Source organism: Paenarthrobacter sp. UW852 (assembly GCF_024608385.1).
Taxonomy (GTDB): domain Bacteria; phylum Actinomycetota; class Actinomycetes; order Actinomycetales; family Micrococcaceae; genus Arthrobacter.
Window position 1 is genome coordinate 515495 of record NZ_JAMSGY010000001.1, and the last position, 57307, is coordinate 572801.

At 60.9% G+C, this 57307-nt stretch carries 55 protein-coding genes and 2 pseudogenes (2 of these 57 cut by a window edge); 21 read left to right on the plus strand and 36 right to left on the minus strand.

Translation table 11 applies throughout. The annotated features are described in order from the left end of the window. Positions 1 to 145, minus strand: the 5' portion of a protein-coding gene (gene ppsA, locus NEK97_RS02385; RefSeq protein ID WP_257368262.1) for a phosphoenolpyruvate synthase. Its footprint begins 2255 nt before the window's first position; the window shows 145 of its 2400 coding nt (coding positions 1-145); the start codon lies at positions 143 to 145; its stop codon lies beyond the left edge, outside the window. A 343-nt stretch (positions 146 to 488) separates the two neighbouring features. Here ppsA and NEK97_RS02390 point away from each other — a divergent pair, with 343 nt between their 5' ends. Next, a complete protein-coding gene (locus tag NEK97_RS02390; protein WP_257368263.1) occupies positions 489 to 608 on the plus strand; it encodes a carbohydrate-binding domain-containing protein in 120 nt (39 codons plus the stop codon). 57 nt (positions 609 to 665) lie between these two features. Here NEK97_RS02390 and NEK97_RS02395 read toward each other — a convergent pair whose 3' ends face one another. Continuing rightward, positions 666 to 1661 carry a Gfo/Idh/MocA family oxidoreductase gene (locus tag NEK97_RS02395; RefSeq protein WP_257368264.1) on the minus strand — a complete coding sequence of 332 codons (996 nt, stop codon included), beginning with the start codon at positions 1659 to 1661 and terminating at the stop codon, positions 666 to 668. Between the two features lies 1 nt (position 1662). Next, positions 1663 to 2862, minus strand: coding sequence for a Gfo/Idh/MocA family protein (locus tag NEK97_RS02400; protein WP_257368266.1), 1200 nt, complete (start codon positions 2860 to 2862; stop codon positions 1663 to 1665). A 111-nt stretch (positions 2863 to 2973) separates the two neighbouring features. On the opposite strand from NEK97_RS02400, the gene NEK97_RS02405 reads away from it, so the two are divergent. Then, positions 2974 to 3975: a LacI family DNA-binding transcriptional regulator gene (locus NEK97_RS02405; protein ID WP_257368267.1), complete on the plus strand. Its 1002-nt coding sequence runs from the start codon at positions 2974 to 2976 to the stop codon at positions 3973 to 3975. A 186-nt stretch (positions 3976 to 4161) separates the two neighbouring features. On the opposite strand, the gene NEK97_RS02410 is transcribed toward NEK97_RS02405, so the two are convergent. After that, positions 4162 to 4554 carry an STAS/SEC14 domain-containing protein gene (locus tag NEK97_RS02410; protein WP_257368268.1) on the minus strand — a complete coding sequence of 131 codons (393 nt, stop codon included), beginning with the start codon at positions 4552 to 4554 and terminating at the stop codon, positions 4162 to 4164. A gap of 177 nt (positions 4555 to 4731) precedes the next feature. On the opposite strand from NEK97_RS02410, the gene NEK97_RS02415 reads away from it, so the two are divergent. Next, the gene (locus NEK97_RS02415; RefSeq protein WP_257368269.1) at positions 4732 to 5262 is read left to right on the plus strand and encodes a putative glycolipid-binding domain-containing protein; all 531 of its coding nucleotides are present in this window, start codon (positions 4732 to 4734) and stop codon (positions 5260 to 5262) included. A gap of 13 nt (positions 5263 to 5275) precedes the next feature. On the opposite strand, the pseudogene NEK97_RS19930 reads toward NEK97_RS02415, so the two are convergent. Together NEK97_RS19930 and NEK97_RS02420 are read right to left on the minus strand one after the other, a co-directional pair. Next, a pseudogene (locus NEK97_RS19930) lies at positions 5276 to 5323 on the minus strand (hypothetical protein); the annotation flags it as partial. A gap of 291 nt (positions 5324 to 5614) precedes the next feature. After that, entirely contained in the window at positions 5615 to 6037 is a 423-nt protein-coding gene (locus NEK97_RS02420) for an SdpI family protein (RefSeq protein ID WP_257368270.1), read from the minus strand. A gap of 129 nt (positions 6038 to 6166) precedes the next feature. Between NEK97_RS02420 and NEK97_RS02425 the strand changes: the two genes are divergently transcribed. The 3 genes from NEK97_RS02425 (at position 6167) to NEK97_RS19935 (ending at position 7753) form a co-directional block, all read left to right on the plus strand. Next, entirely contained in the window at positions 6167 to 6376 is a 210-nt protein-coding gene (locus NEK97_RS02425; protein WP_257368271.1) for a sugar phosphate isomerase/epimerase, read from the plus strand. 80 nt (positions 6377 to 6456) lie between these two features. Beyond that, entirely contained in the window at positions 6457 to 7278 is an 822-nt protein-coding gene (locus NEK97_RS02430; RefSeq protein ID WP_257368272.1) for an SDR family NAD(P)-dependent oxidoreductase, read from the plus strand. A 232-nt stretch (positions 7279 to 7510) separates the two neighbouring features. Continuing rightward, positions 7511 to 7753, plus strand: coding sequence for a competence protein CoiA family protein (locus tag NEK97_RS19935; protein ID WP_374111503.1), 243 nt, complete (start codon positions 7511 to 7513; stop codon positions 7751 to 7753). A gap of 484 nt (positions 7754 to 8237) precedes the next feature. On the opposite strand, the gene NEK97_RS02435 is transcribed toward NEK97_RS19935, so the two are convergent. After that, positions 8238 to 8720: a helix-turn-helix domain-containing protein gene (locus tag NEK97_RS02435; RefSeq protein ID WP_257368273.1), complete on the minus strand. Its 483-nt coding sequence runs from the start codon at positions 8718 to 8720 to the stop codon at positions 8238 to 8240. Positions 8721 to 8846: 126 nt separating this feature from the next. Between NEK97_RS02435 and NEK97_RS02440 the strand changes: the two genes are divergently transcribed. Beyond that, positions 8847 to 9563 (plus strand): SDR family oxidoreductase, encoded by a 717-nt coding sequence (locus NEK97_RS02440; protein WP_257368274.1) that lies wholly within the window; start codon positions 8847 to 8849, stop codon positions 9561 to 9563. A 43-nt stretch (positions 9564 to 9606) separates the two neighbouring features. Next, on the plus strand, positions 9607 to 10125 hold the full coding sequence (locus tag NEK97_RS02445) for a PaaI family thioesterase (RefSeq protein ID WP_257368275.1): 519 nt from the start codon (positions 9607 to 9609) through the stop codon (positions 10123 to 10125). A gap of 643 nt (positions 10126 to 10768) precedes the next feature. On the opposite strand, the gene NEK97_RS02450 is transcribed toward NEK97_RS02445, so the two are convergent. Next, positions 10769 to 11041 (minus strand): hypothetical protein, encoded by a 273-nt coding sequence (locus tag NEK97_RS02450; RefSeq protein WP_257368276.1) that lies wholly within the window; start codon positions 11039 to 11041, stop codon positions 10769 to 10771. 132 nt (positions 11042 to 11173) lie between these two features. Then, positions 11174 to 11482 (minus strand): hypothetical protein, encoded by a 309-nt coding sequence (locus tag NEK97_RS02455; RefSeq protein ID WP_257368277.1) that lies wholly within the window; start codon positions 11480 to 11482, stop codon positions 11174 to 11176. Between the two features lie 167 nt (positions 11483 to 11649). Between NEK97_RS02455 and NEK97_RS19890 the strand changes: the two genes are divergently transcribed. Continuing rightward, a complete protein-coding gene (locus NEK97_RS19890) occupies positions 11650 to 12063 on the plus strand; it encodes an SHOCT domain-containing protein (RefSeq protein WP_257368278.1) in 414 nt (137 codons plus the stop codon). A 95-nt stretch (positions 12064 to 12158) separates the two neighbouring features. Here NEK97_RS19890 and NEK97_RS02465 read toward each other — a convergent pair whose 3' ends face one another. Further along, on the minus strand, positions 12159 to 12341 hold the full coding sequence (locus tag NEK97_RS02465; RefSeq protein WP_257368279.1) for a hypothetical protein: 183 nt from the start codon (positions 12339 to 12341) through the stop codon (positions 12159 to 12161). Between the two features lie 117 nt (positions 12342 to 12458). Between NEK97_RS02465 and NEK97_RS02470 the strand changes: the two genes are divergently transcribed. Then, positions 12459 to 12977 carry a hypothetical protein gene (locus NEK97_RS02470; protein WP_257368280.1) on the plus strand — a complete coding sequence of 173 codons (519 nt, stop codon included), beginning with the start codon at positions 12459 to 12461 and terminating at the stop codon, positions 12975 to 12977. A 33-nt stretch (positions 12978 to 13010) separates the two neighbouring features. Here the strand turns inward: NEK97_RS02470 and NEK97_RS02475 are convergent, their stop codons facing one another. Beyond that, positions 13011 to 13388 carry a hypothetical protein gene (locus NEK97_RS02475; protein ID WP_257368281.1) on the minus strand — a complete coding sequence of 126 codons (378 nt, stop codon included), beginning with the start codon at positions 13386 to 13388 and terminating at the stop codon, positions 13011 to 13013. 66 nt (positions 13389 to 13454) lie between these two features. Next, positions 13455 to 13700, minus strand: coding sequence for a hypothetical protein (locus NEK97_RS02480; protein ID WP_257368282.1), 246 nt, complete (start codon positions 13698 to 13700; stop codon positions 13455 to 13457). A gap of 86 nt (positions 13701 to 13786) precedes the next feature. Here NEK97_RS02480 and NEK97_RS02485 point away from each other — a divergent pair, with 86 nt between their 5' ends. Beyond that, positions 13787 to 14650 carry a hypothetical protein gene (locus tag NEK97_RS02485; RefSeq protein ID WP_257368283.1) on the plus strand — a complete coding sequence of 288 codons (864 nt, stop codon included), beginning with the start codon at positions 13787 to 13789 and terminating at the stop codon, positions 14648 to 14650. Between the two features lie 16 nt (positions 14651 to 14666). On the opposite strand, the gene NEK97_RS02490 is transcribed toward NEK97_RS02485, so the two are convergent. Beyond that, positions 14667 to 15068: a hypothetical protein gene (locus tag NEK97_RS02490; RefSeq protein WP_257368284.1), complete on the minus strand. Its 402-nt coding sequence runs from the start codon at positions 15066 to 15068 to the stop codon at positions 14667 to 14669. A gap of 842 nt (positions 15069 to 15910) precedes the next feature. Between NEK97_RS02490 and NEK97_RS02495 the strand changes: the two genes are divergently transcribed. The 6 genes and pseudogenes from NEK97_RS02495 to NEK97_RS02520 all read left to right on the plus strand — a co-directional run bounded on the left by NEK97_RS02495 (position 15911) and on the right by NEK97_RS02520 (position 22216). Further along, on the plus strand, positions 15911 to 16675 hold the full coding sequence (locus tag NEK97_RS02495; protein WP_257368285.1) for a hypothetical protein: 765 nt from the start codon (positions 15911 to 15913) through the stop codon (positions 16673 to 16675). A 107-nt stretch (positions 16676 to 16782) separates the two neighbouring features. Further along, on the plus strand, positions 16783 to 17088 hold the full coding sequence (locus tag NEK97_RS02500; RefSeq protein ID WP_257368286.1) for a hypothetical protein: 306 nt from the start codon (positions 16783 to 16785) through the stop codon (positions 17086 to 17088). A gap of 544 nt (positions 17089 to 17632) precedes the next feature. After that, positions 17633 to 18664, plus strand: a complete 1032-nt coding sequence (locus tag NEK97_RS02505) for a DUF4192 domain-containing protein (protein WP_257368287.1) — start codon at positions 17633 to 17635, stop codon at positions 18662 to 18664. A 74-nt stretch (positions 18665 to 18738) separates the two neighbouring features. Next, entirely contained in the window at positions 18739 to 18939 is a 201-nt protein-coding gene (locus NEK97_RS19805) for an SMR family transporter (RefSeq protein WP_308292435.1), read from the plus strand. Positions 18940 to 19087: 148 nt separating this feature from the next. Continuing rightward, complete coding sequence (locus NEK97_RS02515; protein ID WP_257368288.1) at positions 19088 to 19417, plus strand: multidrug efflux SMR transporter; 330 nt, start codon at positions 19088 to 19090, stop codon at positions 19415 to 19417. A 653-nt stretch (positions 19418 to 20070) separates the two neighbouring features. Continuing rightward, positions 20071 to 22216: pseudogene (locus NEK97_RS02520) on the plus strand (glycogen debranching N-terminal domain-containing protein). A gap of 11 nt (positions 22217 to 22227) precedes the next feature. Here NEK97_RS02520 and NEK97_RS02525 read toward each other — a convergent pair. The 13 genes from NEK97_RS02525 to NEK97_RS02585 form a co-directional block, all read right to left on the minus strand. Further along, positions 22228 to 23691 (minus strand): APC family permease, encoded by a 1464-nt coding sequence (locus NEK97_RS02525; protein ID WP_257368289.1) that lies wholly within the window; start codon positions 23689 to 23691, stop codon positions 22228 to 22230. Positions 23692 to 23776: 85 nt separating this feature from the next. Beyond that, positions 23777 to 24442: a TetR/AcrR family transcriptional regulator gene (locus tag NEK97_RS02530; protein ID WP_257368290.1), complete on the minus strand. Its 666-nt coding sequence runs from the start codon at positions 24440 to 24442 to the stop codon at positions 23777 to 23779. Between the two features lie 582 nt (positions 24443 to 25024). Further along, complete coding sequence (locus NEK97_RS02535) at positions 25025 to 25228, minus strand: hypothetical protein (RefSeq protein ID WP_257368291.1); 204 nt, start codon at positions 25226 to 25228, stop codon at positions 25025 to 25027. A gap of 83 nt (positions 25229 to 25311) precedes the next feature. After that, positions 25312 to 25512 carry a hypothetical protein gene (locus tag NEK97_RS02540; protein ID WP_257368292.1) on the minus strand — a complete coding sequence of 67 codons (201 nt, stop codon included), beginning with the start codon at positions 25510 to 25512 and terminating at the stop codon, positions 25312 to 25314. Beyond that, positions 25513 to 28449, minus strand: a complete 2937-nt coding sequence (locus NEK97_RS02545; RefSeq protein ID WP_257368293.1) for an FAD-binding and (Fe-S)-binding domain-containing protein — start codon at positions 28447 to 28449, stop codon at positions 25513 to 25515. A 134-nt stretch (positions 28450 to 28583) separates the two neighbouring features. Continuing rightward, positions 28584 to 29552 carry a sugar ABC transporter substrate-binding protein gene (locus tag NEK97_RS02550; protein ID WP_257368294.1) on the minus strand — a complete coding sequence of 323 codons (969 nt, stop codon included), beginning with the start codon at positions 29550 to 29552 and terminating at the stop codon, positions 28584 to 28586. Between the two features lie 68 nt (positions 29553 to 29620). Then, positions 29621 to 30619: an ABC transporter permease gene (locus tag NEK97_RS02555; RefSeq protein ID WP_257368295.1), complete on the minus strand. Its 999-nt coding sequence runs from the start codon at positions 30617 to 30619 to the stop codon at positions 29621 to 29623. After that, positions 30616 to 31500, minus strand: a complete 885-nt coding sequence (locus NEK97_RS02560; protein ID WP_257368296.1) for an ATP-binding cassette domain-containing protein — start codon at positions 31498 to 31500, stop codon at positions 30616 to 30618. Before NEK97_RS02560 ends, NEK97_RS02555 begins: the two co-directional genes overlap by 4 nt. A gap of 314 nt (positions 31501 to 31814) precedes the next feature. Next, entirely contained in the window at positions 31815 to 32825 is a 1011-nt protein-coding gene (locus NEK97_RS02565) for a Gfo/Idh/MocA family oxidoreductase (protein WP_257368297.1), read from the minus strand. A gap of 27 nt (positions 32826 to 32852) precedes the next feature. Further along, positions 32853 to 34310 (minus strand): APC family permease, encoded by a 1458-nt coding sequence (locus tag NEK97_RS02570; RefSeq protein ID WP_257368298.1) that lies wholly within the window; start codon positions 34308 to 34310, stop codon positions 32853 to 32855. Between the two features lie 32 nt (positions 34311 to 34342). Then, a complete protein-coding gene (locus NEK97_RS02575) occupies positions 34343 to 35356 on the minus strand; it encodes a D-2-hydroxyacid dehydrogenase (RefSeq protein WP_257368299.1) in 1014 nt (337 codons plus the stop codon). A 67-nt stretch (positions 35357 to 35423) separates the two neighbouring features. After that, positions 35424 to 37184 (minus strand): IlvD/Edd family dehydratase, encoded by a 1761-nt coding sequence (locus NEK97_RS02580; protein ID WP_257368300.1) that lies wholly within the window; start codon positions 37182 to 37184, stop codon positions 35424 to 35426. A 52-nt stretch (positions 37185 to 37236) separates the two neighbouring features. Continuing rightward, entirely contained in the window at positions 37237 to 38004 is a 768-nt protein-coding gene (locus tag NEK97_RS02585; RefSeq protein WP_257368301.1) for an SDR family NAD(P)-dependent oxidoreductase, read from the minus strand. Between the two features lie 187 nt (positions 38005 to 38191). On the opposite strand from NEK97_RS02585, the gene NEK97_RS02590 reads away from it, so the two are divergent. Then, positions 38192 to 39376 carry a Gfo/Idh/MocA family protein gene (locus NEK97_RS02590; RefSeq protein WP_257368302.1) on the plus strand — a complete coding sequence of 395 codons (1185 nt, stop codon included), beginning with the start codon at positions 38192 to 38194 and terminating at the stop codon, positions 39374 to 39376. Positions 39377 to 39454: 78 nt separating this feature from the next. On the opposite strand, the gene NEK97_RS02595 is transcribed toward NEK97_RS02590, so the two are convergent. The 9 genes from NEK97_RS02595 to NEK97_RS02635 all read right to left on the minus strand — a co-directional run bounded on the left by NEK97_RS02595 (position 39455) and on the right by NEK97_RS02635 (position 53401). Then, positions 39455 to 40810, minus strand: coding sequence for an aldehyde dehydrogenase family protein (locus NEK97_RS02595; protein ID WP_257368303.1), 1356 nt, complete (start codon positions 40808 to 40810; stop codon positions 39455 to 39457). Positions 40811 to 40903: 93 nt separating this feature from the next. After that, positions 40904 to 42865: a 3D-(3,5/4)-trihydroxycyclohexane-1,2-dione acylhydrolase (decyclizing) gene (gene iolD, locus NEK97_RS02600; protein ID WP_257368304.1), complete on the minus strand. Its 1962-nt coding sequence runs from the start codon at positions 42863 to 42865 to the stop codon at positions 40904 to 40906. A 188-nt stretch (positions 42866 to 43053) separates the two neighbouring features. Further along, a complete protein-coding gene (locus tag NEK97_RS02605; protein WP_257368305.1) occupies positions 43054 to 44187 on the minus strand; it encodes a Gfo/Idh/MocA family protein in 1134 nt (377 codons plus the stop codon). A gap of 81 nt (positions 44188 to 44268) precedes the next feature. Next, positions 44269 to 46029, minus strand: a complete 1761-nt coding sequence (locus tag NEK97_RS02610) for a hydantoinase B/oxoprolinase family protein (protein WP_257368306.1) — start codon at positions 46027 to 46029, stop codon at positions 44269 to 44271. A 2-nt stretch (positions 46030 to 46031) separates the two neighbouring features. After that, positions 46032 to 48122: a hydantoinase/oxoprolinase family protein gene (locus NEK97_RS02615; RefSeq protein WP_257368307.1), complete on the minus strand. Its 2091-nt coding sequence runs from the start codon at positions 48120 to 48122 to the stop codon at positions 46032 to 46034. 33 nt (positions 48123 to 48155) lie between these two features. Next, positions 48156 to 49055: a fumarylacetoacetate hydrolase family protein gene (locus NEK97_RS02620; protein WP_257368308.1), complete on the minus strand. Its 900-nt coding sequence runs from the start codon at positions 49053 to 49055 to the stop codon at positions 48156 to 48158. A 2-nt stretch (positions 49056 to 49057) separates the two neighbouring features. Continuing rightward, positions 49058 to 50353 (minus strand): aspartate aminotransferase family protein, encoded by a 1296-nt coding sequence (locus NEK97_RS02625; protein ID WP_257368309.1) that lies wholly within the window; start codon positions 50351 to 50353, stop codon positions 49058 to 49060. Between the two features lie 37 nt (positions 50354 to 50390). Continuing rightward, positions 50391 to 51338, minus strand: coding sequence for a C-terminal binding protein (locus tag NEK97_RS02630; RefSeq protein WP_257368310.1), 948 nt, complete (start codon positions 51336 to 51338; stop codon positions 50391 to 50393). 266 nt (positions 51339 to 51604) lie between these two features. Beyond that, complete coding sequence (locus NEK97_RS02635) at positions 51605 to 53401, minus strand: sigma-54-dependent Fis family transcriptional regulator (protein ID WP_257368311.1); 1797 nt, start codon at positions 53399 to 53401, stop codon at positions 51605 to 51607. A 383-nt stretch (positions 53402 to 53784) separates the two neighbouring features. Between NEK97_RS02635 and NEK97_RS02640 the strand changes: the two genes are divergently transcribed. Continuing rightward, positions 53785 to 54447, plus strand: coding sequence for a TetR/AcrR family transcriptional regulator (locus tag NEK97_RS02640; RefSeq protein ID WP_257368312.1), 663 nt, complete (start codon positions 53785 to 53787; stop codon positions 54445 to 54447). Positions 54448 to 54657: 210 nt separating this feature from the next. Continuing rightward, on the plus strand, positions 54658 to 54864 hold the full coding sequence (locus NEK97_RS02645; protein WP_257368313.1) for a hypothetical protein: 207 nt from the start codon (positions 54658 to 54660) through the stop codon (positions 54862 to 54864). A 45-nt stretch (positions 54865 to 54909) separates the two neighbouring features. Here the strand turns inward: NEK97_RS02645 and NEK97_RS02650 are convergent, their stop codons facing one another. Beyond that, positions 54910 to 56277, minus strand: coding sequence for an MFS transporter (locus tag NEK97_RS02650; protein ID WP_257368314.1), 1368 nt, complete (start codon positions 56275 to 56277; stop codon positions 54910 to 54912). 317 nt (positions 56278 to 56594) lie between these two features. On the opposite strand from NEK97_RS02650, the gene NEK97_RS02655 reads away from it, so the two are divergent. Then, positions 56595 to 57307: the 5' portion of an IclR family transcriptional regulator gene (locus tag NEK97_RS02655; RefSeq protein ID WP_257368315.1), read on the plus strand. The gene runs 55 nt beyond the window's last position; the window shows 713 of its 768 coding nt (coding positions 1-713); it begins with the start codon at positions 56595 to 56597; the stop codon falls past the right edge of the window.

Genomic DNA, 57307 nt, shown 5'->3' on the forward strand with positions numbered 1-57307 from the left:
CGTCCGCCGTCGTCGCGAAACCGTCCGGAACCTTCACCCCAGCCGAGGCGAGATTCCGAACCATTTCCCCGAGTGATGCATTTTTGCCGCCAACCTGGTCAAGGTCGGTCAAGCCAAGTTCAGAAAACCAAAGAACGTTAGTCATAAATTGTGTCCTCCATTGGGCACGCTCTGACAAGCGCTGAAAAAACTAGGTCTTGCAAGGATCAGGGTCCTTGCGGCTGGAAGCAAATGAAAGTGACCCATGCAACAGCCTCAACAGGTAACGGAAAGTCACTGGACTGGCTTTTCAGACCAACCTCATGGCATAAATCAAATCCCGGCTGCCACGCGGCACCGGGATCGCTACGGGCCCACTTCGACAGCAACGACCTGACCTGGGACGCCGCCTCGGAGGTGGCAGCCAGCCTTTCCGACGGCGGCAGCAGAGTCTCGTCGCCAGCCTCCCGTCGCCAGCCTCCACGGGCATAGCGGTCGATGGCAACACCGTGACCATCAGCGCCACCGGCACATACCGGTTGAGCGGCTCCCTGACCGACGGCAGGATCGTGGTGGCCGCCGGTGACTCGGACACCCTCCGGATCATCCTCGTGCTGAGCACCCGGTAGCTGCGGGCAGCAGGCGCGGGAGTTGACGCTGACTCCCTGCCTGGTGCGACCTTGGCCTCAGTACTTGATCGGCTCCATGCGGCCCGAGCGCAGGGAAAGCACGGCTGCTTCGGCGATAGCTTGGGCTTTCAGGCCGTCCTCAAGGGAAGGAATGGAAGCCACGTCGCCTTTCAAGGAGGACACGAAAGCGGCGAGGGCCGCGGCATATGTTGGCTGCACACGCTCAAACCAACCGGGGTGAAGCCCGTCGTCCACCACGGAGGTGCCCGAATACCGGGACACCGCTCCGTTTCGGTGCCGGCGGGCTTCCACCATCCCTTTGGAGCCCATGATCTCGATCCGTTCGTCATAGCCGTAGCCAGTGCGACGCGCGGAATCGATCTGGACCAATGCCCCGCCGGGGAGCCGCAACGTGACCGCGGAGGTGTCGACGTCGTCGTACTCCGCGATGCCGGGCTCCGCCAGGGCCGAACCCATGGCGAAAACCTCCACCGGGTCCAGGCCGGAAAGCCAGCGAGCGAGGTCGAAGAAGTGGACGGTCTGGTCGCGCATCTGGCCGCCGGATACGGCGATGTAGGACAACGGCGGCATGGACGGGCCTCGGGAGGTGAGCTGGATGAGCTCCACTGCGCCGATCTCCCCCGAGTCCACTACGCGTTTGAGCTCGGCATAGTCGCGGTCGAAGCGGCGGTTGAAGTCCACCATGACGGGCACGCCGCTCTCCTGTGCGAAGGTGGCGGTCTCGCGTGCCCGGTCCAGGTCCAGGTCAATGGGCTTCTCGCAGAGCGCGGCGATTCCGACGGCGGCGGCCCGGCGGAGGTGCCCGGCGTGCGTATCGGTGGAGGACGCGATGAAGACGGCGTCGATCGCCTGAGGGTCGAAGACCTCCTCAAGGGTGGTGGCAGCCGAAGCGCCATGCGCGGCGGCGAGGGTCTGTGCCCGTTGTTGGTCGACGTCGTACACCAGTCGGAAGTCGATCCCGGGGTGGGCTGCGAGGTTGGCTGCGTGGACGGAGCCGATGAAACCGGCTCCGAGGAGGGCGAAACGGGGCATGTCAGAGTGCTGCTTTCTCCAGGTCAAAATTCTTCAGGGCAGAGGCGAGGATTTTCCAGGCGGAGTCATCGTGATGCGATGCCGCGACGGCTTCGACGAACTGAACGCCGATCAAGCCGTCAACGCCCGTCGGGAAGGACAGTTCACGCCGGGGGATCGGCGTTCCATTGCGGCGGGCGCGCAGCACCTGAGCCAGGTCCGAGTAGAAATTGGCGAAGGCCTCAAGGAAGCCCTCCGGGTGGCCGAGGCCCACGCGCGTGAGCCGGGACGCGTCGTCGTGCAAGGTGCTGAGCCCGTGCGTGAGGATGGTGGTGGCCCCTGCGAGGTCCTGGACCTTGAGGTGGTGCGGGTCCTCGTGCTGCCATTCCAGGCTGCCCTTTTCGCCGTAGACCCGGATGCGGAGCCCGTGGTTATGGCCAGTAGCCGCCATGCTGGCCCACAGCCGCGCGGGAACTGAGCCGGTCAGTTCAAGTTCCACGGTGGCGTTGTCGAAAACGCGCCGCCCAGGCACGAACGTCTGCAAGCGGCCGGACAAGCGTTTCGCTTCGAGCCCGGTGATGTAGCGGAGCAGATGGAGGGCGTGGGTGCCGAGGTCTCCCACGACACTCGGGAACCCAGCAATGTCAGGGTTGGTGCGCCATTTGGCTTGTTTGTGGCCTTCGTTCTCGAGGGGTGTTGCTGCCCAGCCCGATGCATGCTCGACGTCGACAAAACGAATGGCGCCCAGCTCGCCGTTGCGGACCATCCGCGCGGCTTGCCGCACCATGGCGTAGGCCGAATAGCAGTGGGGGACAGCAAGGATGGCATCGTTCTCCTCCGCGACCCGGACCAGCTCGGCCGCAGTGGCAGAGTCCCGGGTCAGGGGCTTCTCGCACACCACGGAGATGCCCCTTTGCAGGAACGTCCGTGCGATCTCGAAGTGGCTGTCGTTGGGCGTCGCCACAACCACCACGTCCACACCGTCCTCACGGGCGGCCTCAGCCTCGGCCATCTCCTGGATGTCGCGGTAGTTGCGTCCCGATTCGACGCCGAGTTCGACGGCGGTGGCGTGGGAACTGCTCTCATCGCGCCCGAAAATTCCTGCCCGGAGATCGTAGTGGCCATCCAGCCGCATGGCGTAACGGTGGGTCTTGCCGATGTCGGCGCCCGGACCGCCACCAACCATTCCGGCGACCAACTGCCTCGAATTGGGTGCACTCATTGAAGATCCTCTTTGACTCTTTGGAATTACTTGGACCGGTCCATAATGGAGGTGACGAGCAGGCCCAGTCAAGCCCCTAAGCTTGATGGAAGCTGCGAGAGGAGATACTGCATGCCGGCCACCAAGCCCACCATCCGCGACGTCGCAAGCGCCGCGGGGGTCTCCAAGTCCCTGGTCTCACTGGTCCTCCAGGGGTCGGTCAACGTCAGTGAGGGCCGCCGTCGTGCTGTCTTGGAAGCCATGGAGCAACTGGGTTACCGGCCCAACAGACTGGCCCAACGCCTGTCCGGCCCTCGAAGCGGAACCATCGGTGTGATGCTCAATGACATCCGCAACCCGTGGTTCGTGGAACTGCTGGAAGGGCTTACGGCCTCGCTGCACGCAGCGGGGGTTTCACCGGTCCTCGCCGACTCCTACACCGACACCCGCGTTGGCCGCAGTTCCGTGGAGACCCTGCTGGAGCAAAGGATTGACGGCCTGGTGGTGGTCGGCACTACGACGGAATCCACCGCGATCGAAAAGGCGGCGCAGACTATCCCCGTAGTCCTGGCGGGAACCCGCGAGCCAGTGTTGCCGGGGGTCGATATTGTGGTCAATGACGACGACGCCGGTGCACGCCAGGCCACCGAACACCTCCTCACGCTCGGGCACCGGAGGATCGCACATCTGCAGGGGCCGGCCGAAGTAGGCCGAATCCGGCGGGAATCGTTCGAGCGGACCATGCGCGACGCCGGGCTCGAGCCGGTGGTTCTCGCCGGCGGACTGAGTGAGGAAAATGCGTATGCCGCGGCCAGCCGCTTATTGTCCACGGAGGACAGGCCAACCGCGATCTTTGCCTACAACGACATCGCCTGCATTGGCGCCCTGTCCGCCGCCGACGACCTTGGCCTCTCTGTACCCGAAGATCTGTCCTTGGTGGGCTACGACAACACCTATCTCGCCAAAATCCGACACCTCTCCCTGACCTCCGTGGACAACGGCAACCTGGCAGTTGGCGTAGAGGCCGGCAAGTTCATCCTGCAGCGCCTCGCCACACCGGAGCTGCCCGGCCGGGTTCACCAAGTCCCCTCGCAGCTGCAGGTACGGGGGTCCACAGGGGACGCACCCGGCTAGCGCCCGCCCCGACCCGTAGGGACAAAGCCGCTTGCTGGGTTCCTGGCGCGTCCAACAACACCCGAAGGATCTCCCCGAGCGGACCCTGCAGGTCGTCAGCGGTTGCCGATTCGAGGGTCCGGCGCCGGATCGCATCAGCATTCTCGTTCCCCGAGGATCGGAGGAGAAGCAAGAGTTAGCAAGCCCTCAAGCCAGGGCTTCTGGCGATTGCGCTTGGACGAGCCAAGACATGGCGTCATCTTTGGACGTGAAGAACCTTGTAGGAGAAGGCAGCGTCCGTCGTGACATGGCGAAATTCGCTATCACGCGGCTCACAGGGCTGGTGCCCAATAAAGCAATCCGGGAGGCGGCACACTTGGTGCTGAACACCGCCTTGGCCCCGCGGGTAACTTCCTTGGTGTTCGTGATATCGATGAGCAACGGGAATTCTGCACCGTCCGCGAGTTCGTTGATCGTGGCCATGGCATCGTGGACGTCATCGGCCAGGAGGACCGTATGTGGCCCCCACACCAGATGAAGGACGTCACCATCGGTGAGCGCGACCGTTCCCTTACCGCTGCCGACAGTTATTGGCCTCATCCTTACTCCCCCAATTGTTGTATCCAACAATAACCCCGGGAAGTTCCACTGAGGGAGGGTATGTCGGCCCTATTTAGGTTAACCGGCGCTATCAAACAGTGGCTGGGCAGAAGCTTCCCCATCAGGCAGCTTCCACAGAAACTGTTGCTATCACGGATGCGGTGGGAGGAACTGGCGGTGGACTACACCTGGTATGGCATGCAGACGCGCAGCGTCGAACGGCTCACATTTACGTTGGGCAAAAGTCTCCGGGCTCGATCCATCATCACCTCCTGTGAGGGGCGCTCCGAGTATGAGGTCACCCTTGATGACCAATGGGTCTTTCGTAAGCTCACGCTTCACGGTCACGACAGTCGGAGGCTGGAGGTCCAGCGAGGCAATGACGGAACCTGGGGCGTCAATGGCGAGCGACGCCCGGACCTGGAGGGCGCCATCGACATCGACCTGGGATTCAGCCCCTTCACCAACACCCTGCCGATCCGGCGTCTCAACCTCGCCATTGGATCCCGGGCCGAGATCACCACGGCCTATATCGAAGCTCCCTCGCTCCGGGTGCTGCCAGACCCGCAGGCGTACACGAGAAGCGCCGTCAATCTGTATCTCTATGAATCCCTGGACAGCGACTTCACCTGCAACATCACGGTCGATCCTGACGGTTTCATCATCGACTACCCCGGCCTGTACTCACGCCGCCTACCCCGCAGATAGACCCTCGGATCATCTACAAAATCCACAGGTCACCTGCACTGTCGCGGGCCAAGACATCTGGCTTACGGTCCCCGTTGAAGTCGCCCGGGGGTGCTGACCAGGTTCATGGCGTTCCAGCCGGTGCCGACTTGCTTTAAGGGAAGCCACTGTAGTTTCCTCGGAAATCTGCCTTCTTCGTTGAAACAGTGGTAGCTACAGATGCTTGAGCGGACGAGATACCAACCGGGCCAAGCAGAAGAGATAGCAACATAGCCAGGCTGTTGCTTAAAGTTCGACTTGAAGAACTATAAAAAACAATATCCCCCAATATTAAAGAAGAGAAATTTAGTTATGGACTGATCATCGCTTTGAATTATTCATCGCCAGCTTTGTAGTACATGTGCATGAGCAGGGCCACCATGATGGCCGTGAACCCCATGCCCGAGAAGAAGATCCACGGAACACTTGAATCATCCTTGGGTAGTACTGCAAATATGACCCACAATGTTGCCACAAAACCGATGAGCATCACCGGAATAGCTTTCAGAGCACCTAGAGCTGACGCGCGTGCTGCGTTCCATGCACGCTCAGACGACAGAGTAGCCTTCGAGCGGATGCCAAACGTATAGTTTGGCTTCGAATCGCCGGACTTAACCTGCGATGCCAGCATTTGAATTAGGCCTGCTACAACCAAGAACGCAATCATGAACATTGTCGTGCTGAAAACCGCCCCCAAAACGATCCTTTCACAGTTACGCAATCGGATGACCGAGAAAACTCCAGATTGAAATGCCACGCTAACATTGGCCGTAGCCCGTCGCAAATCACACCCGCTAATTCGCTTTGGCGCCGACCGCTACCCGCCTTTAGTCAGGATTTATCACATGCGAAATAAGGAGAAGCCTCGTCGGCGGCCATCGGACTGGTGCACATTTCCGACACCGGTGTGGACACTTGGGGTCACGACCCCATCGGCACGGGGGTCATCGACTGGGATGGGCTGGGCGACGCCGTCAAGGACACGTGCGGCGTCGGGAATGTCGTGCTGGAGATCATCCGTGAAGACAATCCGGTCCACGAATTTGCGAAAGCAATGCAGGACCTCAAGAACCACGGATGGGAACTGGAGAGTTAGTCCCTCACGCCGGCAACCGGGACCCACAAAGAATTTATTTGAGCATGGAAGAAACCAGCATTGTTGAGGTCTAATTTTCAATGCGAAACAACCTTGAAAGAGGAGTTTGTGTCATGAGGGCTTTGGTCAGTGGCGGAAGCAGCGGAATCGGCGCAGCAGCATCCATGAGACTCGCGGAGGCAGCCATTGCGCGCGGTGAGCAGCCAATGATTGCTGTCTGCGGACACGAACCAAACAGCAGCCAAGAGCAGGTCGTTCGTTCAATCCAGGCTATGGGAGGCGCTGCCATCGCACTGGCAGGTGATCTCGGCGACCCCAATGTGCCCAGCCAGCTGGTCAAAGCTGCAGTTGCAGAATTCGGTGGCCTGGACGCGCTGGTAGCCAACGCCGGGATCGCCAACCCCGGACCCATATGCGACGTCTCCCTTGAAGACTGGGACGCCATGTTCTCCGTCAACCTGCGCGGCCCATGGCTTCTAGCCAAAGCAAGTTACCAGCACCTGAAGGACAGCCACGGCGCCGCCTGCTTCACCTCGTCCATGTCCGGTCAACAACCGCACGCGGGATCCGGCGCTTACAGCCCAAGCAAGGCCGCGCTGACAATGTTGGCCCAGACACTGGCATTGGAATGGGCACCCGACGGCATCCGCGTCAACGTGGTCTCCCCCGGCATGACCCATACCCGGATGACCGAAAAAATGTATGAAGATCCCAAAATCAAGAAGGCACGGGAGGAAATTATCCCGCTCGCAAGAATAGGAGATCCGATGGATATCGCCAACGTGATCGAATTTCTCGTAAGCCCACTATCCGGCTATGTCACCGGTCAAGATATCTGCGTCGATGGCGGCTTCTCCAAGTCCATTCTTAGCCATATCCCCGGACGACCCAGCTCGAAATAACAGACCTGAAGGCCAGTCAGGGCCGCAGGGGCTACCTGCGGCCCCGACATTCAGACGGCCGAATCGTCTCCATATCAAAGATTGCACGCAATGAGGTACCGAAACTTATCCCGCCCAGGCTGGTGACTGACACGGGCTCGCTGCATACCGGCGGTCGCAAGGTGGCCGACGGCGGAGCTTCTTGATGGCCGTTCGAACTTCAGTTAGCAATACACGAGGAGGCACCTTGTATATGGCAAAAAGCATATTGGATGGCAAGGAATGGACCGCAACAGAATTTGCCGGGCTACTTCCGGAAGAGCAGAGAGCAACCCGTCAGGAATTGGCATGCCTTTCTTGTGACGGACAGGCTGTGTTCCGTGCGGGACAGCAGCGTCAGCCATCGTTCGCAGCCCGGCATCGACAGGACTGCCGATTGGTTTCGAGGCCGTGGAGCGCCTTTAGATTCCTTGCAGAAGCCGGACGAGGTACTTAGCGGGCCGTACGCATGGTTCCGAGGGTTGATCACCACACTTCGTCGGCCGTCACGAGCACTGACGACTTATCACCGACACCATGATGAGTTTGAGCCTGGGCTCGAGCAAACCCTGTTCGGTTAGATCAATTCAGCTTCGTTGTTTGGAGGCGCAAACAGCTCGGGGGCTGCCAAGCGGGTTGTCCCGGACTCCGGTCCCTACTGCCAGCGCGTCCGCCCTTTACAGGGGGCTGCACTCGCAGTTTTTCACTGTCCATGCAGCTAGTTGCTGACCTTGCATAGGCGCTCATTCCATGTGTGCACTGACGCTGATCGGCATCTGAGCCCGGCGTACGGTGACGTTCCCGCCGCAAAGCTTGAGGAAGCGGCTGCACGACTGGGGCGGGCGCTGCAAAGGCACCAGGGCTAGACAGTTGGTTCAGGATCAGTAGGGCAAGAGGACGACGGCGGGAGGTACCGCCGTCGTCCTCTTGCCTGTCTGTTCCTAATCCTCTGACGCCGGCTCCGAACCAGCCGCTGACACAAGCGGCCCGAGCATCAGGCTTCCTTGGGCGAATTCCTCACCGCACACCGCACACGACACCACTGGTTGCAGGTCGGCACCGCAACTGTGCTGGTAGGAAGCACGGGGAGTCTCGTCGCGCATCCACGCACTGCTCCATGCTGCGAGTGAAATGAGGATGGGGGCTACTTCGGCCCCGGAAGTTGTGAGGTGGTATTCGTAGCGCGGGGGGTGCTCGGAGTACTGGACGCGCTCAATCACGCCGCGGCTTTCGAGAGTGCGCAGCCGGCCCGTAAGTATGTCACGGGACGCCCCGGTATTCCGCGCGATCTGATCGAACCGGTGTACGCCCAGGGACATTTCGCGGAGCGCCAGGAGCGCCCACCGCTCCCCCAGAACGTCGAGCCCCGCCGCGATAAAACACGCCCGGGGCCCATCAAGTTCCTTGTCGATCGATCGGTTCACCTGTCACCTGCTTTCGCTATTTTCCTCAAGTATACAAGTAGGTTGGAAAATCCAACTTACTCCGTTACTCTGATGCTCTGAGGTCGCGACGACCGCGTCGCCTCCAATCTGAATTCAGGAGAATCCATGTCATTGCTAGCTGGCGCCGTCGTCCTCGTTACCGGCGCGAATGGAGGTTTGGGCCGCGAGCTCGTGGAACAGGCCCTCGCCCGGGGTGCCGCGAAGGTTTATGCAACGGCACGCCGACCGCAGGAGTGGAGCGACTCCCGAGTCGTCCCCCTCGCCCTCGATGTCACCAACCCTGACTCGATCCGGACCGCAGTTACTCAGGCCCAGGACGTCACCGTTCTGATCAACAACGCCGGCATCAGCGTCGAATCGGACACGTTCCTGACTCTCTCCGACGAGAAGTTCCGCGAAATCATGGAGACAAACTTCTTCGGGCCGGTTGCCTTGACCAGGGCATTCGCACCGGTCCTCGCTGCCAGCGGGACTTCAGCGGTACTCAACATTCACTCGGTGCTCAGCTGGATCGCCCTCACCGGCGCCTACAGTGCGTCAAAGGCCGGGCTGTGGTCGGCGACTAACTCCTTCCGCCAGGAATTGGCGCCCCAAGGCACGCAGGTCACGGGTGTTCACGTCGGCTACATGGACACAGCCATGGCCGAGGGCGTCAATGCCCCGAAGACCTCGGCCGAGGAAGCCGCACGGAAGTCCTTCGATGGGCTTGAACAGGGTGACTACGAGGTCATCGTGGACGAAATCAGCGCAGGGGTGAAGCTCGGCCTATCTGGGCCGATCTCGGATCTGTACCCCGCATTGGCAGCCAGCACCCCGGTATGACCGCAGCAAAACGGGAAGTCATGAGAGCCCAAAGGAGAAACCTGTGACAACCGACGCCTCCGCACAACGCTCTGAAACATTCACGTGGATTGATCCGGCAATCGCGCTCGAAAAGCTGCCACGGCTGTCGGGTATTGACTACTTTTCCGGTCTCCGCGATGGCAGCATTGCGCCGCCGCCGATCGCTTCGCTCATGAAATTCGATCTCGTCGACGCGAAGTTCGGACACGTCGAGTTCCAGTGCTGGCCGGGCGAAGCGCATTACAACCCGCTCGGCATGGTGCACGGCGGCCTGGCATGCACGCTCCTGGACACGGTGCTCGGCTGCGCGGCACACACCACCTTGGATGCAGGGATCGGGTACACCTCTATCGATCTGGCGGTCAAGTACCTGCGGCCCATCACGCTTCAAAAAGGCGCGCTGCGCGCGGAGGGGTCAGTTGTCAAAGCAGGCCCGCGGGCAATCTTCACCGAAGGACGCCTCAGCACCGCCGACGGAAAACTCCTCGCCACTGCAACAAGCACGCTGCTGGTCTTCCCGCACCAACCGGGCGGGAAGTAGCTACAGCTGCTCCTCAGAGGGCCAGCCTTTCCCGCCGGCCAAGACGCCGGGGCCCGAAGACACTCGGCTATGTGGTGCTTCCGCCGAGTGTCTTCGGTTTGAGACGGGACCTTCAGGTCTGCTGCATAGCCGGGCTCTATCGGGCCTTGTCCCCACCCGCTTTACCCTGACAATGCAGCCCCGGTCTGCTCACGCCAAAAGATAGCCGGATCCAGGCGGCATCTGCGCAGTTCCTCGAAGTCATGTCGCACTCAGCCCTCACATCCATGAAGAGGTGTAAGGCCAACCACGTCCTACCGAACGCACCAAGAGAGGACCCTACCTCCAGTTCAGAGCAAGCGGAGGGCCAACCAGCCACGGCCCTGGACCTGACCACCAGAATGTACACACGCTAGAGCAAAAACCCCTCTGACGAGGGGGTATGCCGTGCCCGAGGTGGGACTCGAACGGGATTCTAGGCCTCGCAAAGGCTGGGCTCCCTCGGAAACATGCGCAATTCGGTCCAGTCCGGAGGTTGTATCATCCAATCCGCTGCGGAAAGTATGGACAGTGTCCACACTATATTTTTGCTCAATCAACACCGAAGACGGCGACCTGACGCGTCGCTGCACACTCATCGTCCACGGGTACACTCCCTCCCCCGCTACGGAACAATTTCCGCGGAAACCGCCCTCAGCCAGCCGTCTGTGGTCTCGCCCTTGATGGTAGCCTCACCCATTTCCACCACCATGTGGACGTTCTGACCGTCGCGCCAACTGGTTGTTGCCTTTTCGTCAATGAACACCATGAGATCGTTGGTGCCACCCTTAGCGTTCAGCAGAACGTTGAACTCACCAAAGGCTCCGGTCGTCCAATACCTCGACGAGACAAGCTCACCCGTCAGCTCGAATCGGTCCCCGACCTTCGTGCCGCCCATTTTGGCTGAGTTGAGCTTGTCAAACAGCTCATCGACGGTAATCTGTGTCGCTACCGCCGGAACAGGCGTAACTGCAGCCGGCGGAAGCGTCGATGGGGTGGCTGACTCAGAGGGTGCTTCCTGGGCTGAAACCTAAGCTTCCTGTGAGGCAGTCTGCGTCGCAGCCTCAACGGGCGAAGCCGGTTTGTCCCCACCCTCAAGCGCACCCATGACAAGAGCGCCAATGATAAGGACACCAACGACACCGGCGCCGATCGACAGCAGTTTCCAAGGCACCGGAGCCTGCGGTTTCCGGAAGGTCAACTCCGTACGTAACTTGCCCTGCGTCTGGGAGACAAACTCCCAGCCCTCCTGCTCCAGCTTGGTCCTGGTCCTGGCCTCCATGCCTCGAACCGTCTTCACGGTCCTCGTCATGTACTTCACATTTGTTGCAGTCGTCATGTTGTTCCCCCATTGACCTCGGCCGCCCGCGCATCGAACTCCTCATGAGAGCTTAGAGGGCCGCTATACGGTCTCAAATTTGCCAGTACTCGATCTAAATTGGCCTTACCGGAACTTTCGAGGTTCCGTTGTGGCAGAATCCCTGAAAACCTATGAAGGGGGCCAGCGTGGCGCACGTGTACAAGCTCGGTTTCGGAGCCGGCAAGATCACTGACAACGGTGACGGCACCGCCACATACAAGAATCTCGACCAGGAATTCCAGGTCAGGATTGCTGACGTCACTGGGTTCTCACTCGATCGGGAGCAAACCACTTTGGTATGGACTTTTCGGATCCTAGGTCATGGAACTCAGCTGGCGTCTATCCACATGGCTGCCCCTGTCACCCAGAAGATCGAGGCATGGTTCCGGGGACACCCGGACTTCGGTCGGAACGCGCCACCCGCCTCAGTTGCCCAAGGACTCCCACCGCTGGACGGCCGGCTCATTGCGGATGAACTGATTAAACTGGCCGGACTCCGTGACGCCGGCATCCTGAGCGAGGAAGAGTTCGCAGCCCAGAAGGCCCGCCTCCTGGGCTGACGGATATCTTCAGAAGCCGTCAGTCGCTGGACATCACCGTTTCGAGGACAGCTTGAAACTCGGGACCAACATGGATGGACAGGCTACCGTCCTCCTCAGAGATCTGAAATCAGCTGCTCGTAGCCTCTGCCGTTCCACCAGTAGACGTGCGGACTCAAAGGGCCCGGGGCATCGCTATAAACCATGGCAGTGAACCGCACCATGCCATCGAGCGCGGAAACAACGTTGTCGTCTTCGACGAAGTGCCAAACCAACTGGTGCCTATTTGGCATGCTCATCAGCCAACCCAGGCCCTCATGTGCAAGGTAATCAATCACATGTCAAAACCAACCAACGAAACACGTCGACAGGAACTAAAGGTATAGAAGTTCAACGGCAGCACCTACTATCTGAGCTTGGCTCTAGCAATCTTCGCCACCCTGGTCATCACGACCGTAGCCAACTGGTTCCTGTACACGAACATCCATGCAGACGCTCGACAGCAAGTCGTCAGTGACATGCAAGTGGTGTTCAAAAAAGGCTCGCTAAACGCCGTCGTTAGCGTTGAACCAACCAAGACGGTAAATGAGCCGGTTCGAGTGGCTGAAACGCCGCAGCCGGCTGCTGAAACTGTAATAGCAGCACCTAACCAACCAGCGTCAAGCGAGACTGAAGCGGAGGATACGGCCTTCATCTATTTCAAGGAGAGCAGCAACCGTTTAGACGCTCAGAACAGCGGAGGTTGTAAGGGACTTGGCCAGGACCGCGACGGCCAACTCGTGATCGACTGTCCCAACTGGCAGACCGACTTCGCGTGCCAGGACGCCTACTGGGAACGATACACGGCACCTAGGTACAGAACCTGGGTAGCCACTAAGGCTCATTGGCTGGCAAGAGTGCCGATCAACGGCATGGATGTTGGAAACTGGCGGTAATCACTCAAAGGGCAGCCATGGGAGAGCTGCCCTTTAACTTTGGTTGTGGATGTTTACCGCAGACTGAAGCACCAGGAGAGCGAAGCCTATTAGGAGAACGGTAACGAGGAGGAAACCCATCGCTCCCAAGAACAGGAACACACTCTTGTTGGTACGACCAGAATCAGTCTTCTTTGCTTCCCAAATGCCCCAGGCGATCCCAGCGATGGGTATTATCAGCAGGACCAACAGCCAATAGAATGCACTGTTCTCTAATATGTTCTGGTTGTCTTTGAGGTAGCCGGAGAATGTCTCGCCCAAGCCTTGGCCGCAAAGCACGATGACTGATGCAACCAGACCAGCCGCCACGTTAGCTGTAAAAGTCCAGAATCTCTGTGACTGAAATACGTTTGTTGAAGTGTCGGTAGACAATGCTTATTCCCCCTATTTAAAGCGTGCGAGCCTGAGTCTACCGTTTAGTTTCTCTTTCACTGCGGACTACAGTGGCCGGCCTCTCCATGTCTCCTTATCAACTCGCTTGATCTGACCAGCTGGGAAGCACTGGACGTGGAAGTAGCGTCCTTCATCCACCCACTCGACCAGTCCGTAAGTCCGCGTGTACTTGATCGCTCGACCGTAGATCTCCGTCACGCGCACTAGTGGCGGCGCCTCAGCCTCTAGCTGCATGATCTTGCCGTCGTCAGGCTTGGGGTGCTTCTCGTCGGCGTCTATCTGCGTCATCATGCTTGCGAACGTCTATGAGTCTTGCTTAGGCTTCGTAGTTTAGATTAGAACATATCTTCGAATACCCCTCTTGCTAGGATCGTGCCATGCCTATGTTGCCCGGTGACAGTTCAAGGAAGACGCCCAAGAGCCTTGCTGACGGTTCCAAAGGGAAAAACGATCGCTTCGTCGTACGTGGCAAGGATGGCGGCCTTAGGGCGGCGGGAGGGTCTGGCAAATCTGTCTCCGTGTCACGGTCAGCCAAGACCGGCAGATTCGTCACAGATAAAGGTGCAAAGAGAAGCCCGAGTTCAACCGTCAATGAGTCCATCCAGATTGAAGCGGTTGCTTCTGGCGCTGCCACCAGAATCTCTCGAGCCCTGAGAAACCAGCTAGCTCACGGCTTCACCAAAGCTCCTGCGGCAGAGCCGATTACTGTCCGAGTTTACCTAGACACAGATGATGCTGTGGTTGCTTTCCAAGCTGTCCAGGCATTGGAAGTTGTCCTGGCTGGTGCTGGCTACGGTCGGACGAAGATAGAGAGCGTGGACAGAGGATCTTTACGGCTGAGACTCAAAGCTTGGTTGGACGGCGACGACGGCCAGAAGGCGCACCAGGCAGCCAAGAACAAGCTGGGTGAAGCGGCGGTTTTTGCGGATCGGTGGGCCAAAGACTTCACCGTCAACATACAGCGTGCCGAGATAAGTGCGATCAACGCCAACACCGCATACCAGTTGATGGAGTCGGTCAAGGATGTCGAGAACGTAGCCCTGCAGATGGATGAATGGTTGATCGTGAAGTACAAGGATGCCCAAGGCGAACCTGTCTGCTCTGTTCGGAAGCTGTCCGTCACTGAACTCTGGGTACTGGATCGCAGTCCTGGAATCTTGAACAATCCAAGCAAAGCACTCGACAACCTGGCACTCTTGGCCTACGAGCAAGAGAAGAGCCACCTAGCGATAGAAAGCTAACAAGCCTTTATTGGGATTAGAACATCCCGATGAAGTAATTGATAACCAGTACTGCGACTGACGCAACCGCAGAAGCAACAACACCTATGCGTGACACATGAGCGTCCTCGTTAACGACCGTGGACTTGATGCGGTCCATCGCCCTCTTACCTGCTGGGATCAGAAGGATCACAGTGAAGGCGACCGAGATCACGGCAACGAAGCTGATCAGGGTCAGTATGGCGGCACCCAGCTCAACAGCATGGGTTACGAAGGCAGCAACAACTACACCGACCGCTATGATACCGGTGGACAGCGTACTGGCGGCTACACCCTGCCAGAAGGTTTCAGACCGAAACCATGTCCCAACCATTGAGGCATGCTTGTATTTCTCGCGTGCCGTGTCGGGCGTTTCATGTTCTTTGTTATCTGTTGTCACGGAATGTATAATAGCGCATGAAATTAGAGGCCTTTCATTTGTATGAAGCTTTGTCATAAATAGGTGCAGATATGGCAGGGCAGTCACCAACCTATAAGACCACAACTCGTAAGCCAGCAGCCAGAAAAGTTGGACGGCCTCTTTTTGAAGGCAAAGACGAGGCAACGGTGGTCCAGTTATTGAACGAGGCGTTTGCCCACAGCGTGTTCAGCGTCCGCTGGGATCCCTTTGCCGGGCCTCACCATCGAGAGGCAACGAAACATGTGATTTCTCACGAGACTGTTTATCCCAGGCCAAGTGAGGCGGCTGGCTCATCCCCTGTGCGCTTAGAAACGGAAAACAAAAAGGCGCTTTTTTCGAAGTCGACGCAGAATTGCATTTGCTAGGCCTAAGGTCGTCCACCCGATGTCGTCGGCGGCGTACTGCTTCGAGCGTTCACGAAAACCGAAGCCAAATAGGGCCCGCTATTTACAGACACACCCGAATGTGACGTCAACCACCTCTCTCCGGAAGCCCGTCAAGTGGTTATGCGATGCCTTAGGCAGGACTCAGGGCGATTCTTGGCCTTTGTCACTACTTTGAGTTGACGAAAAAGCCAAGCTCGCCTGCCGGCGAGAGAAGTGGGAAGTCGTCCACACTTCCCATTGCGCATCTCGGTGGGTGGTGGCATTGGCTGCCCACGGCGCGAGAGACGTCCAGCGAAAGAAACGACGTCTCAACGTGCCCGTTTGATCGCCCCTACTAAAGCCGGCGCATTTGCCAGAGCCCACCTTGCAAGGGCCCTCTCCGGCGCTGGAACCTCCGCTGCATTCCGTGCCCCTTCCTGCAGCCATAATGGGTGCATGTCAGATTCGGCTACGTGGGACCAGACCCGCCATGAACTATTGCTCGAGTTGGCAACGCTCCCCTTAAAGGGCGACGTGCTGCACTGGCAGCGGCGCCTGGCAGACGCGATCATCGAAGCCGAAGGTCCGACAGTGGGGACCGACAAGGCAGAGGCGAAATGGCACCGCCATCTCCTGCGCGTGATAGCAGACGGGCTGGTACACGAATTGCTGCCCGAACACACTATCCGCTCTCTTTCGCGCCATCCAGGCCCGCCAGCGTCGCTGTCATCGCAAGGAGTCGATTTCGATTTCGTGTTCGAGCAGGCCCACAAGCTCTACGGCCTTGGCTTCATCCCAATCATTGCCGACATAACCACTCTTATTGGTGTCGGAGACATCGTAGGTTGGAGCGGCGGCGGTGTGGTGGTGCTGGAGTGCAAAAATCGTCCGGCTCCGCTGCGGGAGTCCACGACCGGACGATTAGCACGGCAACGCCAGCGCGGTGAACAGGTCGAGACTTATCTAACCACCAGCATTGTCGACGAAGGTGACTCCGTTCGGCAGGCACATACGATGTCACTGCCGTCCCCAGACTGGGCAGCAGTCACTGACCTGCTCGAACGTTGCGATGGCTCGAGCTCGGGTACGGCAGCATATTCGCTCGGGCCGAGCGACATCCTCGTAGCCGCAACGTCGCGGGCGACGCCGGAACAAGTTGGGGTGCTGATGCGCGAGTTTGGGAGCCTACGAGCCCAGCGATTGCCTTCTATTCTGAATTGATCGACACGGCAAGCTACCGTCTTATGGCGCCGTCGAGTTACCCGGTCGGAGGTAACCGACGGTGGCGGTTACTTGAAGGCGAACTGCGACTAATCAGGCTAATCGACATGGGTCGACTTGCCGCGGAGTTCGTCCACGAAGGCGTTGCGATCACATTAGTGCCAGAGCATTCTGCGGGGCGAGTCGATCTTCGAGTTGACTTTGACGGGCAAGAGTACACAAAAATCACCCATCAACTCGCCGAGTTCTGCTTGTGGATGCCCGTGTCCTTGGACGCGATGCGGCAGACGCTCATTGACTACGCGCGGACGCTGGCAAGCGAACGATCCGCGGGAGTGTCCGAGACCGGCGACCTCCCGAGCCTCGCCTCAGGTGACAACTTCGCATACGCCACGGTGTACCGAGCAGAATGACGCTTTCCCCAAAACTCAGCTGTTCGTTTCTACGAATCCTGGCCCAGGTGCGTTCTCAGAGGTTCGCAGCCAGGTTCCTTGTCGGGTTAACGGGTGGGCATTGAACTCCTGCACGGACCTTAGGATCCGCTTTCAGTAGGCGCCGAGCCATGAACATGCCGATAACGGCGCATATGTCGGACCGAAAGCGGGCCCCGGGCACGTCCCTCACAGCGATCCCGCAAACCGATGGAAGATGCCAAGAATAGGTCCGCTCACGTCATGATGCCCCACCCCGTTAGCCCATGAATAGGCAGAAGCAACAACGCTGTTTGTCATTCTGATATCCCGATCATCGATGGGGGCCTCCGGGCAACTGTGGTGATGGCAGGCTAGTGCCGACCTGGAATCGTCGATCGGCGTTCCTAACTCGTTTGGCCACTTCCGGACTTTCCGGCACCGCCCGGCCCCTTAGTTGTACTCCAGCCCCATACCAGCGCACAGGTCCCTTATCAGAACGGCCCACGAGCCCAAAGACACGTACCACGCACAAAGGAAAAGGACAATGAATGCGCTCACCATCAAAGACCCGGCAGACCTACTCAGCTTCATCGGGCACACCCTCGGCTTCTGGCCCCAAGAAAGCCTTGTCTGCATCACGCTGGACCAAGGCAAGGTCGGCGCCACCCTCCGCATCGACCTCCCCCGCCAACCCGGAACAGAACTCCCCTACGCCCGAACCGTCAGCAGTTATCTCACCAGCGATACCCAAGCTTCGAGCATCGTCTTCGCCCTCTACACCTCCCAGCCCTGCCAACCTGGCCAGCCAAAACCGCACGCAGCCACCATCGCCGCGCTGACCGGAGTCCTCGCCGAAAACGGCATCACCATCCGCGAGGGCATCTTCGTCAGCGACGACACCTACTCCCCCTACGACAGCGAACCAGGCCAGGACATCAGCCTGCCCATCAGCACCACCGAATACAGCCGAGTCAACGCCGAATTCATCTACCGCGGCAGCACCATCGAACCCACCAACCGGATCGTCCTCCCCGCGCCAACCCGCGACGCAGACCACGCCATAGCCGTCGAAAACCGCATGAACACCATCCGCGCCCAGGCACCCCATCAAGCAGCGCTACAAGCCAGCCAACTCTGGACAGGCATGCTCGACTCAAACGACTTCCCCACCGACGAGGACTGCGCCACGCTGATCGCGTACTTCCAATTCCCCCACATCCGCGACCGGCTCATGTCCGACATCCCCGGCATCAACGAACCACCCCAACACATCCTCTTCGCCCAAACCGCGACCGCACCCCAGTGGTCACGCGTCGAATGGGCCCAACAACTCCTCCTCCACGCCTACACCAGAACCAGCCCACAACACGCAGCACCAATCCTCACCACCATCGGCTACATCAACTGGTGGGAAGGCCGAGGATCCAAAGCACATCAGTATCTCCAGCTCGCCCTCGACACTGATCCCGGCTACCGCTTCGCACGCCTCACCGACCACATGCTCGGCGCCGGCATCATCGCAGGCTGGAACACCAACAAAAACACCGCCTACCGAAACGGCTTGAACATGCCATGACTTAGGCCAAGCGCCGCCGATCGATCCGCCATTTTGGCGCAACTGATGGAGATGACCCGGGGCGGAGAAGCAGAGTGAAGAAATGGCTATCACTCGGCGGTGCCATCCTCACAGAGGTGAGCGCCACCCTCGCCCTCAAAGCCGCCATAGAAGCGCCAGGCTGGTACGGGCTGGTCGTCGTCGGCTACATCGCAGCATTCGGACTGCTGACAATATGCCTGCGCCTCGGCATGTCCATCAGCGTTGCCTACGGCGCCTGGGGGCAGGTGGAGTAACCACCACGGCTATTTTGTCCGCTCTTATCTTTGACGAGACCCATACTTTGCTGATGGGGCTCGGCATGCTGTGTATCCTCGCGGGCGTCGTAACAGTCGAGCTTGGATCGCAGAAGGCCAAGCGCCTCCAAGAAGCGAAAGATGCGCTATGAGCTGGGTTTTCCTGAGCCTGGCCATCGTAACGGAAGTTAGTGCCACCATGTCCTTGCGGGCTGTGGAAGGACTGAAGAAGAAACTCTGGCTAATTCCCATAGTTGCCGGCTATATTTCTGCTTTCGTCTTCCTTAGCCTGGCGTTAAGCGAGGGGATTGCTCTTGGTGTGGGGTACGGAATCTGGGTAGCCTGTGGTGTGGCACTCACGGCAGTCTCGGCCCGCGTCTTCTTCAACGAACCACTCACGCCACTCACGGCAGTCGGGATAATGCTCATCGGAGCCGGAGTTTTGGTGGTCGAAATCGGCGCGGGTCTCGCACACTAAACGCCGAAGCAACCAAGGAAGACTGGGCCGCGCCCACGACATCAGCTACTAGCGGGATTTCAGGCAAAAGCATTCGGGTCGTTGGCAGGCTTCGTCATACGGCCCTATAAACATTCGCGCAACATCAGCCGTTTCACGCACTCCTGACCACGACGCACCTGATTCGTTGGTCGCCGAGTTTCGAGACTTCGACTCAACAGCCCCACGGGAAGCCAAGTTTCGAGACTTCACAGTCCAGACCCTTCCAGTACGATTCAACTCGAATTTTGCAGCCCTTCCGGCGTTGACTCAAACCTATGAGGCAAAGATTTCCACTGTTGACATTCCGCATTTCCGGAACGTTAAAACCCTCGTACGGTCGCTTCGGTAGCTGGTTCATCCGGTCGATGTACTGTGTAGCGCAAGCCCGAAGAGTCACCCAAGCACTCCTTGGCACCTACGAACTTCCATGCACGACTGCGCTATCCCGCACTGCCCCGGACTGACTTACCAAACCCGTACTATGAGCCAGCTGAGGGCTGGTACCCGCGCGACGACAGGCGTAGCGTCAGAAATACTGACGACGAGAATACTGACGACGAGGCATCAGATAGCGCGGTGACGGTGGGCATCCGTGAACAACCACTCCGATGTCGATCCTCAAAGGAGCCGCAATGGCTGGGTGGAATGCTGACACGGCGGCCGGAGCATTGGGCGCGGCCGTCACGCTGGTGGAAGGATCCAACTTCTGCATCTCGCTACCCAATGGCGACATAGTTCCCGGCCTCCCGCATGGGCTTTTCTACGAAGACACACGCATCCTGTCCTGTTGGAAGCTCTCGGTGAACGGACAGCCCGTTGAGGCACTTGCCTCGGACGTCAAACAGCCTTACCGGGTTCTCATTGTGGGTCGAGTACCACGCCGGGACGGGAGGGCAGACAGCCCGCTGGTCGTGGAACGACTCCGGGAAGTGGGCACTGGCATCACCGAGCAGATCACCGTCCGGAATTATTCTGGACTGCCCGAGGAATGTGTCATCGCGCTGGAAATTGAGTCAGATTTTGCGGACCTCTTCGAAGTGAAGGAGGCGCGCGTGCAGCGCACTTGGCAGGAAACCAGGCAAGTGGAGGCCCACTCGCTGATCATCCGGGCAACGTGGCAGGAAATTGCCAAGGGCGTCAATATCGACGGCGGCCCCGCCGCAGTGGTGACACCAGAGGCCGTGACGTACAGGATGACCGTCCCTCCGCACGGAGAATGGAACGCGCAGCTTAGGGTGGCGCCGTGGGGCGTGGAAGGCGCTCTGCCCCGTGTGCACTTCGACAAAGAGACCCTCTCGCCAAGCGACCGTCGCAGGCAGGAGTGGGTGGCGAAAATCCCCCTGGTGCATATGGGCAATCGGTCCATCGAACGAACACTGCGGCGCAGCTACGAAGATTTGGGGGCATTACGGATCGAGGACCCTAAGCATCCCGAGCGCGTGGTAGTTGCCGCAGGGGCGCCGTGGTTCATGGCCCTCTTCGGGCGGGACTCTCTCTGGGCCTCGACAATGGCACTCCCGGTCGATCCCTCTTTGGCACTGGGTACTTTGCAAACGCTAGCGGACCTGCAAGGCAGTGTCGTAGATCCCCTGAGCGAGGAGGAACCCGGAAAGATCCTTCACGAGGTACGTCTGGACGTGTCCAGTGGCCTTGCCCTTGGCGGAAAGCCGGCGTATTACGGAAGCGTCGATGCTACGCCGCTATTTCTGATGGTATTGGGCGAAGTCAGCCGATGGGGTTTCGCAAAAGAGACCATAGCTGACCTGCAGCCCCATGCGGACCGCGCCATGGACTGGATCTGGAATTACGGCGACAGAGATGGAGACGGCTTTGTCGAATACGCCCGCCGTAACGATAGAGGCCTCATCAACCAAGGATGGAAAGACTCATGGGACGGCATTAACTTCGCCGACGGAACCCTGGCCGAAGGCCCAATAGCGCTGAGCGAGGTGCAGGGCTATGTTTACAGCGCATGTTTAGCATCGGCTTGGATGGCGCATGAGGTCGGCGACGAGGCCAAAGCGGCCCAACTCCGCGCGCGCTCTACGCCTGAAGCAGCAGTTCAATGACCGGTTTTGGTTGCCGGACAAGGGCTACTTTGCAATCGCCCTGGACGGCCACAAGCGCCCGGTCGATGCCTGCGCCTCCAACATGGGACACTGTCTGGCCACCGGCATTATCGACGACGACAAGGCACCCGGCGTAGTAGAGCACCTGATGTCCGATCAAATGTTCAGCGGCTGGGGGGTGCGTACCCTGGCTGACGACATGGACGCTTATAACCCCGTCAGCTACCATAACGGATCTGTCTGGCCGCACGACAACGCCATTATTCAGGTGGGCCTTATGCGCTATGGCTTCGTGGAGGAAGCACAGCGTATCTCGACGGCACTGCTGGAGGCTGCAGAGTTCTCGGATGGTCGGCTGCCTGAATTGTTCTGTGGCTTCAGTCGCGAGGCGTTCTCAGCTCCCGTACCCTACCCCACTGCCTGCTCGCCCCAGGCTTGGGCCGCCACCACACCCATAATGCTGGTGTCCACTCTCATGCGCTACGATCCCGATGTATCCCAGGGTGGCATTTGGATGGACCCTGTCCTTCCAGAAAGTTACGGCGATTTGCACATCGCCAACGCGCCGATCGGTGAGGGCCGGATTAATATCAACATTTCCGGCTCATCGGTTTCCGTAGACGGGCTGCCGGAGGGAATGGCCTTCCACCGGGGATACCTTCCATGGGTAGGCGATCTCATGGAAGGTGACCCGGACAGAGGTCTATAGAGGAGTTCGAATCAGTCGATCTTCTGCCGGCCAAGCCGCACGTAGATGTCGGGACGCTTTGCCCGCAGGAAAAAGGCGTAAACGATTCCGCCGAAGAAAAGCGCGAAGGTGAAGGCCATGAAGACGACGGTCAGGACCGCCGATCCACCGATGAGCTCAGGGTAGTTGGCGATTGCCAGGTAGGTGATGGCACCAAGGAACAGAACGCTGATGAAAGGTGCTATGACCGTCTTCCACAACGATTCCGGAGCGAAGCCGCGGCGGCGGATGAAGTACACCAGCACAGCGAAGCTCGTGATGAACATCAGAAGCAGTACGGCGAAAGTTCCGCTACCGCTGGCAACCGGATAGAGCACCTCCGGAGCCACCCCTATGACTGTAAACAGCACGATTGCTCCCGCCCACACAACACCTACGGCCAGTGCAGAGGCGTACGGCGACTTGTGCTTGGGATGCACCCTGCCCAAGAAGGAAGGCAACGCGTGGTCCGAGGCCAACGCGAAGCTGTACCTGGCGGCAATGTTCTGGATGGACAGCATGCAAGCCAAGACGGACGTGATGAGCAGGATGACGGCGACGTCAGCGAAGATACGTCCCATAAGGCCGACGAGTGCGTCATTGAAGAGATTCACCGTGTTGTTCGCTGCCTCGGACTGGATCTTGTCGGCGCCGAAGAAGGCGATGAAGGCCCAGGCTGCAACCGCATAGAAGATGCCGATGCCTGCCACGGCCAAATATGTGGCACGAGAGATGGTCTTGTCGGGGTTCTTGACCTCGTCCCGGTAAATAACGGTGGCTTCGAACCCGAAGAAGTTGCCAACGGCGAAAAGCAGCGCCAGGCCAAGGGTTGCGTCGGTGATGGACGGCAGGGCGAACCCTGCACTTTGCACTGCCCCTAGTCCGTTGGCCGAGAACGAAACGACATCGAACACCACGATGATCGCCACTTCAAGCAACATCACGATTGTCAGCAGCTTGGCCGACAAATCTATGCGGTTGTAGGCCAGCACAGTAGTCAGGGCTGTAATGGCCAACGCATACCAGTACCAAGGGATGTCCGGACCGCCGAGAGTGTTAAGAACGAACCCCTGAAGCGTCACCCCGAAGAATGATGGCGCGAAGAAGCCGATAAAGATGTAGCCAAACAGTGCCAGGAAGGCGCCCCCGAGGCCAGCAGGCTTGCCCAGTCCAGCTGTGACAAAGGAGTAGAAGCCACCCGGGCCTTGGACGCTCCGGCTCATCTTGACGAATCCCACCGAGAAGATCAGCAGCATGAGCGTCACAAGCAAGTAGATGGCAGGTGCGGTTTGCCCGCTGAACACTAGCAGGACCGGGAGTGTTCCGGCCACTGTGGCCAGAGGTGAAGAGAAAGCGAGCACGTTCATGACGAGCTCGCCCACTCCCATGTTGCCGCTGAGCCGGTGCTCATGGGTCTGACGCGATATTCTTGGTGCCTCGAGCGTGGTGTTGTTCATGTAATCCTCATCACTGAATATTGAGTTCTGAATCACAGTATCGACGGGCCAGGGAACGGAGCTGTGTCATGTTGGGACAGCCTGGCTATGCCCCCGCCGGGCTTTGGGTCCCCGCCTCAAGCAAGGAACGGCTGAGGGCCACCCCGTGGTCCGCCAGCTTTTCCAGATGCGCCACCGTGCCGTCCCAAGCGGACCAGTGAGCGGCCCCGTCGAGCAGCGTAAAAATGGCTTGGATTGTTTGCCGCGTGACGGCGAGTCCCATTTCTTCGGCCGCAGCTGTATACATCTCCTCGTGCAGGCTCTGCCAAAAGGCCAGCTCTTCACGCAGTTCTTGACCCAGGAACCCTGCCACCTTGTCCGAAGCAACCAGAAGATTCCAAAGATCAGCTTCGGGCGTGCTCACTTGCTGGGCGACATGGAAACGGACAAGGGCCGCCCAGTAGTCTCCCGCACACGGAGATTCTTGCACTTCATCAAGGAGGTCACGGGCGAAGCCGTGGGTAAACCAGAGGAGGGCCTCTGCCACAATCTGGTCCCTGCCTTGCGGAAAACTGGAATAAAGGCTTGGCGCCTTCAGGCCCAGCTCGCGGCCCAGCGTACGCATGCTCACCGAGTTGTAACCATTGGCGGCGGCCAGCCGGAGGAAGGCTACGAGGATCCGCTTCCTTGCGGGCGTCTGCGCTGCCCAGTCACGCTTGGATAGGAATTCCCGGACAGCAGCGTTCGCCTGCTCACGCGGAGATGGACTCATTTCATCCTTAAAGGGTCGTAACGGAATGAGTCTAACTAACGGTCGTTAGGTTGAGAAGACCTAAACCATACAGAGTCCCCACTACCAATGAGACAGTCAGCAAAACACTCCCGTACCCGTCCCACCACGAGGTCATCCGTGTACCCGTCGCAGCTGGTGAGAGTGACGCCTAGGACAGAAAGGGTAAGGGAGCCCTGGGGCACGGCTTTAACCCGCCTGCCGGCGTAGGCCATTTGGTGCCAATGCCTCCCCCACGGAATCTCTATCAGGGCGGAGGCCGCGGGCGCAGCGAACGACCTGACGGTGTGCTTGGTCCTGCACAGGCGCCTGATCAAAGTTCGCGGCGGCATATCGAGGAGCAAGCAAGCCGTAGCCAGGTCCGGCCCCGCGAAACCGCCGAATTCGACAGGCAACACGTAGGACGTTGGCGAGCCCTCCCAGGCGCCGGACGCCGCTAGCGGGGAGGCTGCCATGCCCGCGGATCCACGAATGCCCAACTCTGCCTCCTGGCGTAAGGAAAGCGGGCCGTAGCGCTTGGACACAGTGCCAGGAACAAGCGCTACGGACCCGCAGCTTGAGGGGCTAGGTGCCCGGCGTGGGCCACGGCGAGGCGTCGCTGTCGCGGCCTCCTGCCATGTCCTGGAGGAGACGGTGAACGAGTTTCCCGGAGCGCTTCAGCTGAAGGTCGGTCCGTTCACCGAGATCGGTTTCATTGAAGTGTGCCGATGCCCGCAACCATTCGACATGCCGTCCCTGCGCGAGCTTCCTGTTCATCATCGAGATCAACTCTCAAAAGTAATGGGGCTATTGGGTCACTTCAAGCATCTGTCACGGGACCCCGAAGCAACCGTGTCAGTTTGAGACACGGCTCAACCGTCTACGCTGATGCCCACAGCGAAGATAAAGACCCCACTGGCAGCCACCAGGAAAGCAGCAGCTCCCAAGGGAACAGCGTGGACGCCACGGAAGCTGGACGTCACCCAGGGTTCGCGGGACGGTCCGGCTAAATGCGCGCCTGCCAAACGCAACCCCGCCGCCACCAGAATGAGGAAAATGCCGAGATACGCCATCTAGTCCTCCGTCCATCGGGCACTCAAGGGATCCAAGGCAATCGCCAGATGCTTGCTGGAGCGTTCCGGATCAATTTGCGAGACCTGCATGGCACAACTGAAACCGTCGGTGAGGACAAGCCCGTCACTGCTCTCCAGCGCCGGCGCAATGGAGTGATCGGCCACCTTCATGGACATGTCGAAGTGCTCGGCCTCAAAGCCAAAGTTCCCGGCCACTCCACAGCACGAGGACGACTCCACGACGTTGGGTACGCCCCACGCCTCCAGGACCCGTCTCTGGGCGCCCGAGCCGAATACCGCATGCTCGTGACAATGGGTTTGCAGGACAGCCGTTTTTGGGGGAACGGCGGACGGCTTCCACCCACGTTTGATAGCCTCATCGACAGCCACGGAGAACGAGCGGACCCGGGCAGCCACGCGCGCGGCCGCCGCACCGCCCACCATCTTGGGACCCTCGTCCCGGATCGTCGCCGCGCAGCTAGGTTCCAGCACCACGATGGCACGGTCCGTGCCGTCGTCGAGCCTGCTGATCAACCGGGCCAGCCGGCGTCGTGCTCCCCCGCGTTGACCGGTGGAGATCCACGTCAGTCCGCAGCAGGCGTCGGGTGCGCAGCCCACAGAACTGCCCGATGCGCGCAACACCCTTGCAGCGGCCGGGACCACTTCGGGCCGGAAGGCGCGGGTGAAGCTGTCGATGAAGAGCAGTACGTCTGCGTTGTCCGTAAATCCGGCCTCGCCCACCCGCCGCCGGATACGGCCCGACACCGCGAAGGCCGGGAGCCGCCGTCGTGCGCTAATGCCCAACTTTTCACCCAACCACCGGAACGGCCGGAAGCCGGTCCCCGCGTTGGCAATAGGCGCAATGCGCGTCAAAAGTGGTAGCCACTGCGGCAGCCAACCGATGGAATAGTGTGTAAAGGGTCGGATTTTCCCGCGATAGTGCTCATCCACCAGCTCCGACTTGGCCTCTGCGATATCCACCCCAGTGGGGCAGTCAGACGAGCAGGCCTTACAGGACAGACATAAATCCAGAGCTTCCCGGACCTCCGGGTTTGACCACCCGTCGTGGCTGGTGCCTTTGGTGCGGGTAAGTTCCTGGAGGACCCTGGCCCGGCCTCGCGTGGAGTCCTTCTCGTCCTTGGTGGCACGGTAGCTGGGACACATGAAGCCGCCGGTGGTTGCACGGCAGCGCCCAACCCCGATGCACGCGTGGGTATTGCCGACGAAGGGGCTCACCACCGGCAGCAGGCTGCGGCCAGCTGAAGCAGGTACGACGTCGGCACCCGGCACCGCTGCGGGCTCACCGTCCGCCGCACCCGGCTCGGGCGCGCCGTCAAGAGCCAGCGAAACAGCGAAGGGCTCGGGGTTCACGATGATTCCAGGGTTGAGGACTCCGGCAGGATCCCAGAGGTGTTTGAACGCCTTGAAGATGGCCAGCATCGTGGGCGAGTACATCACGTCCAGCAGTTCGCTGCGTGCCCGGCCGTCACCATGCTCGCCGGACAGGGAGCCGCCGTGGGCCACCACCAGTGCCGCTGCTTCGCGGGTGAAGTTCTCGAAGGCCTCCCGGCCGGTGTCGCTGCGGAGGTCATAGTCCAGGCGCATGTGCACGCAGCCGGCCCCGAAGTGTCCATACATGAAGGCGGTGTAGCCGTATTTCTCCACGAGCGGCAGCAACTCCGCGAGATAGTCGGCTAGGCGGTCCGGCGCGACCGCCGAGTCTTCCCAGCCGGGCCAGGTCTGGATTCCATCGATCCGCCGGGATGAGAGTCCCGCACCGTCTTCGCGCACCCGCCAGAGTTTGGCGCGCTCCAGGGGCTCCGTGACAAGGGCATGGTCCAGGACCCGACCGTCGGCTTTGAGTTTCTCCAGCAGCTGTTCGCAATCCGAGGCGGCTTGGTCGATGCTGTCCGCCGGGAACTCGACCATCAGGAACGCCTTGCCCTGCGGGAGGGAGTCCACGCTGGCGGCACCCCGGCGGTGGCGCATGATGTCCACAATCGAGGCGTCCAGGCCTTCGATGGCGCTTGGCTTGGCCGCAAGGATGGTCATCACATCACGGGCCGAATCGATGGTGGTCGCGTAGCCAAGGCACAAGAGTGCCGTGGTCCGGGGCTTTGGCACCAATCCCACTTTGGCCCGGACCACCAGGGCACACGTTCCTTCGCTGCCTGCCAAGGCGGCCGCCACATCCAGGCCGTTCTCAGGTAGGAGGTGTCCCAGGTGGTAGCCGGAGACCTGCCGGGGGATGTTCCCCAGCTCAACCCGCAGCGGGGCCAGGTTGGCTTGGGCCAACTCCTTCAGGCCCGTAAGAAGGTCCGCGGCCCGGGCAACGGAGTGCTGGTCACCTGCGTCCACGGCCCGCAGGAAGTCCCTGCCCGCATGCAGGTGTGCTCCGTCCGCCGTCACGAGTTCCACTTCCTGCACATGCTGTGTCATGCGTCCGTAGGCCACCGAGTGGTTTCCGCAGGCATCGTTGCCGATGGAGCCGCCAATGGTGGCCCGGGTCACGGACGAAGGGTCCGGCGCGAAGGTCAACTCCCCGCCGCTCGCGTTCTCGACGTAGGAGCGCAGCTCACCAAGGACCACGCCGGCGTCCGCCCAGACCGCCGCCGCACCGCCGTCGAGCTCTCCCACGGAGGTCAGACGACGCGAAAGGTCGATCACCAAGGAGTGGCCGATTGCGTTGCCTGCCATGGACGTTCCGCCGCCACGCGCGGTGACCGGGACGCCAAGTGTGGAACAGGCGCGCAACACTTTCCTGACATCGCCGACACTCAGCGGAAAGACGACGGCGGCAGGCCGGACACGGTAGTTGGACGCATCGTAGGAGTACTCGGAGAGCCGACGCGGAGAGTCATCCACCTCGATGCCCTGCCCGCGCAACGCGGTCAGCAACTGCTCAACTTTCGTGTCTTCCTGGTCACCGTGGGGCATGTTCGCCTTCTCCAATTCGTTATGGTCCGCTGGAAGTTTAGGCAGGTGCTCGTCCTGCCGGAGTGTGCCAAAACAGAACGGGCACAGCGGAGAGATCCACTGTGCCCGTTACTGCGTCCGTGTCCGAAAGGGAGTTACTTCAGGAACTCCGACAGGTTGTCCTTAGTGATGAGCGTGAACGGCAGAGTGTAGCGGTTGTCCACGTTGGCACCGTTGAGGAAGTCCGTCACTACCTCAACGGCTTTTACGCCCTGACCCGCGGAGTCCTGGCGCACCGTTGCAGACATTGTGCCCGCCTTGATGTCCTGCAACGCGGGATCGGTACCGTCGACTCCAACCACGGCCTTGAACTCCGCAGTGCGTCCCGCATCGGCAATGGCGGAAGCCGCACCGATAGCCATTTCGTCGTTGTTGGCCACAACCGCGTCAATCTGGCCGGACGGGAAGCGCTGTAGTGTGTCCTCCATGTTGCGCTTGGCGTCATCCCGGCTGCCCTTGGCCTGGAATTCGGCCACGATCTTGAAGTTCTTGTTGATGGTCTTGTCGAAGCCGGACTTGCGTCGGTCGGTCCACGATGCGCCGTAGATGCCCGCGGCGAACACGAGGTTGCCACCGTTGGGCATCAGCTTGTTGAGGTATTCGGCCTGCATCTGGCCGGCCACGGTGTCATCCACGCCAATGTAGCTCTTGTAGCCGACGTCCGAGCCGTCGGCGAACTCGGTGGACAGGATGAACAGAGGAATGTTGGCCTCAATGACCCGCTTGGCCGCGTTCTGGCTGGCATCGCCGTCCAGCGGCTGCATGATGACGGCGTCCACCTGACGGGTAAGGAGGTCCTCAACCTGGTTCAGTTCGCTGCCAACATCCTTCTTGGAGTCGGTGATGTTGAGCTTAACGCCCTTTTCCTCCGCCGTCTTCTTCATGGCGTCGGTCATGTGTGCCAGGTCCGGGTCTTGCAGATCGAGGACCACAACGCCGATGTTGTAGCTCTTGGCCGCCTCTCCGGTGCTGGTTGCGTTGCTGCTGCCGGCACAGCCGGTGAGGGTGAGTGCCCCTGCAGCCATCATTGCGACCGCCGCGGTGATCTTACGTCGCATGCCCATGGTTGTTCCTTTCAGTGGTTTGTGTCTGTGCGTCGGGAGATTGTTGTGATGCGTTGTTTGTTGCCGGGTCAGTCGGACTTCCAGCGGTTCAGCAGGACGGCGAGGACCAGGATCACGCCCTGAACGCCTTGTTGGAAGTAGGAGGAAACACCCATCAGGTTCATGCCGTTCATCACCACGCCCAGCAGGAGCACGCCAATGACGGTTCCGCGGATGGTGCCAACGCCACCAAAGAGGCTTGTTCCGCCAATGACGACGGCGGCAATAACCTGGAGTTCGTAACCGGTACCGGCCACCGGCGCGGCGCCGTCCAGACGCGCGGTGAGGACGAGGCCACCCAGTGCCGCAGTGACGCCGCCAATGAGATAGACGGTGAACAGTACACGGCTGGTGGAGATGCCTACCTTCTTGGCCGATTCCTCATTGCCGCCCACAGCGTAGACATGTGAGCCGAATTTGGTTCGGCTCAGCACGAACTCGCAAATGATGGCGGCCACCAGGAAGATGAGCACGGGTACCGGGACGGGCCCAATGAAACCGGATCCCAGCCACTCGGCCGGTCCGCTCAGGCCGGAGACAACCTGCCCGTCCGTCATCACCAATGCTGCTGTGCGGGCTATGGCCATGGTGGCCAGCGTGGCCAGGAAGGGAAGAATTGCTCCCCAGACAACCATTGCAGCGCTCAGGAAACCGACCAACAGCCCGACGCCAAGCCCGGCGATCAGAGGGAGCCAAAAGGCGCCGCCGCTGGCAGGAGCCAGCAGGGCGAAGGTCATGCCGGCCAGACCGACTACGGAGCCCACGGACAGGTCGATGCCTGCCGTGATCATGATGAAGGTCATTCCCAGTGCGATCAGTCCGATAATGGAGGACTGCCTGACGACATTCACGATGTTGTTCAGGGTGAGAAAGTTCGGCGCCGCGGCTGCGAGGAAGACCAGGATCACCACGAACAGGATGATGATTCCGTAATCGCCAATGAACCGCTTGACCTTCGTTGCTGTCAGGCCTTCCTTAAGCTCGGCGGGGCCCAGCTTGGTCTTTAAATTGTCCATGGTGACGCTCATGAGTCGCTCCCGTTCGTAGTACCGCGCGCGGCCAGGGCATCAACGGTTTCCATCGATGAAGTGCTTCCGATCTTGCGACGTTCCTCAGGGATGCCGCTGCCGGTGTCCACATAGTCGTCCAGAGTCCCGTGGGAAATCAGGTGGGCAACTTGGGCTTCGGAAACCTCACCCACCCGGAACCGCCCAACCACTTGCCCTTGGCGCATGACGGCGAAGCGGTCTGCCACTGCGAAGGCTTCGTCGAGGCGATGGGTAATGATGATCACCGCGATGCCCAGGTCCTTGAGGCGCTGGGTTACTTCGATGAGCTTGTCCACCTTGGCCACCGACAGGTTCGCGGTGGGCTCGTCCATGATGATCAGGCGTGCATCGAACGCGAGGGCGCGTCCGATCGCGACGGCCTGCCTCTGGCCACCTGAGAGTCGCTTGACCTTCAGGCGCGGGTTGATGGGAATGTCCAGGCGTTCCAGTACCCGCTTGGTCTCGGATTCCATCTTCTTCCTGTCGATGATCCTCAACAGCGGACCAAGGATGTTCTTTTGAGGCTCCCGCCCCAGGAAGATGTTGGTCCGGACGTCGAGGTTGTCTGCCAAGGCAAAGTCTTGGTAGACCATCTCGACGCCTTGGTCGCGCGAAGCGGAAGGGGTTGGGAACTCGGTCCGCTTCCCGTCCAACTCAATCGAGCCGCGGTCAGGTTGGTAAACGCCTGTCAGCACTTTCATAAGCGTTGACTTGCCGGCGGCGTTGTCTCCCAGAAGTGCGAAGGTTTCGCCGGGCATGACATCGATACTGACTCCGCGCAAGGCGGACACCGCCCCGAATGTCTTGTGTATGTCCTTGAGGGCGACAAGTGGAGCTGTCGCCGGTGGTGCGTCGGTCATCTCATCCTCGCTTGATAGGGCCATGCAAATGAACCGGTGAAACACCTCTGACAGTCGGCCCATCAAACTACGTTGTTTGACTTTGCAGAGTTGGGGTATTTCCAAGGGAGCCCCTCACCTGCGTGACCTTTGCCACACTGTTTCACTTACTTGAACTTTGACGGATCGGAGAATGCCGCAGATGTGCCAGTTTGAAACACCGCATTGACTTGAACTGTTGCCGCGGGAAACAATTCACTTCCCTTAAAGGGCAAAGCCCGGTCTGGGCACGGATTGTTGCGAAAGAATCCGTGCCCAAACCGGGCAGTTCAGGGTCAGGCGGAGAGGTGTACGGCTATCGCGGCGCCGGTCCGGGCGGACTTCTCCGCAGCATTAGCGAGGATCAAAGCCGCACGGCCGTCCTCGAAGCCAGGACTCCGCGAGGGAAGCCCGCGGACAGCGCGCAGGAACTCTGCTACTTCAAGCCGGTACGCCTCCGCGTAGCGCTCCAGGAAGAAGCTCTGGTACGGCCCCATCCCCTCCACCGTCCTGGCTCCCCAGTGCCGGACCAGGCTGTCGTTCTTGTTGGACACCTGAAGCAAGCCCGCGGATCCGAAGGCCTCCATGCGCTGATCATAGCCATAGGCGGAATGCCGGGCGTTGAGGATGGTCACGAGTTCATCCTTGGACCCCCGCAGGGTGACCACGGTCGAGTCGAAATCATCCGCTTTGCGGATGTCATCGCTAAATACATTGGCACCCTGGGCTGACACCTCGACAATGTCCGGGATGAAGTAGCGGGCCATGTCCAAGTCGTGGATGGTCATGTCCCGGAAAATACCTCCGGATTGGGGCAGGTAGGCCGCGGGTGGTTCACCCGGGTCCCGGCTGGTGATGATCAGCTGCTCCAAGGTTCCAATCTCGTTGGCAGCCACACGACGTTTCAGCTCCACGAAATGCCTGTCGAAGCGCTTGTTAAATCCCAAGGCTATGGGAACGTCGGTTGCCGCTGCCTTCGCCCGGAGTGCATCTACGCGGGAGATCTCCAAGTCGATGGGTTTCTCGCACAGCACCGGGATGCCTGCGTCGATCGCCTGCTCCATCAGTTCCACATGGGTGGTCGTTGGAGACGCCACAATGACTGCATCGACTTCTCCAGAGGCAAACACTTCCCCGGGATCGTCGCTCACGCGGCCTCCGAACTCGGCGGCTGTTCGCTTGGCACCCTCAATGAAGGGATCGCACACCCAGGCCAACGTTGCTTCTTCCAGTGTCGCCAAGCTCATGGCATGTACTTGGCCGATCCTGCCGGTCCCGAACAGGCCAACCCTTATCTGTTGCGTCACTGCAGGTCTCCAATGTTGAAGTGTCTATTAGTCAACTTTTTGCCGGCCCAAGCGTGCATAAACATCCGGCTTTTTTTGGCGCAGGACGTATGCGTAGAGAATTCCGCCAATGAACAAGGCGAAAGTGAAGGTCATGAAAATAGCTGTCATAAGGGCGGAACCGCCGATCAGTTCCGGGTAATTGGCAATAGCCAGGTAGGTGATCAAGCCGAGAAAGATCACGCTGACTATTGGCGCCACAATGGTCTTCCATACGGAATCCGGAGCGAAACTGCGGCGGCGTACAAAGTAGACCAATACAGCAAAGCTAGTGATGAACATCAGCAGCAGGACCGCGAAAGTGCCGCTCCCGCTGGCGATCGGGTAGAGAGCTTCAGGAGCAACTCCCACCACAGTGAAAACCACGGTAGCCACGGCCCAGAGAAGGCCCACACCCACTGCTGAAACGTAGGGAGACTTGTGGCGGGGGTGCACCCTGCCCAGCACCTTTGGAAGCGCCCCATCAGAGGCAAGCGAGAAGCTGTATCGCGCAGCGATGTTCTGTATGGAAAGCATGGAAGCAAGGATGGACGTAATGAGCAGGACAATCCCGACGTCCGCGAAGATCTTGCCAACCAACACAGTTGCGCCGTCGTTGAACAGGTTTACCGTGTTGGCCTTGGCTTCTTCCTGGACGTTGTCAGCTCCCAGGAATGCCGTATAGGCCCAGGCGGCCACTGCGTAGAACAAGCCGATGCCAACGACTGCCAGGTAAGTTGCCCGGGGAATCGTCCGGTCCGGATTCTTAACCTCGTCGCGGTAGATGACCGTTGCTTCGAAACCAAAGAAGTTGCCAACTGCAAACAGCAGCGCAAGGCCCAATCCGGCGTCGGTTATCCAAGGCATGGAGAATCCGACGCCTTGGGATACATCTCCTGAGGCAAACGCCGCAACATCGAAAATGATGACGACGGTGGACTCGAGCAGCATTACAACCGTTAGCACTTTCGCGGAAAGGTCGATCCGGTTGTAGGCCAGGAGTGTTGTGATGGCAATGATGCCCAGTCCGTACCAGTACCAAGGAATATCAGGGCCACCGAGGGTATTGACCACGAAGCTCTGCAGCGTCAGGGCGAACAGTGACGGCGCAAAGAAACCGATGAAGATATATCCCACGAGCGCCAGTAGGGCGCCCCCCAAGCCCGCAGGCTTGCCGAGACCGGCCGTGACAAAGGAGTAAAAGCCGCCAGGAGCTTCGACACTCCTGCTCATCTTGACGAATCCCACAGAGAAGATCAGGAGCATCAGCGTCACTAGGAGGTAGATTCCCGGAGCTGTGTGGCCGCTGAAGAGGAGCATCACAGGCAGGGTGCCGGCGACTGTAGTCAACGGGGAGGAAAAGGCGAGCACGTTCATCACGAGTTCGCCCACCCCCATATTTCCGCTGAGCTTGTTTTCCTGGGTCTGGGTGGGCGTTATCGGCTTGCCTTTTGTTGAGCTAGACATGTAATCCTCGTCACGAAATTTAGAGTGCTGAATCACACTACCGACGCGGATTGTGGCAGTACTGTACCAGCTTGAGACAGCGTTTTTGGAGCATTTCCGCCGAGCTTTTTGAGGTCCACAACGTCGCTCAGCGGCTGCCCTGTCTTCCACTGCTGCAGGTTCTTTGCAAAGCAGTCCACCACACGTCCGCGCCACCCGATCAGGTCCCCGGAGGCATGAGGGGAAACCAGGATATTCTTGCGGCTCCACAGGGGATTTTCGGCCGCCAAGGGCTCGTTCTCAAAGACATCCAAAGCCGCAGCACCCAAGTGCCCGGAATCAATGGCATCAAGGAGGTCCTGCTCCACCACCACGGCCCCGCGTCCTACGTTGACCAAGCGGGCACCGGCACGCATCTTGTCGAACCGGGTAGCGTTGAACAGCCCGCGTGTCTCCTCCGTCAGGGGAACAGTCAGCACCACGTCCTGGGCCTCTCCAAGGAGCGCATCCAGCTCGTCAAAGGATGCAATGGCGCCCAACTGCTTGTCCTCCCGAGCCGTTCGGCCCACCACTGAGACGTCCATGCCCGCCGCCCGCAGCAGCAGCACAGTTTCGCGCCCCACCGGTCCCGGGCCGACCACCAGGACCTTGCGGCCCAGCAACGGCTCGGTCTCACGGTGCTGCCATGTCCGCGCCTGCTGCAGCTCGATTGTGCGGCGGAGGTCCTTGGTGAACATCAGCAGCACGCCAAGGACCCACTCAGCGATGGGACGCTCGCATACCCCACGGGAGTTGCTGACCACGATGTCGCTGTTGATGATCTCCCCGGTCATGAGGCTGTCGACGCCGATGCTGGAAGTGTGGATCCAGCGCAAGTCCCCGGGGCCCACTTCACGCAGGAGCTTCGTCCGGAAATCGTTGAGGAACAGGATCTCCGTCCCCGGCAGGGCAACCCGGAATTCCTCCGCCGTCCGGACCACCACCACCTCCGCTTCGTCCTTCAGACGTTCCACTGGGGGCACCGGGCGGCCCTCCTGGACGATGACAATCACTTTAGGTCGTGACACATTTTCTCCTTCCACGGGGCGCTTCCGCAGAAGCGCACCTAAACTCGTGCCTAGTATCGGCGGCGGCCTACCAGCCGCCCTGCCAACCGCTCATCAGTCCATATGGCAGCCGTTGCGGCTCTTCATCAGGCAAACCCTTGAGGAAGTCGAAGTCGCAGCCCTCATGTGCCTGGTTGACGTGGTCAATGAACAAGCGTCCGTAGCCGCGTCGGTATTTCGGGGCGGGTAGCTTGAGGTCGGCCAGGCGGTTTTCGATTTCTTCAGCCGGGATGTCCAAATCGAGTCGCTGATTCTCGACGTCCAGCACGATCGGATCGCCGTCGCGGACAATGGCCAGCGGGCCGCCCACCGCAGCCTCCGGCGAAACATGCAAGACTGTGGTGCCGAAGGCCGTACCACTCATCCGCGCATCGGAGATCCGGACAATGTCTCGTATACCACGGCGCAGCAGCCTCTCCGGAATGGGAAGCATGCCCCACTCGGGCATACCGGGAGCTCCTACGGGCCCGCTGTTGCGCAAGACCAGTACGGAGTCTTCCGTGATATCCAGATCCGGATCATCAATTCTGCGGCCGAGGTCGTAAATATCCTCGAACACCACCGCCGACCCCTTGTGCTGCAGCAGGTCCTTGGAGGCTGCGCTCCTTTTGATCACGGCACCATTGGGTGCCAAGGAGCCACGGACGACGGCGATGCCACCTGAAGCGTCGAAGGGTGTTTCGAGCGTGCTGACTACGACCCCGTCCGGCTCTGGTGCCATCTTGTAGCCATCTTCAAGGGACTCACCCGTGACGGTAATGGCATCCTTGTTCAGCAGTGGCGTCAGCTCCTTGAGTACCGTGGAGATGCCACCTACCTGGAACAGCTGCTGCACCAAGTACTCACCCGATGGGCGGACATTGACGATGCGAGGCGTGCGCTGCGAGATTTCGTGGAAGCGATCCAACGGCAGCTCGTAACCAACGCGCCTCGCCAGCGCCAGGAGATGCACGACGGCATTGGTGGAACCACCTACCGCCATCAAGAGCGTGATGGCGTTATCAAAGGCTTCTTTGGTCAAGATTTCGCTGGGCTTTGGCCCCTGCGTCAGGGCCATTTCCACTGCCCTGCGTCCTGTGGCTTCCGCTGCTTGGGCGCGGCGCGCGTCCACTGCAGGGATTGAGGCAGTGCCCGGCAAGCACATGCCCAGGGCTTCGACGAGGGATGTCATAGTGGAGGCAGTGCCCATCTCACTGCAGTGTCCTGCGGAAGGTTTCGCTGCGGATTCAAGCTCGTCGAAGTCCGCCTCGGTGATCTTGCCGGCACGCAACTCATCTGCGTACTTCCACGTGTCAGTGCCAACCCCGAGCTGTTTCCCCCGGAAGTGGGCGGGCTCTTGGGGGCCACCCGTCAGCATGATGGTGGGAACATCCGCACTGGCAGCACCCATGAGCTGCGCCGGGACGGTTTTGTCACAACCGCCCAGAAGCACGATGGCATCCAGCGGGTAGGCGCGGATGGACTCTTCAACGTCCATGGCCATCAGGTTCCGGAACTGCATGGCAGAGGGCTTCATCAAGCTCTCACCCAAGGAGATCGTCGGGAACTCCAGCGGCAGCCCGCCGGCTATGAGGACCCCGCGCTTCACGGCGTCGGCCAGCAGTTTGAAGTGGATATTGCAGTTAACCAGTTCCGACCAGGAGTTTGCTATGCCAATGACTGGTTTGTCTTTGAGGGCGAAGCGTGAGAAGCCTTCAGCCTGGATGGCGGTGCGGTGTACGAATCCCGTGAGGTCGTGTGGCGCGAACCATCGTGCGCTGCGGAGGTCGTTGTAATTCGACTCGGACATATCTTTCAAGGCTCCTTGGCTTGTTTTCTATATGAGGTCGTGGGTCTTACAGCTACGCGGCGGACGTGCCGCCGTCGAATGCCATGCTGGTGCCGGTGGCAAAGGTGCCGTCAACGGCCAGGAAATAGATGGCTGCTGCCACCTCTTCCGGATCAGCGAGTCGGCTCAGCGGCACAGTGCTTTGCTTCTGCTGAAGGGCCAGGACAGGATCCGGCTCGGCGTCCAGGCCCGAGCGCAGCATAGGTGTATCAATCGGGCCGGGGCAGACGGCATTGACGCGGACATGGGGCGCCAGCTCCACTGCAAGCGCCTTTGTGAGCCCCACGACACCGGCTTTGGCTGCGCAGTAATGGGCCAGCCCGGCGACTCCCATGGTTGCGAGGTCCGAGGCAACATTGACGATCGATCCTCCCCCGGCTCTGCGCAGGTGGAGTCCCGCTTCCCGGGCGACGTAGAACGTACCGGAGAGGTTGGTGTCCAGCACTTCGCGCCAGCGGTGCTCGTCCAGGTCCTGGAGGGCCGCATAGCCGGCAACGCCCGCGGCGTTAACGGCCACGTCCAGCCCACCGAGGGAGTGGATCGCGCCCCGGACGCCATTCCTGACTGATTCGGCGTCGGCAACGTTGGTGACTACCTGGTACCCACCGCCGTCGATGTCGTCCGCAACGCGCTGCAGTTCCACCGCACGGCGTCCGAGCAGGGCTACGCGCGCCCCCCTCGATGCGAAGAGTTTTGCAGTAGCTTCACCGACACCGGACGTCGCGCCTGTGACGAGCACCCGCAGCGGTTCGGTGCGAACTGGTTGACTGCGGTCCATCATATTGACGGGCTCCTCTTTGTTGGTGTTGCTGGACTAGTACGTCCTACTCAAACAGCCGGAGGCCTTCGGGGGATGTCTCAGATTGAGACACAGCGCACACACCCTGCGTTCATAAGCTGATCCGCAGATGCCGCCTCGCTGAGCGGCACAGCACCGCCGGAGAGCGGCAAAAACTAAGGAGTCCACGTTGGAAGACCAGAACCGTATTGGAGTTGGCCTCATCTCGGTGGGGTGGATGGGGCGCTTGCATTCCCGCGCCTACCTCGCCACCAAACAGTTCTTCCCTGAACTGCCGCGCCACCCCGAGCTGGTGATCGCGGCAGACCCAGACGACGCCGGCCGCCAACACGCCGAGGACGCGCTCGGCTACAAGGAAACGGCTACCGACTACCGCAAAGTGCTCGAGAACCCGGACGTCGACGTCGTTTCGATCTGCTCCCCGAACTTCCTGCACCACGAAATCGCCCTGGCAACCATCGAAGCCGGCAAGCACTTCTGGATCGAGAAGCCCATGGGCCGCAGCGCCCAGGAATCCCGCGAGATTGCCCAAGGCGCCGAGGCTGCGGGACTCATCACATCCGTGGGGTTCAACTACCGGCACGCACCAGCCGTAGCTGAAGCCAGGCGGCTCATCCGCTCCGGCGCGCTGGGCAAGGTGACCAACGTGCAGATCCGCCTGCTCACCGGCTACGCCTCCGACCCGACGCAGGTCTTCACGTGGCGCTACGAGCAGGCACGAGCGGGCTCAGGCGTCCTGGGCGATGTGCTGAGTCACGGTTTTGACCTTGCACAGTTCCTCGTTGGGCGCATCACTTCGCTCAATGCCGTCACGGAAACCTTCATTAAGGACCGCCCGCTGCCGGCCGGTACTTCCTCCAACTCCTTCGACATGGGCCAGGCCTCGGACGTCACCCGTGAGGTAGAAAACGAGGACTACACCGCAATGCTGGCCCGCTTCGAAGGCGGCGCGATCGGCATGTTTGAATCCACGCGCGTAGCCATTGGACCGCACGCCGAATACATCATAGAGGTGTACGGCACGGAAGGCTCGCTGCGCTGGAACTTCGAACGCATGAACCAGCTTGAGCTCGCCACCGACCGCAGCGGTTATCGAACCATCATGACACCGCCGTCCTACGGCGAATTCGGCCGCTTCCAGCCGGGTCCCGGTCCGGGCATCGGCTTCAATGACCTCAAGACCATCGAGGCCGCGCTGTTCCTGCGTTCGGTGGCCGAAGGCAAGCAGCTCGGTCCCTCGGTGGCTGACGGGTGGTCGGCATCCGAACTGGTGGATGCCTCGCTGAAGAGCGCCGGTTCCGGTGACTGGGTGGAAATTCCGGAAGTCTCCGGAAACACGACCTACGGAGCCTAAGCCCCTAGGGCACGGAAGGAGGCCGGATCGCGATGATCCGGCCTCCTTTGTGCTGCGCTGAAACTTGTGCGCTGAAAACTACTTCGCGAAGCGGAACAGCTTCTTGTTGGCGAACTCCAGCATGCCCACCTTGCCCAGTTCCCGTCCGTAACCGGACTTCTTGACGCCGCCGAATGGCACGTCTGCACCGCTGAGGTCGTAGGCACCGACGAAGACCATGCCGACGTCGAGCTGGTTGCCGACGCGCTCGGCGCGCTCAACGTCGTCGCAAATCACCACGGAACCCAGGCCGTACGGCGAAGAGTTGGCCAGCTTGATCGCCTCAGCGTCACTGCTGACCTTGTAGAGCTGGGCAACAGGGCCAAAAAGCTCCTCACTGTAAACGTCCATGGACGGGGTGATGTTGGTGATCACCGTCGGCGTGAAGACGTTGCCCTCGGGCTCATTGTTGCCTACTAGGATTTCGGCGCCCTGGTCCAAGGCGCCCTGCACCTGCGAGGCCAGGAATTTGGTGGCCGAAGCCGAAGACATCGGCCCGAAATCGCCGTTCTCGTAGGACTGTCCGGCGATGGCGGCTTTGAACTTCTCCGAGAACTCATCGAAGTACTTGTCCATCACGACGATCCTCTTCGAACCGTTGCACGACTGGCCTGTGTTGCCCATGCGGCCCATGACGGCCTTCTTCACTGCAAGGTCCACGTCATCCGTATCGAGCACCAGGAACACGTCGGCGCCCCCGAGCTCCAGTACGCACTTCTTCAGCGCGCGCCCCGCCTGCTCAGCCACGATCGCTCCCACCTGCTCGGAACCGGTCAGTGAGACACCCTGTACGCGGTCGTCGGCAATAATGTCCGAGATCTGCTGGTGGGTGGCGAACAGGTTGACGTAGGCGCCCTCCGGGAAGCCTGCGTCGCGGAAAAGTTCCTCCAGCGCCAACGCCGATTCCGGGCACTGGCTGGCGTGGCGGACGATCACTGTGTTGCCCAAAATGATATTCGGAATGGCAAACCGTGCCACCTGGTAGTAGGGGTAGTTCCACGGCATGATGCCCAGAATCACGCCGAGGCCCTGGTACCGGAAGAAGCTCCGGAGCCCGTCTGCTACTTCGAGTTGCTCATCAGCCAGCCATTCCTCGGCGTGCTCCGCGAAAGCGGCCGCAATGGAACCGGAGAACTCAGCTTCGCCCACTGCCTGCTGCAGCGGCTTGCCCATTTCCCGGTTGATGATGGCGGCCAGCTTGTCCTTACGCTCGACAAACAGGTCCGCAAGACGCTTGGCCAAGGCCGCCCGTTCGGCCACCGTGGTGGTGCGGGACCACTCCTGGTAGGTCTTCTGTGCTGCGCTGAGCCCGGCTTCCACCTCGGCATCAGTGGCTGCGGGGTATTCGGCGTGGATGGTTCCGGTAGCCGGATCAGTAACGGCAAATGCGCTCATGATGAATGCTCCTTAGTTGCGAAAATCAGAAAGAACGGGCAAGCCCGTAAGACGACGGGCGGGACCGCTGCGTAGCGGTCCCGCCCGGTGCGCTTAGCGCGTTTCAGGTGCGGTGGTGGCAGCGTAGAAGCGCTGGCGCTCACGGCCCTTGAGGTGCCTGGCAGCACCCTCCAGGGTGGCGGGCCGCTCCGAAGTCATCGGAGCTCCAACGTCCCAGAAGGCGCCATTGCCGGAAAGGTAGCGCCACGGCTCAACACGGGCCACGATCACGGCGGGACCTTCGGTTTCCTTCGCTTCGGTGAGGGCAGCCGAGAACTCTTCGACGGTCGTCGTGGACCAGGCAGCACAGCCCATGCTGGCCGCGTTGGCGGCGATGTCGAAGTCGAGGATCGCCCCGTCCAGTCGACCAGACTCTTTGCTGCGTTCCCGGTATTGAGTGCCGAATTCGCGGCCCGGACCACCCTTGGCAACCTGGAGGGGCCAGATGCACTGGTGTCCGCGGTTGTCGATAACGATAGTGATGATCTTCTTGCGTTCCTGGACAGCCGTGACCAGTTCGGTGGGCTGCATGAAGTAGGTACCGTCACCGATCAGGACATATACCTCGCCCGGCGCATCGGGACGGGCCAAACGGTAGCCGAGGCCGGCCGGGATCTCATGGCCCATGCAGGAGTTGGCGTATTCAAAGTGAATTTCGGTGCCGTTGGAGGGATCCCACGCCTTGTGGATGCCCTCAACCACGCCGCCGGAGCCCAAGATGAGTGCGTCATCACTGGTGGTGCGCTTGTTGAGTACATCGATCACCTGGGCCTGGCTCATCAGTTCGCCGGCGAAATCCTGGAGGTCGTGCTTGCGCACCTCCTGAGTGGCCTTGCGGGCATCTGCGATGTCGCTGCGGAACTCGTCCGACGTCGAGTATCCGACGGCGGCGAGGCGCGCCCGCAGGGCGGCCAGGTTCAGCTTGGCATCCCCGATCACAGGGAATGAGCCCATCTTGTGGGCATCGAAGGAGCCCACATTGAGGTTGACGAACTTAACGTCCGGGTTCTGGAACAGCGAATGCGAGGCCGTGATGAAGTCTTGGAGTCGCGAGCCGACAGTGATGACCACATCTGCACCGTCCGCGATCTCGTTGGCTCCCACCGTGCCGGTCACACCCAGAGCACCGAGGTTGAGGTCGGTGATGGGTCCGCTGCCCTTGCCCGCGTAGGTCTCTGACACCGGGATGCCGAACTCCGCGCTGAAACGTGCCAGTTCCTCCTGTGCCTTGGAGTAGCGGACACCGCCACCGGAGATCAGCAGCGGACGCTTGGCGTTGCGGATGATTTCGGCGGCGTCGCGCAGCTCGTCCTCAACTGCCGGGCGACGGCGGATGTGCCAGACACGCGGGGTGAAGAAGGACTCCGGGAAGTCGAACTCGGCACCTTGGATGTCCTGCGGAAGGCAAACCACCACGGCACCGGTTTCCACAGGGTCGGTAAGGACGCGCATGGCCTCCGGGAGCGTGGACAGCAACTGTGCGGGGTGGGTGATCCGGTCGAAGTATCGGCTGACAGGACGGAAGCAGTCGTTGGCGGAAACATCTCGCTCAACGGGGTGCTCGATCTGCTGCAGCACGGGGTCGCCGAACCGGTTGTTGATGATGTCCGCGGGGAACAGCAACACAGGGAGTCGGTTGGTGGTGGCCGTGGCGGCACCGGAGACCATATTGGTGGATCCTGGGCCCGCTGAAGCGGTGCAGGCCAGAGTGGCGGCACGGTTGGAAGCCTTCGCGAAACCGATGGCCGCGTGGACCATGGATTGCTCGTTCTTGCCCTGGTAATGCGGGAAGTCCACACCGTATTCATCGATGCCTTGAGCCAGGCCAACGGAGTTGCCGTGCCCGAAGATGCCGTACATGCCGGCGATCAGACGCCGTTTTTCACCATCGAGTTCGCTGTACTGGACCTGCAAATACTCAACGATCGCTTGTGCGACAGTGCGGCGGCGGACGGCCTTTTTATCGGCTGCAATATTGACCTCGGTGCCGATATCAGCAGCGGCTGTGCTAGTCATGGGTTCTCCTAAATTCGTAGGTGCGTCGGCATTTGCAAACCGATTCGCCCGAACATCAGGTTTTCACCATGGGGAAGCAAAGTTGTGTCCCAGTTTGGGACGCAGCAACCCATGTGCCCGGACACCAAACAAACAGCAGCCGACGGCGGCACTTACGTACCGCCGTCGGCTGCTGTTTCGTATTTGTCTTAGTCGAAGCGGTACGGTTCCTGCGGCCCTACCGAAGGCAACGGCCGGGGCCGCTCGCACGTGCTTTCGATTTCGATGTGCTTGCCCTGCTCAGAGGACGCCTCGAAGGCGAGGAGGACTTCCAGGACGTGGTAGGCGAAGTCGCCGCCGGTCCGGGGTTCCACGCCGTTGCGGATGGCGTAACCGAATTCGGCCAGGCCGATGCCGCGGTAGGCGTCGTCCCGGTGGGTGATGGGCGTTTCGCGCCAATCTCCGCCACCGGGAGGTGTCATGTCCAGCGCAAGGTCGCCAGGCTCGCCGCGGCGCAGCACGGGAGCGCCGGAGAAGTGGTCCGGGTTCGGAGCGGCCAGCGAACCGCCCGTGCCGTAGATTTCCAGGTGCGGCAGGTTGTGGTTCCAGATGTCCCAGCTGACGATCACCGTAGCTGTAGCGCCAGACTCGAAGTCGAGGGTGCCCGTGACGTGCGTGGGGGTCTGGATCTGGATGACTTCGCCCTCTTTGCCCGGGCGGGGACGGGTCTCGGAGGAACGCGGCGTGGTCGCGGATACCCGCTTCACCGGGCCGAAGAAGTTCACCAGATTGGTGATCAGGTACGGGCCGATGTCCAGCATCGGGCCAGCCCCGGGGCTGTAGAAGGGGTCCACGTTCGGGTGCCAGTGCTCATAGCCCCGGCACGCGAACGATGCGAAGGCCGCCACCGGCTCGCCGATCCAGCCGTCGTCGATGAGCTTGCGGCTGGTCTGCATGCCGGAACCCAGGAACGTGGTGGGCGCGGAGCCGACTCTGACGCCGGCTGCCCTTGCTGCGTCCAGGATCTGCTTGGCTTCCTCAAGAGAGGTCGCGAAGGGCTTCTCCGAAAGGACATGTTTGCCGGCCGCGATCGCCTGTAGGGTGACCGGTGCATGGAGCTTGGGCGGCGTGAGGTTGAGGACCAACTCCACGTCTTCATCTGCGAGCAACTCGTCCGGAGTGAGGGCCTTGGGAACGTCGTACTCGGCAGCACGCTTCCGCACTGCCTCGGGGTTCACGTCCGCGAGCGCAACGATGTTGACGTCGGGGTGGACGCCGATCTTGTCCAGGTATTGGTTAAGGACATTTCCGACGCCGATGATGCCGACTCGAATGGGTTCCATGTGAATCTCCGTAAATGTTTGTTGGAACATCCCGAGGCGAGGAATATACCTCGCCTCGGGATGGGTTGCGATAGCAGTCGGCTAGCCGGCCAGGCGTTCCTGGCGGGCCTTCGCCGTGGCTGCCTCGTCAACTGCGCCGTCGGTGATAAAGACGCCGTAATCGGCAGCTGCGGCCTCGGCAGTGACGCGGGATTCCCGGTAGTCGTCGAGGACTGCCAGGACGTCACGCTCCAGCGGATCGCCGTAGCCGCCACCACCGGGGGTGATGGATACGACCTTCTCGCCCGACTGCAGGTCGTAGCGGCCTACTACCGGGATCTCGCGCCGTTCGCCGGTCTTGAGGTCCTCTACCCAGGCGGACGGTTCTGCCCCGTCGTGGCCGCCACGGACACCCTTGGGCGGGTTGATCTTGCCTTCGATGCCGTAGGTGAGGGTGACGCTCTCCCCACGGGGTTCCATGGTGACCCTGGTTGCGAGTCCGCCGCGCTGGCGGCCGGCTCCGCCGGTGTCGGCTACCAGGGTGCGTTCGTGGACCAGGATCGGGTAACGCTGCTCGTCCACTTCCACGCTGTCGTGGTAAAGCAGGGCGCCGCACACTGGACGCTGGTAGGTGGGCCATCCGTCGACGAACGGGGTAGCCGGCCCGCCGACACCACCTACCAGGATCTGGTTTACATAGGCGTTGCCGTTGCGTTCGTCCGTGCCGGAGATGACCGACTTGGCGGGTGCCTGGCCGGCGGCACCCTCGGCGGTGCCGTATCCGTCGTCGATCTGGGAGAACGCGGCCTGGACGATGTTCACTACGCGGTCGGCGAGGTTGGTAGTTCCCGAGGAGCAGGAGTACGGGTGCTTCGGAACACCGACGGCGCAGCCGTCACGCAGCAGCACTTCCACCCGGCGGAAGGTTCCGGCGTTGCTCGGCAGGTTCTCCGGGATGCCGGAAAGGATGCCGGCCAATGCGGCGCCGGTGGCGGTTGCCTTGGTGAGGTTCAAGCCATTGGGAAGGTTATCCGGGTTGTCTCGCAGGTCGATCACAATCTTGCCCTGCTTGGGCTTCACCTCGAGGGTCGCCTGGAGCTGCACGCCGTCCGGTCCGGTGCCGGGGAAGGGATCGTGAGCAGAGGTGCCATGGAGGACGTATTCGGGCAGCTTTTCGATTGCGCCGGCGGTCAGTCGCTCGGAGTAGTCGAACCAGGCGTCCACAAAGTCCACCAGGTCATCGACTCCAAACTTTTCTGCCAGCTCGTGGATGCGGCGCTCGGCGATACGGGAAGCACCCACGGATGCGAGGTAGTCGCCGTACCACTGGTCGGGAACACGTATGCGGGACCTGCACATGCGGATGATGTCGTCGATGTCTGTGTAGTCGCGCTGGATCCGGACGCAGGGGAAGATCAGCGCGCCTTCCTCATACACGTCCCGCGCTGTGGCGAAGAACGTGGTGGGAAGCGAGTTGCCGCAGTCGGCTTGGTGGGCCTTGGTCACGGCAGTGAAGAGGTGGCGTCCCTGGATGAAAATGGGCACCAGGATCACGTGGTCTGCAGCGTGCGAGTTACCCATGTAGGGATCGTTGTGCAGGAACGCGTCGCCTTCCCGGATGTCCTTGTGCAGTTCCACCATGTCCTCGCCCAGCGGGCCGGCGCCGAAGACGTGTACTGGCACACCTTCGGCCGCGGCGAGCAACTGGTTGTCCGCGGTCAGCACGGCACAGGAGAAGTCGCGGGCCGTGTTGATGACGGACGAGCGGGCGGAGCGGAGCAGGCCGCTGGTCATCTCGCGGACAATGCCGTCGAATGCGTTGGCAAGGACCGAGAGCTTTACGGGATCGAATTCGCGGGTCACGGTTACGCCTCCTTACGGGTGAGGTAGATGTTGGATCGTTCATCGAGCGTCGCGTCCCATTCCGGCGGTACGACGATTGTGGTGGTGGGCTGGTCGATGACGGCCGGTCCCACGATCTTGTCGCGGGGCGCGAGCGTCACGCCCCGGTAGCGCTGGGTGCTGTAAGGTTCGCCGCCAAACACGATGTCGTCAGTGCGGTGGATTTCCGCCGTGCGGCTGAGTTCGCTTTCTGACTTGGCGTGCTCCGGACGCGGTATCTCCACGCGGACGCCCCAGGTGATAATCTCCACGCGACTGTCGGGGTCGTGGGTGCCGTTGCGGCGGTCGTGCTCTTCGTGGAAGGCGCGCTCAATGATGCCTGCCGCATCGCCGGAGGTGTCTGGGGCGGCGTCGAGGTAGACGCGGAGGTCCCAGGCCTGGCCGGGGTACCGGGCATCCACGAAGTAGGTGACCTTGGGTGCCTCGCCCACGCCATCGAAGCGCTTCACGAAGATCTCAGCCTTGGCTGTCAGGTCCGCCACCGCACGGGAGGCCGAACTGGCGTCGAAACTGCGGGTGTCGTTGTGCAGCGGAGAGAGGAACTCTGTGGCGATCGGGGCGCGGTGGGCGCCGTAGGCGGCCAGGACGCCGGCGGTCGCCGGGACAAGGACGGTGTCGGCTTCCAGGAGCCTGCCGATGATCGCTGCGACCATGGCACCGGCGCCACCGCCGGCAACAATGAGCGCGCCCCGGGGATCAACGCCCTGTTCGAGGGCAGACTGTCGGATGGCGGTGGCCATGTGGTTGGCGGAGACATCCAGGATGGCCTGGGCGGCCTGCAGGGTGTCCATCTTCAGCGGCCCCGCGATGCGGGTGTCAATGGCCTTAATGGCAGCCTCGCGGTTCAGGGTGAAGCCACCTTCGAAGCCCTCTGTGTCGAGGTAGCCGAGCGCCACGCAAGCGTCCGTGACGGTTGGTTCTTCGCCGCCGCGGCCGTAGGCTGCCGGACCGGGGGTGCTGCGTGCACTCTGCGGGCCCACGCGAAGCAGGCCGCCGCCGTCGATCCAGGCGATGCTGCCGCCGCCGGCGCCAATGCTGGACACCGCGACGGAGGACAAACCGGTGAGGTGACCCACGAACGGCTCCCCCAGCCACGCCTCACGGGTGTGACGGACCACGCCGTTCTCCACCAAGGACACATCGAAGGTGGTGCCGCCCATGTCGCAGACCACCACGGTGTCGTGGTCTGGAGCAGCAGCCGCGCCCACCAACGGTGCCATGGACGGGCCGGAGTTCAGAAGCAGGACGGGACGGTCAAGGACATCGGCGACGTCGAGGACGGCACCTTCGGAGGTGACCACCAAGAGATCCCCGGCGAAACCGTATTCCTGGAGGTCCGAGCGGAGCTTGCCCAAGTGGTCGGCCATCAACGGCTTCAGGGAAGCGTCGATCGAGGCTGCCGAGGAGCGTCGATATTCGCGGATGGTGGGGTTTGCCGCGTTGGAGAGCGTGTACGGAACTCCGGGGAGGATTTCCTGGATCAGCTCGGCAACCCGCTTCTCGTGGGCATCGTTGATGATGGACCACAGGAAGGAGACTGCTACGGCCTCGATGCCCTGTTCCTTGAAGGATCCGAGGACTTCGCGGACCTGCTCTTCGTCCAGTGACACCAGGACGTCGCCCTCGGCAGAGATGCGCTCGGTGATTTCGAAGGTCAGCTGGCGGGGAATGTACGGCGGCGGGTAGGCAGCCTTGGAATCGAAGGCGTCACGGCGACCACCTTCGCGCAGCAGCAGGGTATCGGCGAAACCGTCCGTGGTCAGCAGTGCCGTTTTTGCCACTTTACCGGTGAGAACAGCGTTGGTGGCGTGGGTGGTGCCGTAGACAATAACGTCTGCGTTACGCAGAACATCGTCACCGCTCCAGCCAACGGACTCGGCTGCGCGGCGGACGGACGCTTCGAAGCCGGTGAACACGCGGTCGTAGGTGGTCAACGCCTTGCCGACCGCCATGTCACCGCTGTTGGAACCAACCACGACGTCGGTAAACGTACCGCCGGTGTCGACGGCGATGCGGTACCTGGCCTCACTTGCTTGTGTTTGTACATCACTCATGGTCTTCATTACTTTCGTAGAGCTTGCAGGGGGTTAGAGTTGGGGCTTGCCCACGGTGTTGCGGAGCAGCCCCACCTTGTCGATCTCGATTTCCACCGTGTCTCCCGGTTCCAGCCAGACAGGCGGATTCCGCTTGGCACCAATGCCCTGCGGGGTCCCCGTGGCAATGACATCGCCAGGTTCCAGGGTGAGGAAGCTTGAGAGATAGGAGACGATCCGGGCGATCGGGAAGATCTGGTGGCTCGTGTTCGAGCGCTGCACTTCGATGCCGTTCACGCGGGTTGCCAGGTCCAGGTTTTGGGGATCGCCCACTTCGTCCAAGGTGACCAGGGCAGGGCCCCACGGGGTTGACCCGTCCACAGCCTTGCCTGCCAGCCACTGGGTCCCGCGGTACTGCAGGTCACGGGCGGTGACATCGTTCAGCGGGGCAAGCGCTGCAACATAGTTCAGCGCTTCTTCTTCGGTGACCCGGCTGGCCTTGCGCCCGATTATTACTGCCAGCTCGCCCTCGAAGTCGAGGTTTTGGCTGACCGTCGCACCGCCGATCTCGTCCTCGGGTCCAACCATGGTGGAGGCGAACTTGGCGAAAACGTCCGGGTACTCCGGAAACGCGCGCCCGGTCTCGGCAACGTGGTCCTTGTAGTTCAGTCCGATGCACAGCACCTTGGAGGGATTGGGCACGGGTGTGGTCAAACGGATAGCGGCCCGCGTACCCACATGGGCTTCGGGGTCCCGACCAGCCAATGCGCTGACCTCGGCCGAAATGGCCTCAAGCCTGTCACCGTAGTATTCCAGGAATTCCCGGACGGACGTCGTGGCTCCGTGCACCGCCTGGCGGGAACCTTGAAGCAGCAGCTCCAGGTCATAGACGGTGTCATCGATCAGGACGCCACTGCGGACCCCGGACTCGTGTTCGTAGGAAACAATCTTCATGGCTACTTTGTGCCTTCCGTGGTGGGAGCCCCTGAGGCGACTGCCAGGACGGCGTCGGCCAGGCGGTCCGTAATGTCAGCGACCACCTTTTCGTCCATGGGCGTGGACAGCGACAACAGGTTGGCCGGGGAGCCGAGCAGGCCGCGCTCGTAGGAGGCCCACCACAGCTTGTGCTGGGTGTGCTCGTCCACCTTCTCTGCACCGGCCGGAACGGCGCGGAGGAGTGAGCCGCGGCCGCGGATCTCCCAACCGGCTTCGGAAACCCTGGCGTTGACCGTGTCGCGAGCGGTGTCGCCCAACTCGTTCAGGCGCTTGACCTCATCTTCGGTGTAGAGGCGCAGGGCGACGGAACCGGCCGCCATGCTGACGGGGTTGCCGGAGAAGGTGCCACCGTGCGGCAGGCTGCCAGGACGCGTCGGGTCCACCTCGGCCATCAGTTCGGCCTTGCCGCAGACTGCTCCGACGGGGAATCCGCCGCCGATGAGCTTGCCAGTGGTCAGCAGATCCGGGGTAACCCCGTATTCGCCGCTGAAGCCGCTGTAGCCAAGGCGGAGGCTGATGACCTCATCGATGATCAGCACAATGCCGTAACGGGTGGCCAGTTCCCGGGCAGTCCGGACGAACTCCTCGTTGATGGTGAGGAGGCCGGCCCGGTTGGGCAGCAGGTCCAGGATGATAGCGGCGTAGGCGTCCGGAGCGGCCTCGACCGCTTGGCGAAGGAATTCGACGTCGTTCAACGGAACCGCTGTGACGTCGTCGATCACGCCGCGGGTGACGCCGCGCTGGTAGGACGGTCCACCGGGAACCAGGGCAACCTCGGACGTTCCGTGGTATCCGCCCTTGGTGACGATAACGCGCTCACGGCCGGTGCTGGCACGGGCGATGCGGATCGCCGACATGACAGCTTCGGTGCCGGAGTTCGCGAAACGGACCTGGTCCAGTTCGGGAAGGCGGCCGAGCAGGAGTTCGGCGAGTTCCCATTCGTAAAGGTTCGGGATGCCCCAGCTTGCACCCGTGGTGAGTGCCTTGGTTGCAGCTTCGGTGATTTCCGGGTGGGCGTTGCCGTGGATCAGGGAGGTGAAGTTGTTGTTCGCGTCGATCAGTTCACGGCCGCGGTCATCCCACACCCGGTAGCCCTCGCCCTTGATGGCGTAAGGGCTTGGTGCGCCGGTGTAGTAGGTTGACCGGCCGTAGCCGCCAGGCAGCAGCGGGAAGCCGCGCGGCCCACGGCGGAGGTGCGGATCCTCTGCAGGGTTCTGCAATGCGGCGAGGTCTTCCAAATGATTGGTGGTAGCCAAGTCGGGTTTCTCCAGTCTTTTCACTTCAGAAGTCGTTTCAGTTCACGAGGTCGATGAGCGGCTGGCCGGTCAGCGCGAGGCGTACGCGCTCCACGGCACCGTCCTGCAGGGCACCTGTCGACCGGTTGGAACGCCACGCGATGTGCGGCGTGAGGATGGCGTTTGGCGCCGTCCGCAGCGGGTGTTCCGCACCGAGCGGCTCCTGGGCGAAGGTGTCGATGCCGGCGCCTGCGATGTGTCCGGAGGCCAATGCTTCGGCGAGCGCGGATTCATCGATGAGGCCGCCGCGGGACACGTTGACGATCACTGTGCCTCTGCGCATTTTGGCGAGGACGTCGGTGGAGATGAGGTTCGTCGTCTCGTCGTTCAGCGGCAGGTGGAGGGAGACGACGTCGGAATTTTCCAGGATGTCTTGCATCCCGGTCATCTCCACGAAACTCTCCGTGACAAAGGGATCGTAGGCACGGACGCGGGCTCCTACAGCCGAGTACATGCGGGCCACGTGCTGCCCGATGCGGCCCATGCCCAGGACGCCGACCTCAAGCTCGGAGAGGACAGGGGTGTCGTAGCCGATGGTTCCGGCCCAGCCAAGGTTGTCGATAGCGGCGTTTCCGGCAGGTAGGCGGCGGGCCAACGCCAGGCCCATGGCGAAGGCGTGGGAGGCGACTTCCTCCGAGGCTGTGCCCGGAACGATCGAGACCGGGATGCCCGCTTCGGTAGCCGCAGCGACGTCGATGTTGTCGTAGCCGATTCCGTACCGGATCACTGCACGGCACTTGGTCATCAACGGGAAGTCGGCGGCAGTGAGCTTGGCATAGGGCGTGATCATCACAATGTCGGCTTCGGGAAGCCCTTCGCGGAAGGCATCGGTGTCTGCCGCTGGGTTGAGTGTGTAACCGAACTCCTCCGCAAGCGCGTGCTCACGGTCCAGGTCCGGGAAATGGTGAGGGGCCACAAGAATGGTTCCCTGGGCATCGCGGGTCATAGTCAGTCGTCCTGTTCGTGTTCGTACCCTCGGTCGCTGCCGGACACTCCTTGGGACGGGTGCCGGTGTCGGGTGATTTCCAGTACAACGCGATATCGGGGCGGTCATCCGTGCCATATCGAGACACCGCAGTGGGACACCGTGTCCCACAGACTGGGAGAGCCGGGCAGCACAGGCGGCCACTCGTCGTCGGGCCTTTCGGCGCCTGTGAGCAGAGAGCAGCAGCCGGCCCCGTTAGGGGGTCGGCCGCTGCTCCCTGCGTGCAATCAGAGATCGAAGCCGCGGCTGCGGAAGTAGTCCATGCGCCGGTACAGGGTGGAGCGTCCGATCTGCAAGGTTTCGGCCGCGAGGCTGCGGTTACCCTTTGCTTCCTGGAGCGCCGTGCGCAGTTCACTGAGTTCTGCATCTTCCAGGCGGGAAAGCCGCCCCTTCGTCAGGACGCGGTGGAATCCCTGCGGAAGGTCATCCACTGTGACTTCTGTGCCGTCTGCGCGTTCTACGGCGTTGGATACGACGGCCCGCAGCTGGTCGATGTTACGCGGCCAGTCGGCCTGGGTGAGCGTCGTTAGCAGGCGGCGCGAAAGCCGCCGCTCCCCCAGCTCCTCAGCAATCGCGTTGGCAAGCTGCGGGATGTCTTCCCTCCTGTTGCGAAGCGGTGCCACCGAGATTTCAAGGACGTCGAACGCCTCGGAAAGCAGCAGGGTTGCGTCCGTGGGGCGTGTAATGGTGAAGATCAGCTTGGTGGTGGAATTGCCGCGAAGGTTGCGGGCTATCTCGCCTGCTTCGTTCTGCGACAGCTCATCTGCGTGTTCCACGATCAACGTGGCTGGGAGCTCGGTGGAAACCCGGTGCAGGACGTCCCTGAAGTTGTGGTTCCTGAGGTCTCCGTTACGTGCGTCCACAACCATCCGGCCACCTCGCAGTGACGCGATGGCATCGGCCAGCCGCAATTTCCCGCTGCCCAGTTCACCGATCAGTACCGCGGACCGGTCCTGGTCCACAGCCTTCCGCACCAGGTTGAGGGTCCGCTTGAGCTCCGTACTGGTGCCATCCACATGCTTCAACAACCGCTCGGCGGTCCCTTGAGGTGCCGATTCCAGGGTTATTGCCGCACTTGCGGAAGCATTCGCCCGTTCCTTGGCAGGCGCATGCGGCCGGACCACCACAATTGCTCCGATATTGGCCGCAGAAAGCGTTACCGGTGATATTTCCAGCGTGGAACGCCCCGGCCCCTGCAGCATGACTTCGCAGTTCATGTTGCGGCTGGAAGCCATGACTGCTTTGGCATAGCCGGAAACGATCGAAAAGTCGCTGTCCACCAGCGTCGCCGTCGCCGTCGCGTTCTGGAGCGAGTTCTTGCCATCGACGGCAATGACGGCCCGGTTGCCCCTTCGGCGTGAGATCCTGAGGTACTCACTGAGCAGCGCCCGCTCCTTCGAGGAAGTCCGGACTTCGATGTCCCGTTCAATCCGGGAGGCGACGCCCTCGAGCATGAGCAGGGTCGATGATGGCTCCAGCGTGCTGACCCGGTTTGCCGGGAGGGTTAGCCCAATCACGGCCCGCACACGGTTATGAAACGGGTCGCGTACCAGGGAAGCAAAGCACCAGTTCCCCCTCATGTCCTCCCGGAAGTGTTCTTCCGGAGCCAGCCAGACACCACGCCCCTCTTCGAGTGCCAGGCCCTCGCCGTTGCTGCCACAGCTCTCCTCCAGCAGGGAGTACCCGGCGGGGAACCCGTCGTCCCGCAAAAAGTCGGCCTTGACCAGGACACCGTTGGGGGCGGTGATGTTTACGTAGCCGCCCAGGTCGGCGGCCACCTCGTCCAGTTTCTGAAGGTGCGGGCCGGCCGCTGCGATCGTGAACTCGTCTACTCGCCCCTCGTCGTAGAACCCGCGGTCGGAGAAGGCATCAACGCCCGCAGCCCGACTCCGGTACCACGAGCGGGCAACCATGGGACGGATACCGCTGAGGTCGGCATGCGGTTGCATTAGGAAGAGCTCACGGACCCGGTTGGTTTCTCGTGGTGTCTCATGGGACAACGGTGACAGGATTTCTGCAGACATGTGGAGGTTCTCTCTCGGTATGCGGTTCAGGACGCCAACGCCGGGCCAGGTCCGCTGGGCCCGTTCTTTCGCGGCCGCCACCTCGGCAACTTGGGACGGAAGACCCGCTCGGCGCTCCAGTTCTCATCTTGTGATGCGTTCTCCTCCAGGGCACGTGCGCTGATGTACGCAGCAACCATGCCCGAAAGACCGCTTCCGAGGATGACGTTGTTGTTCCGAGGGGCCCCCAGGCTCGTGTTTTCGGTGACCATTGTTTGCTCTTCCGCTCAAACCACTCAGGTTGGTGGGTGCATGTGCTCCACGCCACTTCCAGACTACCTAACTAACAGACGTTAGGGAAGCGCCTATCCCGATTTACCTAACGACTGTTAGGATGGCGGATTATGAGCGTGACGTCCTACGAAGCAGCGAAGGCAGGCTTCCAGACAAAGCTTGAGGATTGGAACTGGGCCGGCCAGAAAACCGCCCGCCAAAACATCCTTGAGGCTTTCCTGGAACTCGCCATCGCCAATGGATTTAACTCCGTTTCCATGCGGACCATCGCGAATGCCGTCAACATCAAGCCACCCAGCCTCTACTCCCACTTCCCGGAGGGCAGAGATGAAATCGTTGCCGAATCGCTCCGCTGGCATTTCCACCGCTTTGGCGTAGCCTTGCTCGAAGCTGTCGCGCCGGCCGCTAACGCTGAAGAGTTCTGGGACGCCATGGTCAGGCTTCATTTCACGCGGCAGGTGCGGCTCCCGGAAAGCAACCTCTGGGACTTGCTTGTAGCCACAGACAGGATGGCGGGAGTCCTGCCCAAGGACCTCCGCGCGCAAGTGGACGATTGGGTGACACTCCATGAACAAATGTACGTGGCGGCGGCACGCGATATGGGATGCTCAGATCCCACGGAGCATGTGAGGGTTGTGGTGACCCTCCTGGAAGGGGCCACGCGCTGGGCCTCCCGCGACTGCACCGACGCCGAGCTTGAAGAACTGGCGAACCGTGCCGTCACCCTGTCCCGGGCGATTTTGGCCGTCGACTTCGGCTCAGGAACACAATAGGAGTCGGCGGCCAGTCACGCTCCCCCGGGCGCAGGCCCGCGCCTCGTCGAGCCCCGGCTTGCCCCTCATCCAACGTGGCCCAGAGTGGCACAGTGCGGCAAGATTCCCTCCGCATACTCTTCCTATTACAAAGCACCAAAAGTAGACCAGATCCGCCCGGCCAGTCAGCAGCGCCGACTGGCCGCCTTGGAGAACCGCTTGGGAGAACTGATGAACAGCTACTATCCGCTTGCCCTCTTGCTGGCGCGGCAGGAAGAAGCCACCTTGAGCCAGCACCTTGCACACAGCGCCCTCCCCATGGCACCCACCCTTCCGGACGGCGAGCAGCAATTACGACGGCGATGGCTCGCATGGCGGGGACGGGCCGCTACCGGCCTTCATCTCATCGCATGGGCCATTGAGCCCTTGGGCGACTAGCCCCAGGCAAATGGGGCTGCCAAACTTGTGCTGACACTTTTGCCCTCAAGATTCTTTCGCGTCAACCCTTTCAGGACGTGACGTTCGCGGGCTGTTCCAAGAGGCTCGTTCCCGGGTTTTATTCCGCCAGATAATGAGTATCACGGCCGCAGCAACGACCGCAGTGCCGAGCATTGCCAGGGCCACATTGTCGCTTCCGGTAGCATCCCGAAGAATGCCGTAACTGTAGGGGCTTACAAAACCGGCAATGTTACCTACGGAGTTAATCAATGCGATTCCACTCGCGGCTGCAGCACCGGTCAGATAGTGAGTGGGCAGAGACCAAAACATTGCTGTGGCCGGGAGGACGCACATCGTAGCCACGGTGATTGCCATAAGAGCAATAATCGGCTGCCCCAGGAACGCCGTGATTACGGCGAATGCACCCGAAGCAACAATCAGCGGAATGCTGATATGAGCCACTTCGGCGTCCCGCCGTGCGAAGCGCATTGCCATCAGAAACAGGACTATTGCAGCGCATGCATAGGGAATGGCTGTTACCAGGCTGACTTGAACTGCCGATAAATCCGGTCCGATTCTCTTGACCAGTTGCGGCAGCCAAAATGCCAAGGGGTAGTTTCCGAACTGGATCAAAAAGAAGATCACCGCCAGAAGGATGACCCTTCTATCACGCAGACCCGCCCAAATGCCGTGGTCTGATCGGCCCGCCGCACGCTCTTCACCTTCCCGCGCCAGGGTCTCGATCAGCCACTGGCGTTCAGGTTCGTCGAGCCAACGCGCCTTCTGTGGAGAATCGGTCAACAGAAAGAAGCTGAGCACGCCGAGGATGACCGCCAGGAGTCCGCCGACGAAGAAGATCCATCGCCAGCCCGAAAAGCCAAGCAGTCCGTCGAAATGCTGAAGGATCTGACCGTTCAAGAGACTTCCGGTCGCCAGGGCGATGGAAACAGAGAGCATAAAGATTGACAGCATGCGGGCCCGAACGGCATTGGGAAACCAGTAGGTGAGGTAGAGGATGATGCCGGGGAAGAATCCGGCTTCAGCGACGCCGAGGAAAAACCTCAGGACATAGACGCCGGCTGCGCCCGTCGTGAACCCGATGAGCACGGTGATGATCCCCCAACTGATCATGATCCGCGTGATCCAGATCCGGGCTCCCACTCGATGCAGCAAGACATTACTGGGAATTTCAAACAGCACGTAGCCCAAAAAGAAAATACCGACGGCAAAACCGAATGCGGTGGCGTTCATGCCGAATTCCTGACTAAGCCCTTGACTGGCGAACGAAATGCTGGTGCGGTCGAGGTATCCAACAATGTACCCCAACATCAGTATCGGCATCAGTCGCCGGAATACTTTGCGCTTTGTTCGGATGGCAACATCGGACAGAGCGTTATCTATTTTAGTGACCAAGAATTCCTCCTATGGCGCCTCGCTGCTTGGCCTTATCGATGTGGAGCGTGACCCGCTGCACCCAAAATGCGCAAAACATGAAGGTCGCCTGCGTTCGCAATATGCGAATATCTGACTGGTTGATCAGGAGCAGATTGAATCTTGTACCCACGTTCGGCGAACGTCAAGGGGATGGGCCCATTTGTCTCAGATTGGCACAGACGGTGGATCTTGCGGAACTTACCGCAATTCAGACAGATCAAAAATCGACCCTTGACGCGTGAGCCTAATCACTGCATCATTTATCCGCATTCGCAATTTACGAAGGATGTTCGCATATGTCAAACAGTTCATCAAGGACTTCCAGCACGGTTGCCACCGCACTCCGTGCGCTCCGAATCCTCAGCGAACACCCCAAAGGGATTGGCGTCAGCGAGATGTCGCGCCAGCTCGGCGTGGGACGAAGTACTGCACACATGCTTCTATCCACGCTCTTGCAACAGGACTTCGCTTTTCAGGACGAGGACAGCATGTACTTCCTTGGCCTGCGTGCCTTCGAAGTGGGCGCGGCCGTTCCGGATGTTGCCCGGTTCGGAGGCGCCCTGCTTGGACCTATGAGGTCGCTGGCAGACATGAGCGGTGAGGCAGTCTCACTGGCGATACCACGGAACCGGGACGCCATCATTGTTCAACGATTCGAGACGAAGCACGTCTTGAGGATGGACATACGGGTGGGGACCAGGATGCCCTTGGTCAGCTGCGCATCCGGAAAGGTCTTGCTGGCGTCGATGTCTGAAGCAGAGATCGACAACCTCTACCCGGACGAGGAGCTGCCGGAGGTGACCAGCCATAGTGTCCGCTCGAAGACCGTACTCAAGTCCAGAATCCTCCCGGAGGTCCGGCGGCAGGGTTATGCCATCACTGAGGGCGAATATGCCGAGGGCATCGACGGGGTTGCAGCCGGTATCGCCGACTCAAATGGGGTTCTTATCGGCGCACTCAGTGTTGCCGGTCCCAGCAGCCGCTTCGTCATCGACCAGTGGGTGGAACC

Excerpts from the sequence above, each read along its gene's own strand:
- NEK97_RS02400 (WP_257368266.1), bottom strand. The coding sequence starts at position 2,862 with ATGAGTGCACCCAATTCGAGGCAGTTGGTCGCCGGAATGGTTGGTGGC.
- NEK97_RS02580 (WP_257368300.1), bottom strand. The coding sequence starts at position 37,184 with ATGTCCGAGTCGAATTACAACGACCTCCGCAGCGCACGATGGTTCGCG.
- NEK97_RS02525 (WP_257368289.1), bottom strand. The coding sequence starts at position 23,691 with ATGAACAACACCACGCTCGAGGCACCAAGAATATCGCGTCAGACCCAT.
- NEK97_RS02450 (WP_257368276.1), bottom strand. The coding sequence starts at position 11,041 with ATGGGCGGCACGAAGGTCGGGGACCGATTCGAGCTGACGGGTGAGCTT.
- NEK97_RS02485 (WP_257368283.1), top strand. The coding sequence starts at position 13,787 with ATGCCTATGTTGCCCGGTGACAGTTCAAGGAAGACGCCCAAGAGCCTT.
- NEK97_RS02560 (WP_257368296.1), bottom strand. The coding sequence starts at position 31,500 with ATGACCGACGCACCACCGGCGACAGCTCCACTTGTCGCCCTCAAGGAC.
- NEK97_RS02550 (WP_257368294.1), bottom strand. The coding sequence starts at position 29,552 with ATGGGCATGCGACGTAAGATCACCGCGGCGGTCGCAATGATGGCTGCA.
- NEK97_RS02615 (WP_257368307.1), bottom strand. The coding sequence starts at position 48,122 with ATGAGTGATGTACAAACACAAGCAAGTGAGGCCAGGTACCGCATCGCC.
- NEK97_RS02635 (WP_257368311.1), bottom strand. The coding sequence starts at position 53,401 with ATGTCTGCAGAAATCCTGTCACCGTTGTCCCATGAGACACCACGAGAA.
- NEK97_RS02465 (WP_257368279.1), bottom strand. The coding sequence starts at position 12,341 with ATGAGCATGCCAAATAGGCACCAGTTGGTTTGGCACTTCGTCGAAGAC.
- NEK97_RS02495 (WP_257368285.1), top strand. The coding sequence starts at position 15,911 with ATGTCAGATTCGGCTACGTGGGACCAGACCCGCCATGAACTATTGCTC.
- NEK97_RS02440 (WP_257368274.1), top strand. The coding sequence starts at position 8,847 with ATGTCATTGCTAGCTGGCGCCGTCGTCCTCGTTACCGGCGCGAATGGA.
- NEK97_RS02500 (WP_257368286.1), top strand. The coding sequence starts at position 16,783 with ATGGGTCGACTTGCCGCGGAGTTCGTCCACGAAGGCGTTGCGATCACA.
- NEK97_RS02540 (WP_257368292.1), bottom strand. The coding sequence starts at position 25,512 with ATGGCGTATCTCGGCATTTTCCTCATTCTGGTGGCGGCGGGGTTGCGT.
- NEK97_RS02630 (WP_257368310.1), bottom strand. The coding sequence starts at position 51,338 with ATGACCCGCGATGCCCAGGGAACCATTCTTGTGGCCCCTCACCATTTC.
- NEK97_RS02480 (WP_257368282.1), bottom strand. The coding sequence starts at position 13,700 with ATGATGACGCAGATAGACGCCGACGAGAAGCACCCCAAGCCTGACGAC.
- NEK97_RS02555 (WP_257368295.1), bottom strand. The coding sequence starts at position 30,619 with ATGAGCGTCACCATGGACAATTTAAAGACCAAGCTGGGCCCCGCCGAG.
- NEK97_RS02515 (WP_257368288.1), top strand. The coding sequence starts at position 19,088 with ATGAGCTGGGTTTTCCTGAGCCTGGCCATCGTAACGGAAGTTAGTGCC.
- NEK97_RS02410 (WP_257368268.1), bottom strand. The coding sequence starts at position 4,554 with ATGAGGCCAATAACTGTCGGCAGCGGTAAGGGAACGGTCGCGCTCACC.
- NEK97_RS19935 (WP_374111503.1), top strand. The coding sequence starts at position 7,511 with ATGGCAAAAAGCATATTGGATGGCAAGGAATGGACCGCAACAGAATTT.
- NEK97_RS02545 (WP_257368293.1), bottom strand. The coding sequence starts at position 28,449 with ATGCCCCACGGTGACCAGGAAGACACGAAAGTTGAGCAGTTGCTGACC.
- NEK97_RS02570 (WP_257368298.1), bottom strand. The coding sequence starts at position 34,310 with ATGTCTAGCTCAACAAAAGGCAAGCCGATAACGCCCACCCAGACCCAG.
- NEK97_RS02430 (WP_257368272.1), top strand. The coding sequence starts at position 6,457 with ATGCGAAACAACCTTGAAAGAGGAGTTTGTGTCATGAGGGCTTTGGTC.
- NEK97_RS02640 (WP_257368312.1), top strand. The coding sequence starts at position 53,785 with ATGAGCGTGACGTCCTACGAAGCAGCGAAGGCAGGCTTCCAGACAAAG.
- NEK97_RS02405 (WP_257368267.1), top strand. The coding sequence starts at position 2,974 with ATGCCGGCCACCAAGCCCACCATCCGCGACGTCGCAAGCGCCGCGGGG.
- NEK97_RS02595 (WP_257368303.1), bottom strand. The coding sequence starts at position 40,810 with ATGAGCGCATTTGCCGTTACTGATCCGGCTACCGGAACCATCCACGCC.
- NEK97_RS02455 (WP_257368277.1), bottom strand. The coding sequence starts at position 11,482 with ATGACGACTGCAACAAATGTGAAGTACATGACGAGGACCGTGAAGACG.
- iolD (WP_257368304.1), bottom strand. The coding sequence starts at position 42,865 with ATGACTAGCACAGCCGCTGCTGATATCGGCACCGAGGTCAATATTGCA.
- NEK97_RS02645 (WP_257368313.1), top strand. The coding sequence starts at position 54,658 with ATGAACAGCTACTATCCGCTTGCCCTCTTGCTGGCGCGGCAGGAAGAA.
- NEK97_RS02505 (WP_257368287.1), top strand. The coding sequence starts at position 17,633 with ATGAATGCGCTCACCATCAAAGACCCGGCAGACCTACTCAGCTTCATC.
- NEK97_RS02620 (WP_257368308.1), bottom strand. The coding sequence starts at position 49,055 with ATGAAGATTGTTTCCTACGAACACGAGTCCGGGGTCCGCAGTGGCGTC.
- NEK97_RS02530 (WP_257368290.1), bottom strand. The coding sequence starts at position 24,442 with ATGAGTCCATCTCCGCGTGAGCAGGCGAACGCTGCTGTCCGGGAATTC.
- NEK97_RS02395 (WP_257368264.1), bottom strand. The coding sequence starts at position 1,661 with ATGCCCCGTTTCGCCCTCCTCGGAGCCGGTTTCATCGGCTCCGTCCAC.
- NEK97_RS02605 (WP_257368305.1), bottom strand. The coding sequence starts at position 44,187 with ATGGAACCCATTCGAGTCGGCATCATCGGCGTCGGAAATGTCCTTAAC.
- NEK97_RS02585 (WP_257368301.1), bottom strand. The coding sequence starts at position 38,004 with ATGATGGACCGCAGTCAACCAGTTCGCACCGAACCGCTGCGGGTGCTC.